At 58.4% G+C, this 48,568-nt stretch carries 38 protein-coding genes and 1 pseudogene; 25 read left to right on the forward strand and 14 right to left on the reverse strand.

Annotated features, from left to right (window positions below):
• Positions 1-62: 62 nt before the first annotated feature.
• Positions 63-602 (reverse strand): DUF4946 domain-containing protein, encoded by a 540-nt coding sequence (locus tag AAEZ03_RS18180; RefSeq protein ID WP_123748669.1) that lies wholly within the window; start codon positions 600-602, stop codon positions 63-65.
• A gap of 227 nt (positions 603-829) precedes the next feature.
• Here AAEZ03_RS18180 and AAEZ03_RS18185 point away from each other — a divergent pair, with 227 nt between their 5' ends.
• From AAEZ03_RS18185 to AAEZ03_RS18220, 8 genes and pseudogenes are all read left to right on the forward strand, one after another.
• The gene (locus AAEZ03_RS18185; protein ID WP_048368971.1) at positions 830-2,110 is read left to right on the forward strand and encodes a serine/threonine transporter; all 1,281 of its coding nucleotides are present in this window, start codon (positions 830-832) and stop codon (positions 2,108-2,110) included.
• Between the two features lie 149 nt (positions 2,111-2,259).
• Positions 2,260-2,784, forward strand: a complete 525-nt coding sequence (locus tag AAEZ03_RS18190; protein ID WP_262126184.1) for a sigma-70 family RNA polymerase sigma factor — start codon at positions 2,260-2,262, stop codon at positions 2,782-2,784.
• Positions 2,785-2,801: 17 nt separating this feature from the next.
• On the forward strand, positions 2,802-3,776 hold the full coding sequence (locus tag AAEZ03_RS18195; RefSeq protein WP_350580455.1) for a FecR domain-containing protein: 975 nt from the start codon (positions 2,802-2,804) through the stop codon (positions 3,774-3,776).
• Positions 3,777-3,905: 129 nt separating this feature from the next.
• Positions 3,906-6,368: a TonB-dependent siderophore receptor gene (locus tag AAEZ03_RS18200; protein WP_350580458.1), complete on the forward strand. Its 2,463-nt coding sequence runs from the start codon at positions 3,906-3,908 to the stop codon at positions 6,366-6,368.
• A gap of 69 nt (positions 6,369-6,437) precedes the next feature.
• Positions 6,438-7,214 carry a class I SAM-dependent methyltransferase gene (locus AAEZ03_RS18205; RefSeq protein WP_350580460.1) on the forward strand — a complete coding sequence of 259 codons (777 nt, stop codon included), beginning with the start codon at positions 6,438-6,440 and terminating at the stop codon, positions 7,212-7,214.
• Between the two features lie 202 nt (positions 7,215-7,416).
• Entirely contained in the window at positions 7,417-9,258 is a 1,842-nt protein-coding gene (locus AAEZ03_RS18210; protein ID WP_350580463.1) for a type VI secretion system family protein, read from the forward strand.
• Positions 9,251-9,907, forward strand: a pseudogene (locus AAEZ03_RS18215) (DUF2931 family protein). The gene AAEZ03_RS18210 and the pseudogene AAEZ03_RS18215 overlap by 8 nt, the downstream one beginning before the upstream one ends.
• A 30-nt stretch (positions 9,908-9,937) precedes the next feature.
• Positions 9,938-10,594: a DUF2931 family protein gene (locus tag AAEZ03_RS18220; protein WP_350580465.1), complete on the forward strand. Its 657-nt coding sequence runs from the start codon at positions 9,938-9,940 to the stop codon at positions 10,592-10,594.
• Positions 10,595-10,668: 74 nt separating this feature from the next.
• On the opposite strand, the gene tal is transcribed toward AAEZ03_RS18220, so the two are convergent.
• A complete protein-coding gene (gene tal, locus AAEZ03_RS18225) occupies positions 10,669-11,592 on the reverse strand; it encodes a transaldolase (protein WP_153334774.1) in 924 nt (307 codons plus the stop codon).
• Positions 11,593-11,803: 211 nt separating this feature from the next.
• Here tal and AAEZ03_RS18230 point away from each other — a divergent pair, with 211 nt between their 5' ends.
• The 6 genes from AAEZ03_RS18230 to AAEZ03_RS18255 all read left to right on the forward strand — a co-directional run bounded on the left by AAEZ03_RS18230 (position 11,804) and on the right by AAEZ03_RS18255 (position 22,466).
• On the forward strand, positions 11,804-12,472 hold the full coding sequence (locus tag AAEZ03_RS18230) for a DUF3313 domain-containing protein (protein ID WP_273221093.1): 669 nt from the start codon (positions 11,804-11,806) through the stop codon (positions 12,470-12,472).
• A 153-nt stretch (positions 12,473-12,625) separates the two neighbouring features.
• Positions 12,626-13,126, forward strand: a complete 501-nt coding sequence (tpx, locus tag AAEZ03_RS18235) for a thiol peroxidase (protein ID WP_153327417.1) — start codon at positions 12,626-12,628, stop codon at positions 13,124-13,126.
• Positions 13,127-13,475: 349 nt separating this feature from the next.
• Positions 13,476-14,777 (forward strand): MdtA/MuxA family multidrug efflux RND transporter periplasmic adaptor subunit, encoded by a 1,302-nt coding sequence (locus tag AAEZ03_RS18240; protein ID WP_278938421.1) that lies wholly within the window; start codon positions 13,476-13,478, stop codon positions 14,775-14,777.
• A complete protein-coding gene (locus AAEZ03_RS18245; protein ID WP_350580470.1) occupies positions 14,774-17,875 on the forward strand; it encodes an MdtB/MuxB family multidrug efflux RND transporter permease subunit in 3,102 nt (1,033 codons plus the stop codon). The genes AAEZ03_RS18240 and AAEZ03_RS18245 overlap by 4 nt, the downstream gene beginning before the upstream one ends.
• Entirely contained in the window at positions 17,872-20,979 is a 3,108-nt protein-coding gene (locus AAEZ03_RS18250) for an efflux RND transporter permease subunit (protein ID WP_350580473.1), read from the forward strand. The genes AAEZ03_RS18245 and AAEZ03_RS18250 overlap by 4 nt, the downstream gene beginning before the upstream one ends.
• Positions 20,976-22,466, forward strand: a complete 1,491-nt coding sequence (locus AAEZ03_RS18255) for an efflux transporter outer membrane subunit (RefSeq protein ID WP_123748681.1) — start codon at positions 20,976-20,978, stop codon at positions 22,464-22,466. Before AAEZ03_RS18250 ends, AAEZ03_RS18255 begins: the two co-directional genes overlap by 4 nt.
• A 92-nt stretch (positions 22,467-22,558) precedes the next feature.
• Here AAEZ03_RS18255 and AAEZ03_RS18260 read toward each other — a convergent pair whose 3' ends face one another.
• From AAEZ03_RS18260 to AAEZ03_RS18270, 3 genes are all read right to left on the reverse strand, one after another.
• On the reverse strand, positions 22,559-23,638 hold the full coding sequence (locus tag AAEZ03_RS18260; protein ID WP_350580476.1) for a GGDEF domain-containing protein: 1,080 nt from the start codon (positions 23,636-23,638) through the stop codon (positions 22,559-22,561).
• A gap of 144 nt (positions 23,639-23,782) precedes the next feature.
• Entirely contained in the window at positions 23,783-24,499 is a 717-nt protein-coding gene (locus AAEZ03_RS18265) for an HPP family protein (RefSeq protein ID WP_350580479.1), read from the reverse strand.
• A 190-nt stretch (positions 24,500-24,689) separates the two neighbouring features.
• Positions 24,690-24,956, reverse strand: a complete 267-nt coding sequence (locus AAEZ03_RS18270; RefSeq protein WP_350580482.1) for a hypothetical protein — start codon at positions 24,954-24,956, stop codon at positions 24,690-24,692.
• A gap of 659 nt (positions 24,957-25,615) precedes the next feature.
• Between AAEZ03_RS18270 and AAEZ03_RS18275 the strand changes: the two genes are divergently transcribed.
• The 3 genes from AAEZ03_RS18275 (at position 25,616) to AAEZ03_RS18285 (ending at position 27,897) form a co-directional block, all read left to right on the forward strand.
• On the forward strand, positions 25,616-26,020 hold the full coding sequence (locus tag AAEZ03_RS18275; protein ID WP_048368987.1) for a TraR/DksA family transcriptional regulator: 405 nt from the start codon (positions 25,616-25,618) through the stop codon (positions 26,018-26,020).
• Between the two features lie 189 nt (positions 26,021-26,209).
• Positions 26,210-27,553 (forward strand): phospholipase effector Tle1 domain-containing protein, encoded by a 1,344-nt coding sequence (locus AAEZ03_RS18280; protein WP_350580485.1) that lies wholly within the window; start codon positions 26,210-26,212, stop codon positions 27,551-27,553.
• Positions 27,554-27,678: 125 nt separating this feature from the next.
• Positions 27,679-27,897 carry a hypothetical protein gene (locus AAEZ03_RS18285; protein ID WP_153327403.1) on the forward strand — a complete coding sequence of 73 codons (219 nt, stop codon included), beginning with the start codon at positions 27,679-27,681 and terminating at the stop codon, positions 27,895-27,897.
• Here the strand turns inward: AAEZ03_RS18285 and AAEZ03_RS18290 are convergent.
• Both AAEZ03_RS18290 and AAEZ03_RS18295 read right to left on the reverse strand, forming a co-directional pair.
• Complete coding sequence (locus tag AAEZ03_RS18290; RefSeq protein WP_153334784.1) at positions 27,885-28,124, reverse strand: DUF2789 family protein; 240 nt, start codon at positions 28,122-28,124, stop codon at positions 27,885-27,887. The genes AAEZ03_RS18285 and AAEZ03_RS18290 overlap by 13 nt on opposite strands.
• A gap of 102 nt (positions 28,125-28,226) precedes the next feature.
• Complete coding sequence (locus AAEZ03_RS18295; RefSeq protein ID WP_048368991.1) at positions 28,227-28,457, reverse strand: hypothetical protein; 231 nt, start codon at positions 28,455-28,457, stop codon at positions 28,227-28,229.
• A 469-nt stretch (positions 28,458-28,926) separates the two neighbouring features.
• Here AAEZ03_RS18295 and AAEZ03_RS18300 point away from each other — a divergent pair, with 469 nt between their 5' ends.
• Together AAEZ03_RS18300 and AAEZ03_RS18305 are read left to right on the forward strand one after the other, a co-directional pair.
• Positions 28,927-29,397, forward strand: a complete 471-nt coding sequence (locus AAEZ03_RS18300) for a hypothetical protein (RefSeq protein WP_350580489.1) — start codon at positions 28,927-28,929, stop codon at positions 29,395-29,397.
• Positions 29,394-29,603, forward strand: a complete 210-nt coding sequence (locus AAEZ03_RS18305; protein ID WP_048388415.1) for a hypothetical protein — start codon at positions 29,394-29,396, stop codon at positions 29,601-29,603. The genes AAEZ03_RS18300 and AAEZ03_RS18305 overlap by 4 nt, the downstream gene beginning before the upstream one ends.
• 16 nt (positions 29,604-29,619) lie before the next feature.
• On the opposite strand, the gene AAEZ03_RS18310 is transcribed toward AAEZ03_RS18305, so the two are convergent.
• Entirely contained in the window at positions 29,620-31,146 is a 1,527-nt protein-coding gene (locus tag AAEZ03_RS18310; RefSeq protein ID WP_350580491.1) for an MFS transporter, read from the reverse strand.
• Positions 31,147-31,308: 162 nt separating this feature from the next.
• Here AAEZ03_RS18310 and AAEZ03_RS18315 point away from each other — a divergent pair, with 162 nt between their 5' ends.
• The 6 genes from AAEZ03_RS18315 (at position 31,309) to AAEZ03_RS18340 (ending at position 39,346) form a co-directional block, all read left to right on the forward strand.
• Positions 31,309-32,181: a LysR family transcriptional regulator gene (locus AAEZ03_RS18315; protein WP_350580494.1), complete on the forward strand. Its 873-nt coding sequence runs from the start codon at positions 31,309-31,311 to the stop codon at positions 32,179-32,181.
• An 89-nt stretch (positions 32,182-32,270) separates the two neighbouring features.
• Positions 32,271-34,367: a putative bifunctional diguanylate cyclase/phosphodiesterase gene (locus AAEZ03_RS18320; RefSeq protein ID WP_123748691.1), complete on the forward strand. Its 2,097-nt coding sequence runs from the start codon at positions 32,271-32,273 to the stop codon at positions 34,365-34,367.
• 65 nt (positions 34,368-34,432) lie between these two features.
• Complete coding sequence (locus AAEZ03_RS18325; RefSeq protein WP_123748692.1) at positions 34,433-35,179, forward strand: SDR family oxidoreductase; 747 nt, start codon at positions 34,433-34,435, stop codon at positions 35,177-35,179.
• Positions 35,180-35,324: 145 nt separating this feature from the next.
• Positions 35,325-35,828: a sigma-70 family RNA polymerase sigma factor gene (locus tag AAEZ03_RS18330; RefSeq protein WP_350580498.1), complete on the forward strand. Its 504-nt coding sequence runs from the start codon at positions 35,325-35,327 to the stop codon at positions 35,826-35,828.
• Positions 35,829-35,833: 5 nt separating this feature from the next.
• Positions 35,834-36,811: a FecR family protein gene (locus tag AAEZ03_RS18335; protein ID WP_123748694.1), complete on the forward strand. Its 978-nt coding sequence runs from the start codon at positions 35,834-35,836 to the stop codon at positions 36,809-36,811.
• A 102-nt stretch (positions 36,812-36,913) separates the two neighbouring features.
• Positions 36,914-39,346 carry a TonB-dependent siderophore receptor gene (locus tag AAEZ03_RS18340; RefSeq protein WP_350580502.1) on the forward strand — a complete coding sequence of 811 codons (2,433 nt, stop codon included), beginning with the start codon at positions 36,914-36,916 and terminating at the stop codon, positions 39,344-39,346.
• Positions 39,347-39,359: 13 nt separating this feature from the next.
• Here AAEZ03_RS18340 and AAEZ03_RS18345 read toward each other — a convergent pair whose 3' ends face one another.
• From AAEZ03_RS18345 to pvdM, 6 genes are all read right to left on the reverse strand, one after another.
• Positions 39,360-40,604 carry a D-mannose isomerase gene (locus AAEZ03_RS18345; protein ID WP_350580505.1) on the reverse strand — a complete coding sequence of 415 codons (1,245 nt, stop codon included), beginning with the start codon at positions 40,602-40,604 and terminating at the stop codon, positions 39,360-39,362.
• A 108-nt stretch (positions 40,605-40,712) separates the two neighbouring features.
• Positions 40,713-41,576 carry a LysR family transcriptional regulator gene (locus tag AAEZ03_RS18350; RefSeq protein ID WP_153334791.1) on the reverse strand — a complete coding sequence of 288 codons (864 nt, stop codon included), beginning with the start codon at positions 41,574-41,576 and terminating at the stop codon, positions 40,713-40,715.
• 142 nt (positions 41,577-41,718) lie between these two features.
• Positions 41,719-44,193, reverse strand: a complete 2,475-nt coding sequence (locus AAEZ03_RS18355) for a TonB-dependent siderophore receptor (RefSeq protein ID WP_350580508.1) — start codon at positions 44,191-44,193, stop codon at positions 41,719-41,721.
• 133 nt (positions 44,194-44,326) lie between these two features.
• Complete coding sequence (locus AAEZ03_RS18360; RefSeq protein ID WP_350580511.1) at positions 44,327-45,991, reverse strand: cyclic peptide export ABC transporter; 1,665 nt, start codon at positions 45,989-45,991, stop codon at positions 44,327-44,329.
• A gap of 195 nt (positions 45,992-46,186) precedes the next feature.
• Entirely contained in the window at positions 46,187-47,047 is an 861-nt protein-coding gene (gene pvdO, locus AAEZ03_RS18365) for a dihydropyoverdine dehydrogenase (RefSeq protein WP_350580514.1), read from the reverse strand.
• 11 nt (positions 47,048-47,058) lie between these two features.
• Positions 47,059-48,405, reverse strand: coding sequence for a pyoverdine-tailoring dipeptidase-like protein PvdM (gene pvdM, locus AAEZ03_RS18370; RefSeq protein WP_123748701.1), 1,347 nt, complete (start codon positions 48,403-48,405; stop codon positions 47,059-47,061).
• Positions 48,406-48,568: the final 163 nt, after the last annotated feature.

Raw genomic sequence — 48,568 nt, forward strand, 5'->3', positions numbered from 1 at the left:
GAGCTTGCCTCGCGATCTTTTAAAGATCAAAAGATCGCGAGGCAAGCTCGCTCCTACAAGGTTTAGGGCTGATTCTGGCCCAATCGCAAGCTGGCGCGGATCCCCTGGACTTCAGGCTCGTTGGCTTTGTATCCGTCAGCCGGGCCCGCGTAGGAGAGGGCGTAAGCGTTTTGCCCCTGAGTCGCTGCGACCAGGGTCTGGGTGATCACGTGGTTGCCGTTTTGGGTGATTTTGCAGGTGGTCTCCAGCGCTTTCAGGCCGCCCAAGGTGCTGGCGTGGATTTTGTTACAGGCACTCTGATAACCCCCTTGCGCGAAGTTCTTCTGCAAGGTCTTGCGCATTTCCAGCAACACCGCGTCCATGTTCACCTGGTGCTCAGGCGCGAGGGTCGACTGGGTCAGTTCCATGACCATCTGCGGGTCACCATTGGCGTCGTTTTTCACCGCTCGCTGGCGTTGAACGGTAGTGTCGGCCTCGGCCGGCACGGCTTGCACGTCCCAGCCCCCCGGCCAGGTGATCATCAAACTGTCGGCGTTGGCCGCAGGCAGCGACAGGGCCAGCAGCAGTCCGGCAAATGCGGTGTAACGGTGACAAACAGTCATGGGCAACAGGCCTTGAGCGCAGGTTTCGAAAGGCTATAGTGTATCAATAGGTGTCAAAGTCTTGCTTTAGTGTGATCAATCATTTTCACCATTCCTCAGCTAAACCTTTGCTTCTTATGTCTAATCCCGGACAATCGCGGCCCTCTTATGGCTGGGGCGTGGTCAGTAAGGTGTGTTTTGTCCGCCCCGGCTGCGTGGTAACGACCGGCTAGCGGAGATTTGACCGGATGAATGACCAGGCTAACAGCGTCGATGAACGCTTTGACGACGCGACACCTGCGACCCTCAGTCGCTGGAACCGCCACGATACTACCTGGATGCTGGGCCTGTTTGGCACGGCCATTGGCGCAGGTACTTTGTTTTTGCCCATCAACGCAGGCATTGGTGGCTTCTGGCCGCTGTTGATCCTGGCGCTGCTGGCATTCCCCATGACGTTTTATGCGCACCGCGGCCTGACCCGTTTTGTACTGTCCGGTCGTGAAGGCTCAGATATCACTGACGTGGTGGAAGAACACTTCGGCCTGACAGCCGGAGCGTTGATCACGCTGCTGTACTTTCTGGCGATTTTCCCGATTCTGCTGATCTACAGCGTGGCGCTGACCAACACGGTCGGCAGCTTCATGCTCAATCAGTTGCACATCACGCCGCCGCCCCGGGTCATTTTGTCGTTAGTGCTGATCCTCGGCCTGCTGACGGTGGTGCGCTGCGGCGAACAAGTGATCGTCAAGGCCATGAGCATGATGGTTTACCCGTTCATTGCCGCGCTGCTGTTTCTGGCAGTGTTTTTGATCCCGCACTGGAACGGCGGCATTCTGGCCACGGCCAGCACCCTGCCGGAGCCATCGGCCTTGCTGCACACCCTGTGGCTGGCGATCCCGGTGATGGTTTTCTCGTTTAACCACTCACCGATCATTTCGGCTTTTGCCGTTGATCAAAAGCGCCGTTACGGCGCCAGCGCGGATGAGCGCAGCTCGCAGATCCTCTCGCGCGCGCACCTGCTGATGGTGGTGATGGTGCTGTTCTTCGTGTTCAGCTGCGTGCTCACGCTGTCCCCTGAACAACTGGCCGAAGCCAAGGCGCAGAACCTGTCGATCCTGTCTTACCTGGCTAACCACTTCAGCAACCCGACCATCGCCTTTGCCGCGCCGCTGATTGCGTTTGTGGCGATTGCCAAGTCCTTCCTGGGGCACTACATCGGTGCTAATGAAGGCCTCAAAGGGTTGATCCTGAAGACCGGCAAGCGTCCGGCCGGTAAAACCCTGGAACGCCTGACGGCGGCCTTCATGCTGTTGGTGTGCTGGGCGGTTGCGACCCTCAACCCCAGCATTTTGCGCATGATTGAAAGCTTCGGCGGCCCGGTAATTGCGGCCATCCTGTTCCTGATGCCGATGTACGCGATTCGTCGTGTGCCGAGCATGCGTCAGCACGCGGGCAAAATCTCCAACGTGTTTGTCACCGTGGTCGGCCTGGTGGCGATTTCGTCGCTGGTCTACTCGCTGATCCCTTGATCCAGGGCCTGTCGCTGCCGTTCTGCGCAGTGACAGGCCACTGATTGATCGTATCTTGTCGTGCAACGCTTGAGTCTGGGCTGCACTCTGAATACTATTGCGACAAATTCCTATTCGCATTTTATTTTCAGTGTGCATCGAGGGCTCTTGTGTCGTCATCACCGTCCAACTCATCGCTGCTGCACACCGACGTTCGCAATCTGTATAGCGATCATCACCACTGGCTGGTGAATTGGCTGCGACGGCGGCTGCGCAATGCCGAGAATGCGGACGATATGGCGCAGGACACTTTCCTTTATGTGCTCGGCAAACCGGAGCAGGTCGCGCAGTTGCGTGAACCGCGCGCCTGGCTGAGCAGCATTGCCAAAGGCTTGATGATTGACCGTTATCGTCGTCAGCAGGTGGAGCAGTCTTATTTGCAGGCGCTTGCACACGTGCCTGAACAGGACATGCCGTCACCCGAAGAACGCTTGATCCTGCTGGAAACCCTGACCCGTATCGATGCCTTGCTCGATGGCCTGAAACCCAACGTACGCACTGCCTTTTTACTGTCGCGGCTCGAAGGCTTGGGCTATCAGGCGATTGCCGAGCGGTTGGAGGTGAGCGTGAGTTCGGTCGAGAAGTACATGGCGACGGCGATTCGTCATTGTTTCCTGGCGCGCGCGGCCTTGTGAGCGGGGGCAACGGCGCCATGTCGGGTTCTGTCGAGTTTTCATCTGAGGTGCTGGATGCGGCTATCAATTGGCTGGTGAAAACCCAGTCCGGGGCTGTTGATCCGCAGATACACGCAGCCTGCCAGCAATGGCGCGCCGCGCATGTCAGCCATGAGGCGGCCTGGCAAGCCCTGCAAGTGACCGAGTCGACTTTTCGCCAGGCGTCAGCCTTGTCGGGGCGGGTAGCGCTGGACACCTTGAGTGGCAGCGGTCGGCTGCGCTCACGGCGTCAGGCGCTCAAGGTCCTTGGGCTAGGTGTGCTGGGCGCCGGGGCGGGAGGGCTTGTGTGGCAACAACAACCGTGGCGCACCTTTGGCGCTGACTATGCCACCGCCGTGGGCGAGCGCCGCGTGTTTAATCTGGCCGATGGCACACGCCTGCAACTCAATACCGACAGCGCTGCGGACGTTGTCTTCAACGAGCAACAGCGCTTGATTGTGTTGCGTGACGGCGAGGTTTTTATCCGTACCGGCAATGACCCTGACGCCTCGGCCGGGCGCCGACCGTTTTGGGTGCACACCCGTGAGGCGCGGTTACAGGCCATTGGCACCGCCTTTGACGTGCGCCAGGAGTCTGGCCGTACCCGGCTGATGGTTGAAGAGGGCATGGTGGCTATCCATTTGCCAGCGGCGCAGCCGGTGTTGGTGCCGGCGGGCAAGGAATATGTGATCGATGGGCAATCGGCCCGTTTGCAAACCTCCTCGGCCTTGCACGTCAGCAGTTGGACGAGCGGGGCGCTGGTGGCGAAAAACATGCGCCTGGAAGACTTGGCGGCCGAACTGTCGCGTTATCGCCAGGGCTGGTTGTTGTGTGATTCTGCGGTCAGTGATTTGCGCGTGTCCGGGGTATTTCAACTCGAGCATATCGACCAGGCATTGCAGGGCTTGAGCCAGACGCTGGCGGTGCGCATCGAGCGCAGAACGCGGTTCTGGACGCGGATTGTGGCGGTTTAGCCAAGATCAAAAGATCGCGAGGCAAGCTCGCGTCCAGGTCAATACGAATAATTATCAAATTTCTTTGCGGGTTTTTTCGCGTCCTTCGACAACTAGGCATAAGACCTTTTAATTGCAGGAGCAAAACCCATGTCCGCTGCCGTTCAACCTCTTTTCTTGCCCGCGCGTAGCCGCTTGGCCATTGCCCTGCAGGCGGTCTTGCTGGGCGGTGCTGTGCTGGCAGCCGTGCAACCGTTTTCGATGACGGTGGCCGCATCGGTCAGTGCGCAACGCAGTTTCGATGTGCCGGCCAGTACGCTGGAAGACGCGCTTAACCGCTTTGCCCAGCAGGCCAATATTTCGCTGCCTTACGACCCGGCACTGGTACAGAACAAACAGGCGCCAGCGCTCAAGGGCCGTTTTGAGGTGCCGCAAGCGTTGCAGCAATTGCTCAAAGGCAGCGGTCTGACCGCCACCGAAGGGGCCAACGGGGTGTGGACGCTGTACCCGCTGACCTCTGGCAGCGCAGACGGCAAGTTACAACTACAGGCCACCAGTGTGACCGGCGTGGCATTGGGCGGGACAACCGAAGGCAGCAATTCCTACACCACGGGCGAAACCAGTACGGCAACCAAATTGCCGCTTTCGCTGCGTGAAACACCGCAGTCAGTCACGGTCATTACCCGTCAGCAAATGACCGATCAAGGGCTGGGCAGCATTGCCCAAGTGATGGAGCAAACGCCGGGCATTACCGTGATGCACGATGACAGCGAACGTTACAACTTCTACTCCCGCGGCTTTACCCTGGATAACTTCCAGTACGACGGCGTACCGACCTCGGACTTCACTACCAATACCAACGGTCTGGGCATGCGCGACATGGCCATTTACGACCGGGTAGAGGTGGTGCGCGGTTCCACCGGTTTGATGAGCGGCGTGGGCAGCCCGTCGGGGGCGGTGAATCTGGTGCGCAAACGCCCGACCAAAGACTTCCAGGGCTATGTGTCGGGCAGCGGTGGCTCATGGGACCGCTATCGCAGTGAACTGGACCTGTCGGGCCCCTTGACTGAAAACGGCGCGGTGCGCGGGCGCGTGGTGGCCGCTCATGAAGACGGACGCTCCTTTATCGACCGGTATTCGTCCATCAAAGATGTGTTCTATGGCATCGCTGAGGCTGATCTGACCGACGATACGACGCTGTATGCCGGTATCGACTATCAAAAAATCGACTCCAATGGCTCAAGTTTTGGCCAGTTGCCGCTGTATTACAGCGATGGCAGCCGAACCCACTTTAAGCGCTCCATGAACCCGGCCGCCAAGTGGGCGTATGCCGACAGTAAAAGCACCAAGTACTTCGCCGGGGTAGAGCAGCGTTTCGATAACGATTGGCTGTTGAAAGTCGAAGCCAGCCACTGGAAGGGCAACACCGACCAGTTGCAGGGCAATATCGTGGGCTGGGGACCGTTCCCGGACAAAACCACGGGTGAAGCGCAGTTCATGAGCGGCACCAAAACCTTCGAGATCAACACCGATACGCTGGACGCCTATGCCACCGGACCCTTTGAGTTCTTGGGGCGCAGCCATGAATTGGTGCTGGGTGCCAATGTCAGTAATCGTCGCAACGACTACCTGGCCGAGAATGCTGACGACCTGACCATCAATTACCAAAATTGGAACAACGATGCGCCGCGTCCGGGCCCTGCTCAATTGAGTCAAGGCTTGAAACAGCGCTATAAGACGAAGGAATCGGCGCTCTATGGCGCCTTGCGCCTTAAGCCGACGGATGATTTGTCGGTCATCCTCGGTGCTCGCGTGGTCGACTACGACCGCAAAGGGACGATGACCTACAACGCTGCGCAAACGATCCCTACGCTCGATGATTCGAAAAAGACCGGCAAGCCGATCCCCTACGCGGGGATCGTCTACGATCTGAGCGCCAATCACTCGGTTTATGCCAGCTACACCGAGATTTTTACCCCGCAAAGCTATTTCGATCGCAACGATAAAGTGCTCGCACCGATGACCGGCAAAAGCTACGAGGCGGGCTTGAAGTCGGAGTATTTCGACGGTGCACTGAACACCAGTTTTGCCGTGTTCCTGATCAAGCAAGACAACTATGCCGAATACGATGGTGTGCGCGATAACGGCGAAGATGCCTACAAGGCCATCGACGGCACTAAAACCAAGGGCTTTGAGGCCGAGATTTCCGGTGAAGTGGCGCGCGGCTGGCAATTGCTGGCGGGTTACACCTACGCCCAACCACGGGACAAGGACGGCAAACGCATCAACAGCAACCACCCCGAGCAGTTGTTCAAACTGGCCACCAGTTACCAACTGGACGGTGACCTCAAGGACCTGACCGTGGGCGGTAATCTGTCCTGGCAAGGTTCGACTTACAGTGAGCTGGACTCATCGATCAAAGCCGACGCCAAAGAAGGCAGTTTCGCGGTGGTGGGGTTGATGGCGCGTTATGACATCAGCCAAAACCTCAGCGCCACGGTCAACCTCAACAACGTCTTTGACCGCGAATACCTCAGCGGTTATGGCCTGTATTCGACCTACTACTATGGTGATCCGCGCAACCTGATGCTGGGGATGAAGTACAGCTTCTGAGAAGGGGTTCATGTCGCCGCGGGGACGATTGGGCTATGGTTGGGCAACCATTCCAAGCGGAGCCAGACGATGAGCGACTCAACCCTTCATCATGCTGCGGCTGAGGGCTATGCCCAGGGCGCTGACACTTATGTTCGCGGGCGCCCAGATTACCCGCCCCAGGTCAGCGCCTGGCTGACTGACACCCTGGGCCTGCGGCCTGGCCAGACGGTACTCGAAGTGGGTGCCGGAACTGGCAAATTCACCCCGCGCCTGTTGCAGACCGGCGCACGGGTGATCGTGCTTGAGCCGGTCCAGGCCATGCTCGCCAAACTGTCAAAGGCCCATCCTGAGGTCGAAGCGCATCAAGGCACCGTACAAGCCATTCCACTGGCTGATGCCAGTGTCGACGTGGTGGTGTGCGCACAAGCCTTTCACTGGTTTGCCAACCATGAAGCCCTGGCCGAGATTCATCGCGTGCTTAAACCGGGCGGGCGCCTGGGGCTGATCTGGAATCTGCGTGATGCCAGCGTACCGTGGGTGGCGAAACTCGATGCGCTGGTCAATCAATGGGAAGGCGATGCGCCACGCTTCTACACCGGCGTCTGGCGTCAGGCATTTCCGTTTGACGGCCTTGGGCCGCTGCAAGAGCAACGGTTCATTCAGCCTCATAACGGGCCGGTCGAAGACGTGATTTTCAATCGCGTGCGTTCCACCAGCTTTATCTCGGCACTGGCGCCTGATGAGCGGGAAAAGGTGGAGCAGCAACTGCGTGATTTTGTCGCGTCATACGAAGAGTTGAAACCTGGCAGGGAAGTCAGTGTGCCGTACATCACTTATGCGTTTGTGACGCAGAAACTGGCGTGATCCCCTCTCAATTTTCGGAAAGCTACGCGTACTACAAACCAAACGGATCCTTCTGACAGGGTAGTTCCGCACCCCCTCGGCATACTGGCTGAGCGCCGCTAACTGGCAATTTGACAGTTAGCGGGCACTTAACCTTCCTCCACCAGGATGCTGACATGACCCTATTACACAACAACGCTCACGCCTTGCCCGGTGCCTGCGTATGAAGCGCATGAACATCACCGTCGGGTCCAGGACCACGGTGGGCGGCGTGGTGGTGACGGGCTGGGAGCTGATGACAATCAACGATCAGATTCTGGCTCGCGAAGGTGACAGTATCGAGTGCCCGGTGTGTGGCAGCACAGGCGTTATCGTGCTGTGCGGTCCGCGCCATGATGAATCACTGGGAGGGCGGCAAGCCGCGCTGGAAGGCGACTTGTGCCAGTGCCTGTGCCGCCCTGCGCCGCGACTGATCCCTGATCAATACATCAGAGGCCAAGTGCTGGGAGATGCCAGAGGGCCTCAGCAGAGTTACATGGAGTATTTGGCTCAGTGGCCCGAATCGCCGGCACCTAAAAAAACAGCCCCCGCCAGTGCTGAACCCGAGCTGGAAGAAGAGGACGAAGAAGAGGAACTGGAGTCCGGCATCACCTTGCATGTGGGCTTGTTCTTCGATGGCACGGGGAATAACCAGGGCAACAGCGAAGCGGCGAAAGGTTGCCTGGCCATTAGCTTGGGTATAGGTGAACAGGAAGGCGCGGATATACGTCAGCATTGCGCGAGCTTTGGCTTTGACGGTAAAGGAAACTCGCCGGATAACAGCTATAGCAACGATGTCACCAATGTGGCGCGGCTTTATGGGCTATATCCGGATCAGGCATATACGCAGTTGCCGCAGGAAGCGGAAGAGGCTTTTTTAAAGGTCTACCTCGAGGGGATCGGTACAGTCACCGGTCAGGCTGACTCGCGCTATAGCCAGGCCAGCGGTCGAGGCAACTCAGGGGTTGTGGCGCGAGTTGAGCAAGCACCTGCCTTGATTTTGGAGCAGATTCGAACACTGCAAGACAATAATCCCGGCCTGACCATTTGGCGAATAGTCATTGATTTGTTTGGATTTAGCCGTGGTGCTGCTGCCGCACGGCATTGCGCCAATGACCTGCTAAAGGGGCCGAAAAGCCTTATCGCCCAATCGATCCCTCCGGGAACGAAGGGCTTGTCTGATGGCTTTAGATGGCGCCACCGAACAGATTTCAACCTCAACTTTATCGGCCTGTTTGATACGGTGCCTGGGGTGGTTGCACCTTTAAGCGGCGACTTTAGCCCGCACAACGCCAGTAACCCGGGCCTTGACCTGTACCTTGCGCCCGGCATTGCACGCCATGTGGTGCAATTTGTGGCGCGCCACGAATATCGTCATAACTTCTCACTGGTTCGTACCGACAATGACGTCGAGCTGCCCGGTGTCCACTCCGATATTGGTGGCGGTTATTTGCCTTTGGCCACTGAAAAAGTGCTGCTGAGTAAACCCCAGAGCAGTCAGGTGCCTGTCGACATGCCAGAAACCTCCACGGTCGCTTATGACCGAGCCCGGCAGTTGATGGGGGTAATGCTGCCGGACCTGGAGCCCTATCTGCAGCGCTGGAGTATCGACACATGGGCGGTGGTTCTGCCTTATAACAAACGCCGTGACATGTTTGCCGAGAAACGCGTGTATGCCGCCCTACGCAGTGAGCGGCAGGTGCATGGTCAGTTGTCACTGATTTACTTGCGGGCCATGCGCGAGCTGGGCATACGAAACGGGATTCCTTTCAAGGACGTTCCCGAGACCCCTGCATTTGCCTTACCGGCAGACCTGTATTCCATTGCCATCAAACTGCAAGCGTATGCCGTCGGCGACAGCTTTCCCGGACTGACCCTTGAAGAGGTGGCCTTACTACAGCGCAAATACGTCCACTTATCGGGCAATTGGAATGCCGTCTGGGGCAAACACAACAGCGACATTGAGGTGCTCTTCATCAATAGGCCGGCTGCGGGCGGTAAACGGGCGGTGCATCCCAATGAATAAATTCAAGCTGCTAGTGATGTGCGGTGTATTTGGGTTGATGGTGGGCTGTGCCAAGGGTAGCAATGGGTTGCCCTATGATGCATGGCGCTTAGGGCTGGGAGCCCCTGATTATATGGAAGTGTGGATCGAAACCGCAGATGCGGTGGATGTGCGAGACCGTGTCTTCAAGCGAGCTATGAGCGGAGTAGCCGCTATCAATACACCTAAAAGCCTCAAGGGCAACACGCGCGGCTGGCCCAGCTATCCCGGTTGGGGCGCAGGCAAGTATGTTTATGGCGCTGCGGTACCACGCTTGATCTATGTGCGCTGGCAATCATTGGTGGAGCCACAAACCTACGAGGTTTATATCGTGATCCCTGAGGCCATTCAGCAGGCCATGATCAGGCCTGAAAAGGCTTTTTGCGCGTTCGATGCCAAATGGATCACCGGTTACCGTAAAGGCGTGACCGTAGGGCTGGCCCCCGGCGGTATTGCCAAAGTGTGGATTTCAGGCCCTTGCGTCAGCCCAATCGAAGTGGCCAGGGTCTAGGGAGAAGTCGTTAAAGAAGGGCCTTCTGGCGGCCAGACTAATGGCAAATATGCCTTGCCGTTAGAGCCAGAAACAAAAGCCTACATCGAAAAATACGGGGTGCCTTATGGCTCTTGGTAAAGGGCCGCCGCACACGTGCGGAGCATCCCAATGACTACATTCAAGCTGCTATGGGTGTGCGGTGTACTTGGGTTGATGGTGGGCTGTGCCAAGGGCAACAACGGGTTGCCCTATGAGGGGTGGCGTCTTGGGCTGTTTGCTCCCAACTACATGCAAGTATGGATCGAAACCGCAGACGCTGTAGATGTGCGAGACCGTGTATTCAAGCGAGCCATGAGCGGAGGTGCCTCTATCCAGACCCCTAAAAACCTCAAGGGCAACCCACGCGGGTGGCCCAGCTACCCCGGTTGGGGCGCCGGCAAGTATGTTTACGGGGCTGCGGTACCGCGTTTGATCTATGTGCGCTGGCAATCACTGGTGGAGCCGCAAACCTACGAGGCTTATATCGTGATCCCTGAGGCCATTCAGCAGGCCATGGTCAAACCGGAGAAAGCCTTTTGTGAGTTCGATACCAAATGGATCACCGGTTACCGTAAAGGCGTGACCGTAGGGTTGGCCCCCGGCGGTATTGCCAAAGTGTGGATTACTGGCCCTTGCGTCAGCCCAATCGAAGTGGCCAGGGTTCAGGGCGAAGTCGTTAAAGAAGGACCTGATGGCGGTCGATCTGGTGGCAATTATGCCTTGCCCTTAAAACCAGAAACAAAAGCCTACATCGAAAAATACGGGGTGCCTTATGGCTCTTGGTAAAGGCCAGCGCGCCTCGCGATCTGTGTTATGGCCAATAGATCGCGAGACGCGCCAACAGAAGGGGGGGGCAGCTGTTATTTACCTGACAGCAGGGCTTCAAGTTTTTCCTGGTCGCGGGCGAATTGACGGATGCCTTCGGCCAGTTTTTCAGTGGCCATGGCGTCTTCGTTCGAGGCCCAGCGAAATTGCGCTTCGTTGAGGGTCAAACGCGGCTCGCCGGTCGCGCCGGGGCTGAGTTTGCGCGCCAGTGCGCCGTCGTCCTGCGCCAGTTTTTCCAGCAGGTCCGGGCTGATGGTCAGGCGGTCGCAGCCTGCCAGTTGCTCGATCTGGTTGGTGTTGCGAAAGCTCGCGCCCATGACCACGGTCTTGTAATCATTGGCCTTGTAGTAGTTGTAGATGCGGGTTACCGACTGCACGCCCGGATCATCTGAGCCGGTGTAATCAATACCGGTGGATTTCTTGTACCAGTCGTAGATGCGGCCCACGAACGGCGAAATCAAAAACACCCCGGCATCGGCACAGGCGGCGGCCTGGGCAAACGAGAACAGCAGGGTCAGGTTGGTCTGGATACCGGCTTTTTCCAGCTTCTCGGCAGCACGGATGCCTTCCCAGGTCGACGCCAGCTTGATCAGCACGCGGTCGCGGCTTACGCCGGCCTTGTCATACAGCTCGATTAATTGATTGGCTTTTTGCAGCAGGGCTGGCTCGTCAAACGACAGGCGCGCATCGACTTCAGTGGAGATACGGCCCGGAATGACCTTCAAGATACCGCTACCCACCGACACCGCGAAAAGATCGCAGGCCAGGCCAACATCACCTTTGGCGTGGGTAATAGCGTTTTTCAGCAGGTCGGCATAACCCGGCAGGGCTGCGGCCTTGAGCAGCAGGGAAGGGTTGGTGGTGGCATCAACGGGTTTGAGGCGGGTAATCGCGTCGAGGTCGCCGGTGTCTGCGACCACGGTGGTGAACTGCTTGAGTTGTTCCAGCTTGGAAGTCATGAGCGTCTCTGTCTCAAAGGTATTAATGGCTGTACAGATGGAGTACGTCGTCGAGCAAAAGTTCTTTAAACGGTAAGTGGCAGAATGCCGCCGAACAAGGTCGTTGTGCAACCGATCAGGAGATTTAATCGCGAGAAAAGCAATCTGTGGAGGATTGGCTATACCTACAACTCCATGTTCAAACGGTTGCGTCTCATACAGGAGTTTCACCATGAAACCTGGGTTGATGATCGGTACGTTATGCTTGGCTACGCTGGTACTGGCCGGATGCGCCAGCAAGGTTCAGCAACCGGATGAATACTCCGGCTTTTTAAAAGATTACAGCCGACTTAAAGAAGCCCGGTCGCCTTCGGGGGCTGAGGTCATGCGCTGGGTTGATCCCACGATCAAGGTCGACCAATACACCAGCGTGTATATAGAACCGAGCCAACTCTATCCGGCGCCAAAACCTACCGAGAAAATTCCGCAGAGCACGTTGAACGCGATTACGGCCTACTACGATCAGGCGCTCAAACGTGAGATCAGTAAAGTGCTGCCGCTGGCCAGCGCGCCAGGGCCAGGGGTGATTGTGGTGCGCCCGGCGATTACTGCCGTCAGCAGCCAAACTGAAAGCCTGGCACCTTATGAGTACATCCCTGTCGCTCTGGTGGCGGCAGCGGTGACGACGGCCTCGGGGATCCGTGATCAGGAAACCCGGTTGTCTACCGAGGCCGTTTTTATCGACGGGAACGATCAGCATGTTGTTGCTCAAGTGGTGCGCAAAGGCACGGGCAAACCGCTGAGCAACGCCAGCCAGGTGATGAAGGCAGATGACGTGAAAGCAGTGATCGATGGCTGGGCGTCGGACATGCGCCAGTCATTTCAGAAGGTCAAGGATTAGAAGAGCCCCGGCACGCGGCGTGATCCCTTTGGCAATGTCGGGATCCTCTTTTTGTCACACCCGGCATGACAATTTGTGTTCCGGGCATAGGTCGTGTGCGCGTTTCGTGTTTAACTTCCGGCTCTTCAAAAACAGTTAAAAAGGACATCGTTCATGGCTCAAGTGACGCTTAAAGGCAACCCTGTTCAAGTCGACGGCGTGCTGCCTGCAGTAGGTTCCAAAGCGCCAGCGTTTTCGCTGGTTGCCGGTAATTTGTCCGATGTAACGCTGGCCGATTTTGCCGGTAAGCGTAAAGTGCTGAACATCTTCCCAAGCGTTGACACCCCGACCTGCGCAACGTCGGTACGTACGTTCAACAAACAAGCCAACGACGTTGCCAACACCGTGGTGCTGTGCATTTCGGCTGACCTGCCATTCGCCCAAGCGCGTTTCTGCGGTGCCGAAGGTCTGGAAAACGTACAAAACCTCTCGACTCTGCGCGGTGCCGAGTTCATCAAGAACTACGGTGTGGCAATCGCTGATGGCCCGCTCAAAGGCCTGACTGCTCGCGCAGTGGTTGTACTGGACGAAAACGACACCGTGCTGCACAGCGAACTGGTTAAAGAAATCGCTGAAGAGCCTAACTACGAAGCAGCTCTGGCTGTTTTGAAGTAAGTCGTACAGCACCACCGAAAACGGCCTGGCATTGAATGCCAGGCCGTTTTTTATTGCCCGTAAATATCAAATAATCAAACCGGCCTACGTAATGTCACACAGGTTCTAGACACTCTGTGCGGCACAATTGAGGCAAGGGCTGCCCTAAGTCTGGATTATTTGAGGTTGAGTGTTGGTGTTGGAAACTAAACAGATCAAAGTCCGGGCAAGCCCTTGTCGTGAATGTAAAGCAGGTCTTTGACGCGCTATAACGTAAATAGCCGGTAAAGAGCCTTTTCATAACTGTCTGCACTGCTTATCTTTCAGGCTCCTGAAATTAAGCGCTCGCGCCCAACTGGTTGATCACTCAATGCAATCCTCTGTTTCTCGCACTTCTCGTCGCTGGCTGATTGGCCTGCTGGTTTTGTTGATCGTTGTTGGCGTGAGCTGGTGGCTATGGCCGTCTGCTGCAAAAAAAGGCCAGAACGCGCAACCCGCCGGGCATACCAGCCGCACGGGGGCGATGCGTCCGGGCTTTGGTGGTTCAACGTTACCGGTGCCTGTTCTGGTCGCAGAAGTGACACGGGGGGATTTCCCGATCTACTACAAAGCGTTGGGCACGGTCACTGCACTGAACACGATCAATGTGCGCAGCCGCGTGGCAGGCGAACTGGTCAAGGTCTACTTCAAAGAAGGGCAGATGGTTAAGGCTGGTGAATTGCTGGCAGAAATCGACCCGCGCAGCTATCAGAACGCGCTGCTGCAAGCCGAGGGCACGTTGTTGCAGAACCAGGCTCAGCTTAAAAATGCCCAGGTAGATGTGCAGCGTTATCGCGGTCTCTACGCCGAGGACAGCATCGCCAAGCAAACGCTGGACACGGCCGAAGCTTTGGTTAGCCAATATCAGGGCACGGTCAAGACCAATCAGGCGGCCGTCAATGATGCCAAGCTCAACCTCGAGTTCACCAAGATTCGTGCACCGATCAGCGGCCGCGTGGGCTTGCGCCAGCTGGACGTCGGCAACCTGGTTGCAGCCAACGACACCACTGCGTTGGTGGTGATTACCCAGACCGAGCCGATTGTGGTCAGCTTCACCTTGCCGGAAAACAACCTGGCACTGGTGCTGGAGCGCTATCGCAGCGGTGCAAAGCTGCCGGTACAAGCCTGGGATCGCGGTGATCAGAAAGAGTTGGCCAGCGGCGTGTTGAGCAGTATCGATAACCAGATTGATGTCACCACCGGCACCTTGAAGTTCAAGGCGCTGTTCGAGAACCGCGATCAGGCGCTGTTCCCCAACCAGTTCGTCAACGTGCGCCTGCTGGCTGACACCCTTAAAGGTGTGATTCTGGCCCCGACAGCAGCGCTTCAATACGGCACCAATGGCTCTTTTGTCTATGCAATGGACGGCGATAAAAAGGTCAAGATCCGCACCCTCAAACTGGGTGCGACCGATGGCGACCTGACCGTTGTCAAAGAGGGCCTGGAGCCGGGTGATCGTGTCGTGCTCGAAGGCACCGATCGCTTGCGCGAAGGTAGCCTGGTCGAAGTGGTCAGCAACAGCAGCGAAGTACCGACATCGGCTGCAGGGCAACTGCAAGGTGGGCCGGATGCGGACGCCGACCCAAGTGCTGCCAAAGCCCAGAGTGTGGGCAAGGGCAAGGCTGGCGAATGAATCTGTCGCGGCTGTTTATCCTGCGCCCGGTTGCAACCACGCTGTGCATGATTGCCATCGTCTTGTCCGGGATCATCGCGTATCGCCTGCTGCCGGTGTCGGCCTTGCCTCAGGTCGATTACCCGACCATCCGCGTGATGACGCTTTACCCGGGCGCCAGCCCGGATGTCATGACCAGTGCGGTGACGGCGCCCCTTGAGCGCCAGTTCGGGCAAATGCCCGGCCTCACGCAGATGGCCTCGACCAGTTCCGGTGGCGCCTCGGTATTGACCCTGCGCTTTAACCTGGACATGAACATGGATGTCGCCGAGCAGCAGGTGCAGGCTGCGATCAATGCCGCGACCAACCTGCTGCCCAAGGACTTGCCGGCACCGCCGGTGTACAACAAGGTCAACCCGGCCGACACCCCGGTGCTTACTTTGGCGATTACCTCTAAAACCATGCTGTTGCCCAAGCTCAACAACTTGGTCGATACCCGCATGGCGCAAAAAATTGCCCAGATCAATGGTGTGGGCATGGTCAGCATTGCCGGCGGTCAGCGCCAGGCCGTGCGGATCAAGGTCAACCCCGAAGCGCTTGCCGCCAATGGTTTGAACCTGGCTGATGTGCGCACCCTGATCGGCGCCTCCAACGTCAACCAGCCCAAGGGTAACTTTGACGGCCCGACGCGGGTGTCGATGCTGGACGCCAACGACCAGTTGAAAACCCCGCAGGAATACGCCGAACTGATTTTGGCCTACAACAATGGCGCGCCGCTGCGACTCAAAGACGTGGCAGAAATCGTCGACGGGGCCGAGAACGAACGCCTGGCCGCCTGGGCCAATGAAAATCAGGCGGTATTGCTCAATATCCAGCGTCAACCCGGTGCCAACGTGATTGAAGTGGTGGACCGGATCAAGGCGCTGTTGCCAAGCATCACCAACAACCTGCCAGCCGGTATCGATGTCACCGTGCTGACCGATCGCACGCAAACCATCCGCGCCTCGGTACGCGATGTGCAGCATGAATTGCTGATTGCTATTGCGCTGGTGGTGATGGTGACCTTCCTGTTTCTGCGTCGCGCCAGCGCCACGATCATTCCGTCGATTGCGGTGCCGTTGTCGCTGATCGGGACCTTTGGCGTGATGTACCTGGCCGGGTTTTCGGTCAACAACCTGACACTGATGGCCCTGACCATTGCCACCGGCTTTGTGGTCGATGACGCCATCGTCATGCTGGAAAATATTTCACGCTACATCGAGGAAGGCGAAACCCCGATGCAGGCGGCTCTCAAGGGCGCCAAGCAAATTGGCTTTACCCTGATCTCGCTGACCCTGTCGCTGATTGCCGTGCTGATCCCGCTGTTGTTCATGGCGGATGTGGTCGGGCGGTTGTTCCGTGAATTTGCCATCACCCTGGCGGTGGCGATTCTGATCTCGCTGGTGGTGTCGCTCACCCTGACCCCGATGATGTGCGCACGCTTGCTCAAGGCTGAGCCCAAGCCAGAAGAGCAGGGCCGTTTCTACCGGGCCAGCGGTGCCTTTATTGACTGGATGATCGCCGAGTACGGGCGCATGTTGCAGTGGGTGCTCAAGCATCAGCCACTGACATTGCTGGTGGCCATCGGCACCCTCGCGCTCACGGTGTTTCTGTACATGGTGGTGCCCAAGGGGTTCTTCCCGGTGCAAGACACGGGCGTGATTCAAGGGATTTCCGAGGCGCCGCAGTCAATTTCGTTCAGCGCCATGAGCCAGCGTCAGCAAGAGCTGGGCAAGATCATCCTGCAAGACCCGGATGTTGAAAGCCTGTCGTCTTACATCGGTGTGGACGGCGATAACGCCACCCTCAACAGCGGGCGCATGCTGATCAATCTCAAGTCCCACAGTGAGCGCAGCGACAGTGCTTCAGCAGTGATTGCGCGTCTGCAACCGCAGGTGGACAAGCTGATCGGGATTCGCCTGTATATGCAGCCGGTGCAGGACTTGACCATCGAAGACCGCGTCAGCCGCACTCAGTACCAATTCAGCTTGTCATCGCCGGATGCGGAGTTGCTCAGTACCTGGAGCCAAAAACTGGTGTCGGCCTTGAGCAACCAGCCAGAACTGACCGATGTCGCCAGCGATTTGCAAGACAAAGGCTTGCAGGTGTTTCTGGTCATCGACCGCGATGCCGCGTCGCGCCTCGGGGTGTCGGTTGCGAATATTACGGACGCACTGTACGACGCCTTCGGCCAGCGGCAGATTTCGACCATTTACACCCAGGCCAGCCAGTACCGCGTGGTATTGCAGGCCAAAGATGGCGAGAAAATCGGCCCGCAGTCGCTGGAGCAGATCCACGTCAAAACCACGGATGGCGGTCAGGTTCGGCTGTCCAGCCTGGCCAGGGTTGAAGAGCGTCAGTCGCAACTGTCCATTTCCCACATCGGGCAGTTCCCGTCGGTGATGGTCTCGTTCAACCTGGCGCCCGGCGTAGCGCTGGGGCAGGCGGTCGAACTGATTGATCAGGTGCAAAAAGATATCGGCATGCCGGTCGGCGTGCAAACCGAGTTCCAGGGCGCTGCACAAGCGTTCCAGGCGTCGTTGTCGAGCACCTTGCTGCTGATCCTGGCGGCGGTGGTGACCATGTACATCGTGCTGGGTGTGCTCTATGAGAGCTACATCCACCCGATCACCATCCTCTCGACCTTGCCTTCGGCGGCCGTCGGCGCCTTGTTGGCGCTGATTCTCAGCGGCAATGACCTGGGCATGATCGCGATCATCGGCATCATCTTGCTGATCGGCATCGTGAAGAAGAACGCGATCATGATGATCGACTTCGCCCTTGATGCTGAGCGCAACCAGGGCATGGCCCCCCATGACGCGATTTACCAGGCGGCGTTGCTGCGCTTCAGGCCGATCTTGATGACCACTCTGGCCGCCTTGTTTGGTGCCGTGCCGCTGATGCTGGCGACCGGTTCCGGCGCGGAGTTGCGTCAACCGCTGGGTCTGGTGATGGTCGGCGGTCTGCTGGTGAGCCAGGTGTTGACCTTGTTTACCACCCCGGTGATCTATCTGTACTTTGATCGACTGGGCCGCCGCTGGCGCGGTAACACGGTAATCGCTGAGCAGGCGTCGTTATGAACCTGTCCGGCCCGTTCATCAAGCGCCCGGTAGCGACCATGCTGTTGAGTCTGGCAATCATGTTGCTGGGCGGTGTGAGCTTTGGTTTGCTGCCGGTGTCGCCGCTGCCGCAAATGGATTTTCCGGTGATTGTGGTGTCTGCCAGTTTGCCGGGCGCCAGCCCCGAGGTGATGGCATCTACCGTGGCCACGCCGCTGGAGCGATCCTTTGGCGCGATTGCCGGGGTCAACACCATGAGCAGCCGCTCGAGCCAAGGCTCGACGCGGGTTATTTTGCAGTTCGATCAGGACCGCGACATCAATGGCGCGGCCCGTGAGGTGCAGGCGGCGATCAACGCCTCGCGTAACCTGTTGCCCAGCGGTATGCGCAGCATGCCGACCTACAAAAAAGTTAACCCGTCGCAAGCACCGATCATGGTGCTGTCGCTAACGTCCGATGTGTTGGCCAAGGGCGAACTTTACGATCTGGCCTCGACCATTCTGTCGCAAAGCCTGTCGCAAGTGCCGGGGGTGGGCGAGGTGCAAATCGGCGGCAGTTCCTTGCCTGCCGTGCGTATCGAGCTGGAGCCGCAACTGCTGAACCAGTACGGCGTGGCGCTGGATGACGTGCGCAATACCATTGCCAACGCCAACGTTCGCCGGCCCAAAGGCGCCGTGTCGAATGATGAGCATAACTGGCAAATACAGGCCAATGACCAACTGGAAAAAGCCAAGGATTACGAGCCGCTGATCATCCGTTACCAGGACGGTGCGGCTTTGCGTCTGAGCCATGTGGCCAAGGTCCAGGACGGCGTTGAAGACCGCTACAACAGTGGTTTTTTCAACAATGATGCTGCGGTGTTGCTGGTGATCAACCGTCAGGCCGGGGCCAACATCATTGAAACCGTCAACGCGATCAAAGCCCAGCTCCCTGCCTTGCAGGCGGTCCTGCCGGCCAGCGTCAAACTGAACCTGGCCATGGACCGCTCCCCGGTCATCAAGGCCACGCTGCATGAAGCCGAGATGACCTTGCTGATTGCTGTGGCGCTGGTGATTCTGGTGGTGTTCCTGTTTCTCGGTAATTTCCGTGCTTCGCTGATCCCGACCCTGGCGGTGCCGGTGTCGCTGGTGGGCACCTTCGCCATCATGTACCTGTTCGGCTTTTCGCTGAACAACCTGTCGCTGATGGCCCTGATTCTGGCCACCGGGCTGGTGGTGGACGACGCCATCGTCGTGCTTGAGAACATCTCACGGCATATTGATGCCGGGATCTCGCCCATGAAGGCTGCATATCTGGGGGCCAAGGAAGTCGGCTTTACCTTGCTCTCAATGAACGTTTCGCTGGTGGCGGTGTTTTTGTCGATCCTGTTTATGGGCGGGATCATTGAAAGCTTGTTCAGGGAGTTTTCGATCACCCTGGCGGCGGCGATTGTGGTGTCGCTGGTGGTATCGCTGACCTTGACCCCGATGCTCTGCGCGCGCTGGCTCAAACCCCATGTGCCGGGCACTGAAAACGCCATGCAGCGCTGGAGCATCCGGCTTAACGATCGCATGGTGCTGGGCTATGCCCGCAGCCTGGATTGGGTCTTGCGGCACAAGCGCCTGACCCTGCTCAGCCTGTTGCTGACCATCGGCGTAAACGTTGCGCTGTACGTGGTGGTGCCCAAAACCTTTATGCCGCAGCAAGACACCGGGCAACTGATTGGCTTTGTGCGCGGCGATGATGGCCTGTCGTTCAGCGTGATGCAGCCCAAGATGGATATCTTCCGCCAGGCAGTGTTGGCAGATCCGGCAGTAGACAGCGTGGCGGGCTTTATTGGCGGCAACAGCGGCACCAATAACGCGGTGATGATCGTGCGTCTCAAGCCGATCACTGAGCGCAAAATTTCGGCGCAAAAAGTTATCGAGCGTTTACGCGACAACATGCCCAAAGTGCCGGGCGGACGCCTGATGCTGATGGCCGACCAGGACCTGCAATTTGGCGGTGGCCGCGAGCAAACCAGTTCCCAGTATTCCTACATCCTGCAAAGCGGCGACTTGGGTGAGTTACGCACCTGGTACCCCAAAGTGGTGGCTGCACTCAAGTCCCTGCCCGAACTCACTGCCATTGATGCCCGTGAAGGGCGGGGTGCGCAGCAAGTCACCTTGGTGGTAGATCGCGATCAGGCCAAACGCCTCGGGGTCAATATGGACATGGTCACTGCGGTGCTGAACAACGCTTACAGCCAGCGGCAGATTTCGACCATCTACGACAGCCTGAACCAGTATCAAGTGGTGATGGAGGTCAACCCCAAATACGCCCAGGATCCGCAAACCCTGGACCAGGTGCAGGTCATTACGGCCGATGGTGCACGGATTCCGTTGTCGGCCATTGCTCACTACGAGAACAGTTTGCAAGACGACCGGGTTGAACATGAAGGCCAGTTTGCCTCTGAAACCATCTCCTTTGACATGGCCCCCGGCGTTTCACTGGAGCAGGGCACCGCAGCAATTGAACGCGAGATCGCCAAATTGGGCTTGCCCGAAGAGGTGATCGTGAAAATGGCCGGTACAGGCGATGCCTTTGCCGCCACGCAAAAGAGCCAGCCGTTCATGATTTTGGGCGCGCTGGTGGCGGTGTACCTGGTGCTGGGCATTCTTTACGAGAGCTACATTCACCCGCTGACCATCCTCTCGACCTTGCCGTCGGCGGGGGTCGGGGCGCTGTTGAGTATTTACCTCACCGGCGGTGAATTCAGCCTGATTTCGTTGCTCGGGATCTTCCTGCTGATCGGCGTGGTGAAGAAAAACGCCATCTTGATGATCGACCTGGCCCTGCAACTGGAACGGCATTCGGGGATGGGCCCGCAAGAGTCCATCCGCAGCGCCTGCCTGCAACGTTTGCGGCCGATCCTGATGACCACCTTGGCGGCCATCCTTGGCGCCTTGCCGTTGATGCTCAGCCATGCCGAAGGCGCCGAGATGCGCCAGCCCTTGGGCCTGACCATCATCGGCGGGCTGGTCTTCAGCCAGATCCTGACCCTTTACACCACCCCGGTGGTTTACCTCTATCTCGACCGTGCGCGCCATCGTTTCAACCAATGGCGTGGTGTGCGTACTGATGCTGCTCTGGAAACTCCGCTATGACCTCTCGTTTGCTTAACCTTGCTCCGGCTTTGTCGCCACAACGTTGGGCGCTCGCCCGTGGCTCGCGTCTGTTGGGCCTGGTGCTGACCGGCGTGCTGCTCAGCGCCTGTGCGGTGGGGCCGGATTACCAGCGCCCTGAACTGGCCGTGCCGCAGCAGTTCAACGCGGTTGATGGCTGGACCCAGGCCAACCCGAGCGATGCCCTGGAGCGGGGCGCCTGGTGGGAGTTGTACGCTGACCCGCAGCTCAACGCGCTGGTGGCCAAGCTCAACAGCAACAACCAGAGTGTTGCCCAGGCCGAGGCGCAATTTCGCCAAGCCCAGGCGCTGGTGCGCAATGCCCGTGGAGCCTTCTTGCCGAGTGCTGATTTAAGTGTGGGTAAAACCCGCTCCAGCCAGGGTACCGGCAGTTCCAACTCCAGCCTGACCAGTTCCAGCAGCGGTATTCGCGACACCTTGAACGCACAGGTCGGCGTCAGTTGGGAGGCTGATGTCTGGGGCAAATTGCGGCGCGGCCTTGAGGCCAATGAAGCCAGCGCCGAAGCCAGCTATGCCGACCTGGCAGCCATGCGCTTGAGCCAACAGTCGGAGCTGGTGCAGAACTACCTGCAACTGCGGGTGATTGATCAGCAGAAGCGTTTGTTGGAAGCGACCGTCGAGGCGTATGAGCGGTCGCTGAAAATGAGCGAAAACCAGTACCGCGCCGGGATCTCCGGCAAAGATGCGGTGGCGCAAGCGCAGACCCAATTGCGCAATACCCAGGCCAGCCTGATCGACCTGATCTGGCAACGTGCCCAGTTTGAAAACGCCATTGCGGTGCTCACCGGTCAACCGCCGACGGGCTTCAAGCTGGCAGAAATCAACGACATCCCAAAGCTGCCAGCGATCCCGGTCAGCGTGCCTTCGCAACTGCTGGAGCGGCGCCCGGACATTGCCTCGGCAGAGCGCTCGATCATTGCCGCCAACGCCAACATAGGCGTGGCCAAAGCGGCGTATTACCCGGACTTCAGCCTGAGCCTGTCAGGCGGCTACAGCAGCAGCCAGTATCAGGACTGGATCAGCGTGCCAAACCGGTTCTGGTCGGTGGGGCCAAAAATTTCATTGCCATTGTTTGATGGTGGCCAGCGTTCGGCCGAAGTGGACCGTAATGAAGCCGTGTATGACCAGACCGTGGCCAAATACCGCCAGACCGTGCTCGATGGTTTCCGTGAAGTGGAAAACTACAGGATCCAGTTGAAAGTGCTGGGTGACGAAACCGTGGTGCAAGAGCAGGCGCTGGAATCGGCCCGCGAATCACTGCGCCTGACCACCAACCAGTACAAAGCGGGTTTGATTGCGTATCTGGATGTCGTCAACGTTCAAACCACAGCCTTGAGCACCGAGCGCAGCGTCTTGAACCTGCTGCAAAGCCGCTTGATCGCCAGCGTGCAATTGATCGCCGCACTGGGCGGTGGCTGGGACGGGAAAATGGAAGTGAGCGAGCGCTAAGGCCTGCTCAGGCTACGTCCGGCGTAGTCGCTGACGAGGCACGAAGGCTGCGAAAAATTAAAGGATCGCGAGATTTAGTGCGTTCTGTAGCCTCAATCAGCATGAAACGTAAACCGGTCCTTGCCACTATTTTTGGACGCGTACAGCGCTTTGTCCGCTTTAGCCAGGGCCTGGTTGAGGGTGTCGTGGTCGTCAACCCGGGTCAGGCCGATGCTGATGGTCACCGGGTATTGATGCGGGTCTTCGCGCACCTGACGGCACAATGCATCCATCAGCACTTCAACGTCATCCCGACGCACACCTGAAACGTACACGGCAAACTCTTCCCCGCCCAGGCGCGCATATTCATAGCCCTGCACCACGGCTTTGATATTCGCCGCCGTGCGTTTGAGCACTTCGTCGCCAATATCATGGCCGTACAGGTCGTTCACTTTCTTGAAGTTGTCGATGTCGATCATCGCAAGGTAGTGATCGTGCTCACGGGGCCGGATGCCCAATTCGCTGCCAGCCCGCGCCATAAAGGATCGGCGGTTGGGGATCTCGGTCAGGGTGTCAATGTAGGCCTGCTCAATCAGCAGTTTGGACAGGGTGTAGTTGAGCAGTTTCACACGGCGTAATTTGAAAAAACTGTACGTCGTCAGGCAGGCCAGGAAAGAGTAATAGCAGAGGAGCATGCTGCCCCGCAGGTCCATGATCGATATTTCAGTCAGCACAAATGGGTTAAGTACTACGACGGTTATGGCCAGGGTGCTGATGAATGCCCAGCGGCTCAAGGGCAGGATCGAGGCGCAATACAGCATGCTTGAGGTCGCCAGTGTCAGCCACACGGCTTGTTCGGTCACTGGCAGCCCCTCAACCAGCAAGCGTATGCCGATGCTGATCACCAGCACAAAGACCACGTTCAGCAGGTTGAATTGTTGAGCCGTGCGCAGAAAGCCGATAAGAAGAGTGAGGCCCACCATGCTGGCGATGAACAGCATGGACAGCCCGGTAAACCCCTGACCGCCCTTGGTGCTGACAATCAGGTCAAACATCAGCCAGATAATCGTGCTGGCGATATAGGTCAGGCTGCAAAACGTGCGCAGCTTCTCAAAGTCATGCTGGGCAAACTCAGCTTGCAAGGCGGGTGGGGCGGCTTGCCTGGAGACTTCGTTCTCGATGGTTCTGAGCATTGCGAGCCTTGATCACGTGGAGTGTGGGATCCGAGTGATCAACTGTGTGTGAATACAGCCCGCCCGGACGACGCTTCAGTAACCCTAGCAGGAGTCTGCAGGTTTTCGAAAGGCGCCGTATCAGGCAAAAGGCTCGCTTATGCGCTAGGCACTTTCGGCAAACACCTCGCGCACACTGCGTCGGCGCGCATTGTGTTCGCTGGCGCGGACCAGGGCTTCGAGGTCTTCGGGTGTTACGTCGATAAAGGCGTCCATTTGCTCCATGGCTTTTTGCAGGTCTTCAGCCGTAATGCCGGCTTCTCCGGGGATGTGCGGAGCCACAATAGCCGGTGCCGGCTCAGCATTTTTTTTCGGGTAACGCACGCGTGTGAGGTTGTTATAGACCAATGCGGCCAACAGCATGCACACAGCACTAAGCATGACAGGTGCCAGCATCCCCCAGCCCAGGCGGGCGCTGTCCGGGTCTGCGAGGACGACCAGCAAGGCCAGCGCCCCTGCCGGTGGGTGCAGGCAGCGCAGCAGGCACATGATGAGCATCGCCAGGCCTACGGCCAGGCAGGCGCTGTCCAGGTTGCGGCCGAAAAAATGCACCATGCCCAATGACACTACCGTTGCACACAGGTAGCCGCCGACAATCGACCAGGGTTGAGCCAGCGCCCCGGATGACACGGCAAACAGCAAAATGGCCGAGGCTCCTAAAGGGCCAATCAGGTGCATGGCCACGGGCAGGCCAAAGAACAGGCTACAAATCCATACGCTCAGCAGTGTGCCCAGTGAGACGCCTATCGCTGCGCGGCTCCACTCGGTGGGACGGGTATTCGTGGCCGCAGGTAACAGGCGGCTGATCCAGCTGTTTTGCATGGTGGGGGAATCCGGAATCTGGTAACGAAGGGATAAAAAAAGGGCCGTGCGGGTTTCCCGGCAAGCCCTTGAAAGTGTTCCTTTATTGGGGGAGGAACGTGGGCAGTGTGCTTGCACCCTTTGCAATCCGCAAATTCATAATAATGATGATTAACTGCATTTTTATTGAGTTTAGACGCGGCAGTGCAGGCTACGGCAGTGTCGGTGCGCTGGCGGGTGTATCGGTGGATGATTTGCCCAGCACGCGGTCATGCACGTCATTGCTCAGCAACTGCCTCTCAATCAGGCCACGCAATCCGCAACTGTTGGCCAGCGGCACTTTTAGCAGCAGCAGTGCATCGCGCAGTGTGTTCAAACGCTCAAGTTGGGGCAGGCTCACCGCGTGCTCTGGCAGTGGGGTAATTGGCGCACATGGCGCCCGTGCGGGTTGATCGTCGGCAAACAAGGAATAACTCATCACGTCGTACCCCTGAACAAAGGCTATTTATTATCTGGCAGTCGGTTCGGTTAAAGCGTTATGCGCTGGCGATACAAGCAGTGACATATCGATCATTTACTTGGCGTGGGATATGGGATTTGGTCGAGTGATTGTAAAGCGCGATTCCCGCGCAGTATTGTCAGGCAGTGCGTAACTACCAATAAGATTTACGGAGAAGTTTGTGGGATTTTTCAACCCAAGAAGCGGGAGACGTAGCGCGTTAAAGTCGCACGTAGAGATGGCTGCAAACGTTCGCGTGTTGAGCCTGAGTCTTACTGATTTTTACTCTGATGTAACAATCCGAAGTATTTTCGGCTGAGGGTAAAAGGTCAGGGCTCGGCTACCTGAGCGAGGCCTTTTTTCAAAGGGTGATGATTTTCAGCAGCACGATTGAATTTCTTGCTATAAACGCACTCCATTAGCCCCTCTGAACGGTTTTTTCGTCTCTTTCCACGTTTAGCTGGACAAATAGCTGTCATTTCAGTTGCTGACTCGATAAGTCGGCCTTAGACTGCCGCCCCTCGTAAATTGAGTGCCGGGTGGCGCTTGAGATAGATGGCACCTAACGGGTTTGGATAAAGAACGATCCGATCGCTCCCCATTTCGCCTTAATGCACGTATTTTTTATAGAGAAATCAATGACAAAGGAACAGTTGCTGGCCATGCCGGCGGATGACTACATGAATGCCGAGCAGCACTCTTTTTTCACTGAGTTGTTGCAAGGCATGAAGGTTGAAACCCACGAACGCATTGAGCAAAACCGCATTGCGATCGAGAGCCTGGACACCCCGGCCGATCCTGCGGATGCCGCCTCGGTTGAAGAAGAACGTACGTGGCTGGTGAACGCAATCGATCGTGACCAGCGCATGCTGCCTCAGCTGGAACAAGCGCTGGAGCGCATCAAAGAAGACAGCTTCGGCTGGTGCGACGACAGCGGCGAGGCCATTGGCCTGAAGCGTCTGCTGATCAGCCCGACCACCAAGTACTGCATCGAAGCTCAAGAGCGTCACGAGCAAATCGACAAGCACCAGCGTCAAGCCTGAGTGCCTGACCTTGCCGGGGCCGCACGGCCCCGGTAGCTTTTGGGTTCTGCGAGCATTCGCTTTGCTGCCCGTCCCGCCTTGTAAAACCTTGTACAACAATCTCCGCGCGTTGAGTGGGTCCCTCCGGTGAAGCACCTTATAGTTGCGCGGCATTTTTACGCGTGGCCGATTTGATCGAGGGTGAAACTCATGGGTGATTCAAGCAACACAAAACGCGTGTTGCGGGTGGGTGTGTTCTTTGATGGCACCGCCAATAACCAGTACAACAGTGCTATAGGTGAGGCGCGACGGGCGCAAGGGCTGAGGGGCGAGAGCGACAGCAGCTACGCCAACGCAACGACCAATATTGCCGCGCTGTACCAGCATTACCCGGCGCAACAAACCTTCGATGCCGACGGCCACGCGGTGACGTCTCTCTATATAAGCGGTATAGGGACTACCACAGGCTCGGCGGATACGCGTTTTCCGGCCCAGACCTATGGCCGTGGCAGCAGCGGCGTAGTGGGCAAGGCAGAACAGGCTTACGCGCAACTGCAAGAGTGCCTGACGCATTTCATCCAGACCGCGCCAGCGGCTTCTTTGAGCCGGTTACAGCTGGATATTTTTGGATTCAGTCGTGGCGCGGCCGCCGCCCGGCACTTTGCCAACCTCGTCATCAGCGGATCCTTCAAGTCGCAGTTCAGCCTGGCCGCAGATTTTGAGTGCGAGATCGCCTTTATCGGCTTGTTCGATACTGTCGCCGCCATGGGTGGGCTGGCAGACGGCGGCGATATCAGTGACGACATCAACCCCGGCCTTAACCTGTACTTGAGCCCAGACTGCGCGAAGTATGTTGTGCAGTTGGCTGCGCGTGATGAGCAGCGGCGCAATTTTGCGCTGAACAGCATCGCTGGGCAGTGGCCCATGGAAATCGCCGTCCCCGGCGCGCATGCCGATGTCGGGGGCGGGTATCCGGCGTTGATGTCCGAGCAGGTATTCCTGACGCGCTGGCAAACCAATCTGGTGAGCCCGTCCACACCGATCAACCTGACCCACGCTTGGCAGCGCGCGAGTGCAGAACTGACGCAGTGGCAGGCCCGGGACGTGTTGGACCCTGCTGACCCGGACGGCTTGTTGCAAGTGCGCAGTGATTCACGCCGCCAAGGCAGCCGCGAAGACCCCATACAACAAGTACTGGCCGCAGTGTTTATGCAACGCCGAGTATTCGGTGATTTGGCGCGGGTGTACCTGCGCATCATGCACAGCCTGGCGTGCGAGAAGGGCGTGCCGCTTAAGCTATTGACTGAGGCTGCTTGCGCACTACCTGACGAACTGCTGCCCATTGAAGCAAGCCTTCAGGCGCAAGTGCGTCTCGGCGCTATCGATCTGAGCGATGAGCAGGAGCGGGTTTTACGTCAGCGCTACGTCCACCAGTCGGCCAATTGGAATGCCTCGGTGGGTTCGGGTGAAGGGATTATCGATCAGGCTTTTTTCAATCGACCGCAGGAAGGCGGGCGCTTGATTTATGAGCAAAAGGCCCCTGTATTCGGGTAAGCGTACAGCGGGATTGTTACAGGTCATGCAATGCTTCTATTCGGTACATAGCTTTTTCCGCTGTCACGGAAGCACTAACATAGCCGGCATCGTTAGGAGACTAACTAATTAGCGGAGTGACCCTTATGACCAACCAGGTCGATGTAGCCGTGATGATTGGTAGCGGTGTTCCCAAAAGCTTGCGCGCTTTGGGCCAGAAGGCTTGCTGGGTAGTGCTGGTGAATGGTGAACAGCGGGGGACGGCCTTCTCAAGCCGGGTCGAAGCAGAAGAATGTCGTACGGCGTGGTTGGCGCAACTGGGCGCCAACCTTGGCACACGGCTAGAGCACGCTCAGCGTGCTTGATGCAGGCGCTCGTTCAGTTCGTCGATAACAATGGCCCAGTGATCGTCAGCGGCGATTTTTTCTTTTAGGAACTGCGCTTGAGCCGCGGTCCAGAAAGGCGCATCGGCCAGCTTGACGTCTTCAGCCAGTGTCGGGGTTTTGAGGAAAAACGTGTCGATCGACGCTTGATCAGCGTCCAGACCCAGTTGTTCAAACAATGCTTGCAGGGTGACAGGGGTATCGTCCATGTTCATTTCCTTGAGTGGGTGCTCTGCTTTGAGGCCTGCGAGAGCAAAGAGTTCGAGGCCAAGCCTAGAATAGAAACATGAAACGTGTTGTTTAAAGTGCGTTTAAGCGTTGAGGGCGCCTGCGTCGACGGCTTCTTTTAATTGCCGCGCCGATTCCATGCCGGCTATTTTTGCCAGCTCGGCGGTCTTGAACCAACGGTCCTTTTCAACCTGGTAGTAACTGACTTTGGTCAACGGTGGTTTTGGGCGCATCACGATCACTGCCTGAAACTCTCCGTCGACATCTTTGACGTCACCACGGATGAAATACTCGCCAATATCAAATTCCGTCACGTGTCATGATTCCTTGCAAGTAATGGAGTGCAGACAACCTGGCGGCATGGGCCAGGCCAATTTTTCGCGCCAGTATGGCAGCAGTTGGCGGGTTGTGGCGCAGTTAACGCATCGGTGCGACGAAAGCCCTGTTGAATATGGGGCCAATCAGGCAGAAAATAAGCCGTTGGCAAAATCGGGAACAGGATGTGTATACCCATTCCTGTGCCTGAGTCGGTAGAATAGCCGCCCAACTGAGTACAAACCGATGTGCGCGAGCACATGCCCTGGTTAATTTCCTTCAAGTTCTGGCGCCTTTTTGTCAGGGCAACCCAGGCGGGAATCCATTACTTTTACATCACAGGCCATCCCTGACCCCAGCGGTCAATTGAATTTCCCGTACTCGGTTTTTAAGTGGGTGGGTGAGGTCTTTTTTGCTGCCTGCCTTTTAGCAGGCAGATTAATTTTTTTTGTTATTGAGGGCTTTTCGTTGGCAGTCAGCAATTTGGAGATGCACGCTTTATTTGTGTTGGGTGACTTGCGGGCCCGGTTGGTCAAGTTGTTCCAGTCGCGCTTTGTATACGTCACCGAACAAACAGCAGAAGGTATTTACATCGCTGAAATCGATACCGAAACAGCGTTGGTGGTAGACGACAAACCCGGCCTGAAACTCAAGGTTGGCGATCATTTCAGTGCCGCCGTCATGCCGAGCCGTGAAGGCGGCAAGCTGGACATCAAGTTTCGTGAAATCAAAATGACGGTGTATGGCATTGGTGACTATGCCTACGTCAGCTCGCCGTTGGGCGAAGGCATTGTTTTCAAAGAAGGCCAAAACGTGATGCTGGTGTTTGCGGCCACCGAGCAACTCGAAGCTGGCCTGAGCAAAACCTTGAAGGCGGTCACCACCAAGGCGGCCAAATGGCGCAAGGGTGAGCTGACCTTCAAGGCCAGCAAAGAGTGACGCTTACGCGCAGCGAGTTTCATCAGCAGCACCTTGAGCAGGCCCAGTCCAAGGCTGCCGAGCTATTTGCCCGGCGCACGGACCTCAAAGGAGCCTGGCTGGGCTGGGTGGCGGGGCAACTATACAGTTTGAGCCCCGCCGAATACGCCAGCATGGTTCGCCGCGAACTGCAGCGCTTGCAGGAAGGTACGCCAGCATCACCGTGAGCGGGGCGAAGCCTTTTCAGGTGGCAACGACAAACCGTGGTATCGGTTTACGCATCAGTGTACCCACCAGCAGTGCGCCCAACAGCGCAAGCAACCCGGCCACCCACAGCAGGGTACTAAAGCCCGCTACAAACGCCTGGGTCGCCAGTGGTTGAATCTGCGCTTGTGCCGCCAGCGGCAACTGGCTGAGCGCCCCTGACATGTCGCCGGCGACCACCCGTGAAGCTATAAAGTGGCTTTGCTCCAGCCAGGGTCCCGCCACCTGTGCAAGACTGGCTTGCAGGTTTTGCTCGGTGTGCCCGCCCAGCAAGGCGCCGTACACGCCGATTGCCAACACGATGGCGCTAAAGCGCATGGTGGTGCTCATGCCGGACGCCATGCCCACCCGGTCTCGCGGGACGCAGGCCATGATGTTTTTTTGCGTGTCGCCGTTCAGCAGCCCGGCACCCGCGCCAGTCACGGCGGTGGCCAGGGCGAAACTCAGGTAGCCGCCATAACCCACGGCCCAGGCGCTGAGCAAGTTGCCACAGCCCACCAGGGTCAGCCCCAGGGCCATCATGCTCGCCGGAGTGAAGCGTGACGCCATGCGCGCGCCAATTCGTGGGCAGATCAACATGGTCAGGGCAAACGGCAGCATGCCCAACCCCGAGAGAATGGCCGTGAGGCCCAGACCGTTTTGCAGGTAAAACGGCAGCAAGGTCATCATCACCTGAGCACACCCGGCATAGGCAAACATGCCCAGCAATGCGCCGATAAACCGCGGATGACGAAACAGTTGCAGGTCGATCATCGGCCGTTGTTGCACCGACTCGATCCACACAAACAGCGCCAGCAGCAAGGCGCCGCCGCACAGGCGGGCATAGGTCAGCGGGTTATCCCAGCCAATCCGGTTGGCTTCGATCAGGCCCCAGATCAGGCACAGCAAGCTGGCGCTGAAGGCCAGGCTGCCCCAAGGGTCGAGGCGTGCGGACTGCGGGTCACGTGATTCACTGATAGCGTGGCGCACCAGCGCCATCAGCAGCAGGCCGACCGGCAGGTTGAGGTAGAAAATCCAGCGCCAGCCCAGGTACTCGGTGATCAGCCCGCCCAAGGTTGGCGCTGCGGTCATGGCCACCCCCATGCACGCGCCCCAAAACGCCCAGGCCTTGGCCCGTTCAACTTCATCATGGAAGGCATGCCCGATGGAGGCCAGCGCCGAGGTCAGCAGCAGCGCCGCACCAACGCCTTTGACAGCCCGGGCGATTTCCAGCAGCAGGCTATTGGGCGCTGCCCCGCAAGCCAGTGACGCGAGGATGAAAATACACAGGCCCCAGATCAGGGTAGTTTTGCGGCCAATGCGGTCGGCAATGCTCCCGGCCGGCAGCAGCAAGGCGGCAAACGCCAGCATATACGCGCTGACCACCCATTCGATGTCGACAAAGTTGGCGCCCAGATCACGGGCGATGGTGGGCAGGGTGACCGCGACGATATTGGTGTCGAGCACGATCAATGAACACACCCCGCTGGCAGTCAGCAGGGTCAGGCGTGGGCTCACTGTTTTCATGGGCGTTGCCCTGTGCCAACCAAGAGCGTTACTTTGTGAGTAATCAAGTTGACGGACATGTGCGAGTCTCTTTCGTATGGCGGTGTCAACAGGGTATCGCTGCACCGGCTCGGTTGTGTTAGCTGGCTGCCCGGACTTCATTACCTTTGAGCTAATGCTGCTATGGAAATACGCCACTTTCGCTACTTTATGGCCGTTGCACAGCACTGCAATTTCACCCGCGCTGCCGAAGTGCTGGGCATTGCACCGCCGACCCTGAGCCGACAAATCCAGGACCTTGAAAACGCCTTGGGGGTGCGCCTGTTTGTGCGCGAGCAGCGTCAGGTCAGCTTGACCGAGGCGGGACAGGCGTTGCTGCCCGAAGCCGACGCCACCGTACGCCAGTTCGAACTGGCGCAGCGCCATGCGCAACGTGCCGGGCGCGGCGAAACCGGGCATATCGAATTGGGTTATGTGGCTTCTGCGGTGTATTCCGGCGTGTTGCAGCGCCAGGTGCAGGCTTACGCCCGTGAGTCTGCTGAAGTCAGCTTGAGCGTGCGCGAAGCGCCGATGGCCAGTTTGCCGACGATGGTGGCCGAGGGGCGTTTTGACTTGGGCTATGTGCGCTCACCGATGGCGCTGCCCCCTGAGCTGGAAGCCATTCGTCTGAACAGCGAAGGGTTTGTCTTGGCGATAGCCGCCGACGCGTGGCTCACTCGCCTCAAGCACATCAGCGCCGAGCATTTGCAGCACGAGACCTTCATCTTGCCCGAGCAAATCAGCGGCACATTGCACGTGGCGGCCCAAGGTGGCTATGCCCCTAAACTGGGTGCGCAGCCCGGCGGGCTGGTGGCTGTCATCGCCCTGGTGTCCTTGAACCGGGGCGTGGCGGTGGTGCCGGCCTCGGTGGTGGGGCATATCAGCTTGCCGAATGTGCTGTACCGGACTATTGAAGGGTGCGACGCGACCTCCTGGTTGTCGTTGATCTATCGCCGATTTGAAAAGTCCGCGGCAGTCGTGCGCTATATCGACAAGGTCATGCGTGAAGCGGGTTAGCATTTGCGTGCGTTCGTTTCAAGAAACAGTACAATCGCGCATTTTTCACTGGGCATGGATGCTGGTCCGGATCGTTCAAGAGAAAGCTCATGGTTGCTGCAACGTACTCTCCCGCCCTGGTGTTTATTTCCTTATGCGTGGCCATTCTGGCCTCGTATACCGCACTTGACCTGACAGGGCGAATCGCTACCGCGCGTGGGCGAACGGCCTATTTGTGGATGGGGGGCGGGGCGCTGGCCATGGGTTTCGGGGTTTGGTCGATGCACTTCATCGGCATGCTCGCCCTGGAATTGCCGCTGGAGCTGGGTTACGACCTTGGCCTCACCCTGTGGTCTTTGCTGGTGGCGATTTTGTCTTGCGGGTTTGCCTTGTGGCTGGTCAGCCAGCCCAGCCTGCCAGCACTGCAATTACTGTTGGGCGCCTTGATTATGGGTGCCGGGATCAGCGCCATGCACTACAGCGGCATGGCGGCCTTGAAGATGCAGCCGGGCATTGACTACGACCCGACGCTGTTTGGCCTGTCGCTGGTGATTGCGGTCGGCGCCTCGGCGGCTGCGCTGTCCATCGCGTTTCGCCTGCGCAAGCAAACCCCTTATGTGCGTTTGATTCGCGGCGGTGCGTCGGTGGTCATGGGCCTGGCGATTGTCGGCATGCACTACACCGGCATGGCGGCGGCGAATTTCCCGGTGGGCAGTTTTTGCGGCGCGCTGGTTGATGGTCTGAGCGGCAAAGGTCTGGACAACCTGGTGCTGGTATCCAGCCTCGCGGTGCTGGTAATAGCGCTGCTGACCTCGATCTTCGATGCCCGCCTGGACGCGCGCACGGCGGCGCTGGCGGACTCACTGACCCTGGCCAACGAAGAACTCACCCAACTGGCCCTGCATGACACCCTGACCGGCCTGCCGAACCGCATCCTGCTGGCTGACCGGATCAGCCAGGCCATGGCCAAGGTCGCGGAGCAGGGCGGCTGCTTCTCACTGATGTTTATCGACCTGGACGGCTTCAAGCCGGTCAACGATGCTTTTGGCCATCACGTGGGCGACCGCTTGCTACGTGAAGTGGCCTTGCGCTTGCGCGAGCAGTTGCGCAGCCAGGACACCCTGGCGCGCATTGGCGGCGATGAATTTGTGTTGCTGGTGCGTTTGACCGGGCCCGACGACGCACCGCAAGTGGCCACTCGCCAAGTCAGCCTGTTGGCCAAGAGCTTTCGGGTGGATGAGCATGACTTGCAGATCTCAGCGAGCATCGGTATTGCGCTGTACCCCGGCAATGGCCAGAGCGCCGAAGAACTGCTGATGAACGCTGACGCCGCGATGTACCACGCCAAAGGTGGCGGTAAAAACGGCTACAGCTTCTTTGACGTGTCGATGAACACCAACGCGCGCAAACAACTGCAACTGTTGCAGGACCTGCGCCAGGCGCTGGAACATAACCAGTTCCGTCTGCACTACCAGCCCAAGTTTGATGCCAGCAACGGCAAGCCGGTCGGGGCTGAAGCTTTGCTGCGCTGGGAGCATCCGCAACAGGGTTTGCTGCAACCGGACGACTTTATCGAGCTGGCCGAAAAAACCGGCTTGATCATCCCGATTGGCGAGTGGGTGCTCAACGAGGCATGCCGGCAAATGCGCATCTGGTTTGACCAGGGCTACAGCCACTGGCGCATCGCGGTCAATTTGTCGGCCTTGCAGTTTTGCTACTCCGGGCTGGTCGACAGCGTGGTCTCGGCGCTGGAACGCAACCAATTGCCAGCCAACAGCCTGACCCTGGAGATCACCGAAACCACCGCCATGAGTGACGCTGATGCGAGCATGACGGTGCTGCAAAAGCTTTCGCACATGGGCGTTGACCTGTCCATTGATGATTTTGGTACGGGCTATTCCAGCTTGATGTACCTCAAGCGCCTGCCTGCCAACGAGCTGAAAATCGACCGTGGTTTCGTGCGCGACCTGGAACATGACAGCGATGATGCGGCGATTGTCTCGGCCATTGTGGCGTTGGGTCAGGCGCTGGGCTTGCGGATCGTTGCTGAAGGTGTTGAGACCGACACCCAGCAAAGCTTCCTGACCACCTTGGGCTGTGATTCCCTGCAAGGTTTTTTGCTGGGTCAGCCCCTGCCAGCCGAGCAATTTATGGTGGATATTCACCGCGCTGAACAGCCCGTCGCTGGCAACCCGGCTTCGGCCTGACAAAACCGGTGCATCGCGGTTACTCTTGTGCTCATGTCCACTGGTTGAATGGGGAGCGCGTATTTATGGATAGAGTCATCGTGATCACCGGTGGTAGTCGCGGCATTGGCGCAGCCACTGCCGTGCTGGCGGCACAACAGGGTTACCGGATTTGTATCAACTACCAGTCTGACGACACCGCGGCGCATCAAGTGCTGGACGAGGTGCGTGCGCTGGGGGCACAAGCCATTGCCGTTCGGGCAGACGTCAGCGACGAAGATGAAGTCATCAGCCTGTTCTCGCGGGTTGACCTGGAACTGGGCCCGGTCACGGCGCTGGTCAACAATGCCGGCACCGTGGGGCAAAAGTCCCGGGTCGACGAAATGTCGCAAGTGCGCATCATGCATACCCTTAAAACCAACGTATTGGGCCCGATTTTGTGCGCCAAGCACGCGGTGCTGCGCATGTCACCGCGCTACGGCGGCCAGGGCGGCAACATTGTCAATGTGTCATCGGTGGCCGCGCGACTGGGCTCGCCCAGCGAGTACGTCGACTACGCCGCCTCCAAGGGTGCGCTCGACACCTTCACCCTGGGCCTGTCCAAAGAACTGGCCGGCGAGGGGATCCGGGTCAACGCCGTGCGGCCGGGTTACATCTTCACCGACTTCCACGCGCTCAGTGGCGACCCGGGGCGGGTGAGCAAACTCGAACCCCTCATCCCGATGGGCCGAGGCGGGCGCCCGGAAGAAGTCGCTGAAGCCATCATCTGGCTGCTCTCGGACAAAGCCTCCTACACCACCGGCACCTTCTTGGACCTGGGCGGCGGGCGTTAAACGACTGTAGCAGCGAGCCTGCCCCGCGATCTTTTAAACGATCAAAAGATTGCGGGGCGCACGATTTGTTCTAAACAAGCGGATTGCAATTGCGTTCAATCTGCCGATAATGCGACTTATTGCTATTTAAGTCTGGTTATCTATCGTGTCTGCACCTCTAGATCCTAAAGCCCTGCTGGCGAGCCTCTATCATGACAACCATGCCTGGCTGCGCGGCTGGCTGTCGCGTCAGGTGCGTTGCCCGCAAGATGCCGCGGATCTGACCCAAGACACTTTTTTGCGCGCCTTCGACGCGCAGCAACTGGACCGTATCAAAGAACCCCGCGCCTACCTCAGCACCGTGGCCCGGCGCCTGCTGTGCACGCTCTGGCGGCGACGCAAGCTGGAGCAGTCGTACCTTGAGCAACTGGCTGAACTGCCAGAAGGCTACGCCCCTTCAGCCGAAGACATTGTCCTGGTGCGCGAAGCCATTGAGGCCATTGATCGGGTCCTCGAAGGCCTGCCGCGTCGAGTTAAACGGGCCTTTTTGCTGAACCGCCTGGAGGGCATGCCGCAGCAGGCCATCGCGGATCAATTGGGCGTCTCGCTGGCGACGGTAGAACGTGATCTACGCCGTGCCTTTGTTCATTGCTTGTCACACACGGCGTAATGCTCATGAGCAAAACCAAACTCGACCCCATCACCCGTGATGCCATTGACTGGGTTCTGCGCCTTGAGTCAGGCCACGCCTGTTCATCCGAGCGCCAGGTGTTCAAAGCCTGGCTGGCCGAAAACCCGGAGCACAAGGCCGCCTGGCAACGGGTCGCCGGGCTGCTGAAAAATCCATTGGCCGACTTGCAATCGGTTGATCGGCGAAGCCCCGGTCAGTTGCAGGCGGCACGCAAGGCCTTGCTTGATACGCCTTCGCCGGTGCGCAAAAAAGCCCTGCAAGGCGGTGTGCTGCTGTTGTTACTCGGGCTGGGCGCCGCCGGGGTGGTAGATCGCGTGGTGCCATTGGCAGGCTTGATGGCCGATCAACACACTGGCACCGGCGAACGCAAAACCATCGAGCTGGCCGATGGCAGCCGCCTCACGTTGAATGCCCGCAGTGCGGTCGATATCGAGTTCAGTGCCGGCCAGCGCCGTGTGCGGCTGCGAGAAGGCGAATTGCAGGTAGATGTTGCCGCCGATGCCAAACGCCCGTTTGTGGTGGCGACCGACCAAGGCCAGGTCAGAGCCCTGGGTACGCGCTTTATGGTTCGCCAAGGCATCGACGAAAGCCTGGCCAGCGTGCAGCAGCACAGCGTGCAACTCGACACCTTGGGTGGGCTGCAACGGAAAATCGAAACCGGCGAGGCGGTGTCGTTCACTGCCAACCAGATCGACCCGCAAACCCCGACCTCACGCAGTCAGGCCGATTGGCTGGAAGGCCGGGTCGAGCTGCACGATGAGCCGCTGTCAGCCTTGGTCGATGCCATGCGCCCTTACCAGACCGGCTTGTTGCGCATCAGCCCGGACGCCGCGCGGTTGCGGGTTTTTGGGGTATTCCCGCTGGACAATACCGCGCATACCTTGAGTGCACTGGCGCAAACCCTGCCGCTCAAAGTCACGCGCTATGGGCCGTGGTTGACGGTGATTGACGTGCGTCGCTAAAAAAACCAATAAATACGAATTATTTTCAAATGGCGTGAGGGGAACGTTCTGCTCGTTAGTCAAGGTTACAACTGCCTTCACTACAACGAGAAAGGACCCCACATGTCGTACGCCCCTCTAAGACCGTGCCTGCTGGCATTGACCATCACCCTGAGCATTGCCGGGCACCCGCTGAGTGCGGTGGCGCAGTCGCTGGCCAATGAGCAAAATGCCTTCCAGGCTTATGATCTCCCAGCGGCGCCCTTAGGCGTGACCTTGAGCCGGATTGCCCGCGACAACAACCTGACCCTGTCTATCCCGGCAAACTTGCTGCAAGGCAAGACTTCGGCACCGGTGCATGGCAGGTATACCCCGCAACAGGCAGCAGAGCGAGCTCTGGCGGGCACGGGGCTGGGGTTGAATGTCACCGAAAATGGCGCGCTGAGTGTTTATCCGTTGGTGGAGACGGGCGCCTTGAACCTTGGCGCGACTACGGTTTCGGCGCATCAGGCCGAAGATGGTCGTGGTCCGGTGGACGGTTTTGTCGCGACCCGATCAATCACCGCAACCAAAACCGACACGCCGATTCTGGAGATCCCACAAACCATCAACGTGGTCACCGCTGACCAAGTGGCGATCCAGGGTGCTCGCGACCTGACCCAGGCACTGCGGTACACGCCGGGCCTGAGCACCAATGGCTTCACCGACCGCAACACCATCGCGGACGAAATCACCAGCCGTGGCTTTGCGCCGACCCTGCTTTACCTAGACGGTGCCTACTTGCCGTCAGCCGGCAGCCTGGGCGGCGCGCCGCAAATCGACCCGTACACTCTGGAACGCATCGAAGTGCTCAAGGGGCCTTCATCGGTGCTGTACGGGCAAAACCAGCCAGGCGGCTTGATCAACCTGGTGTCCAAGCGCCCGAGTACCGAGGCCAAACAGCAGATTAAAGTCGGTACCGGCAGTTTTGACCGGTACAACTTGGCGTTCGATGCCACAGGTCCGCTGGACGATGCGAAAACCCTCAGCTATCGCCTGATCGGTGTTGGCAATACCGGCGGCGAGCAAGTGGATCACACCAAGGATTCGCGCAAGCTGCTGGCTCCCAGTGTGCGCTGGACGCCCAATGACAGCACTGACCTGACGGTCTACGCGCAACTGCAGCGTGATGACGGCCTGGCCGATTATCAGGCCCTGCCAGCCGTGGGCAGCCTGTATCGCAACTCGCAGGGCAATAAAATTCATCGCGATGCGTTCCTCGGCGATTCGAAGTGGAACGATTACAAGCGCGATCAGTACGTGGTCGGGTATCAGTTTTCCCACGCCTTCAACGAGGCTATGACCTATCGCCAGAGCCTCAGCTATATCGACGTCAATGATCGCTACAAGGGCTTTTACCTGAACCGTTTTGTCACCGTGGACGGAGTGTCTGATACCCACGCCAGCCGCACCAAGCTCGATTGGCGTCAGCAGAACAACTCGTACACCTTTGACAACCACCTGCAAAGCGACTTCGCCACCGGCCCGTTGCAGCACACCTTGCTGGTGGGCCTCGATTACCGCCACTTCACCCGTAAATACCAGGGCTACAACCTGTACGGCAGCGAAGTTATTGACCTGTACAACCCGAGTAATTACCGCACCACGAGCGTGCCAACCCTGACCACCAAGTGGGACAACGTGGTCAAGCAAACGGGGTTGTATGTTCAGGATCAGATCAAGGTCGACAACTTCATCCTGACCCTGGGTGGCCGCCAGGACTGGGCCAAAGTTGAAAACAACGATCTGCTGGCCCATACCCGGGAGCCGCAAAGCGACAACAAATTCACCGGTCGCGTGGGGCTGACCTACCTGACCTCGTTCGGCCTGGCGCCGTATATCAGCTACACCGAATCGTTCCTGCCGTCGGTGGGCACTACCGCGCCGCAGCGTGGCGGCAAGTCGTTTGTACCGATCACCGGCAAGCAATACGAAGTGGGGGTCAAATACCAGCCCAACGACGCCACGTTGCTCACGGCGTCGGTGTTCGACATAAAGCAGCAAAACGTACTGACCGGCGACCTGGAATACCAGGAGTATCAGGTTCAGAACGGTGAAATAAGCTCGCGCGGCATCGAGCTGGAAGCCAAGAGCAGCGTCAACGCTGTCGATCTGGTTGCCTCGCTGTCGTACATCGATGCGTTTTACAGCAAATCCAACTACAGTGACAAAGGCCACCGCAGCGAAGCCCAGGCGCCCTGGGCGGCCAGCGTGTGGGCTGACTATCACTTCACGGCAAACCTGTTGCGGGGCGTGACGTTGGGCGGCGGTGCGCGCTACAGCGGCTCAGGTTATGGCGACTCGGCCAACAGCTTCAAAACCCCGTCATTTGTGGTGGTCGACGCCACCCTGAGCTATGACCTGGCGGCGCTGGACCCAAGCTTCAGAGGCGTCAGCACCAGCCTCAACGTGCAAAACCTGTTTGACCGCGAGTACGTGTCGTCGTGTAACTACAGCTTTGGCTGCTACTACGGCCAACAGCGTACGGCAGCCCTGGAAGTCAAATACGATTGGTGATGCACGCCCGTCCTCAACGACGTAGCTTGAGGGCGCTGGCCAAGCTGATCGCCAGTGGCAAGCGCGGCAACAACGTGGCCTGGTAAGCGTGGTACAAATCACCCTTGCCGGGCCAGATAGTGGCCGATGGCAGGTTGTCCGGGCCCAGTTCGTGGTGCCAACTGCCGTTCTTACGGTCGATCAGGTGCAGGTCGATGTAGTCCCAGAAACGCTGATACCACACGTCATATTCAGGCTCGCCGGTGCGTTGGATCAGGGCCGTGGCCGCTGCGGCGGCTTCGGCGAGGGTCCAGTGCAGGCGCTCACGCACCTGCGGTTGATGGTTCCAGTCCAGCGTGTAAACAATCCCCGGTTCACCGTCCACCTGCCAGCCATAGCGGCAAGCGCTGGCGAACAGATGGCGGGCATCGTCCAGCAACCATTCAGGGTTTTCCAGGCCACGCTGCTTGCGTGCGGCTTCAAGGTGCAGCAACAGGCGCGCCCATTCAAACGCATGGCCCGGTGTCTTGCCAAAAGGGCGGAAAGGGTCAGCCGGGTTATCGATGTTGTAGTCGGGCAGCGCTTGCCATTGTGCGTCGAAATGCTCAATGGGCAAGTAGCCGGACTGCGCGGCGTGTTGATGAATCACCCGATCAGCGATGCTCAAGGCGCGGTCGAGCCAGAGGTCTTCGTCGAGCACATCGGCCAGTGCCAGAAAGGTTTCGGTGCCATGCATGTTGCTGTTGGCCCCACGGTACGGCTCGCAGTCACTCCAGTCTTCTGCAAAGCTTTCCTGCAAGGCGCCTTGCTCTTCGCACCAGAAATGACGCTCCAGTACACCCACGGCTTCTGCGAGCAATTCAGCAGCGCCCAGACGTCCGGCGACCACCGCAGAGCTGGCGGCCAGGGCGACAAACGCATGCAGGTAGGCGTACTTGCGGCGGTTGCCATCCTCGCCGTTGGGGGTCGCAAACCAGCCGCCGTGATTGGCATCTTGCAGCGCGCCGGCCAGGGCCGAGAGGCCATGATCAATCAACGGCCCGCAGCCCGGCAGGCCCTGAATATGCGCCAGGGAAAAGCTGTGAACCATTCGTGCGGTGGTTACGGTATCCACCTGCGCATCGTCCGGGCGCTGACCGAAGCGGTCGAGGCTGGCAAACCCCAGCGGCACGCGCGCTGCCTTGGCGAAATCCACCAGCGCTTGCCCCTGGTCGTGCAGCCACTGTTGATGGGAGGCAGAAGTCAGCCAGCTTTCGTTGGTACGCGTGAGATTGGTCATGTGCCACCTGTGGGGTTCTTGTTATTCAGCGCTCGCAGATTAAGAGATTGGCTCAAAAGCTGAAAGCTTTCATCTTCACAAGACGCCCGGTTGTCGCACCGCCGAGGGTTAAATCTCCGGGCCCCAGCGCTGCGACCAGTCGCCGTCCTCCTTGACCAGTTCGCGCAGCAGTTCGATGGCATGTTGCAACGCCGGGCTATCGCGTTCGCGTGAGTACACCAGATAGGTCGGGTAGCTGAATTCAGGGGCTTTGGGCACGCGCTCCAGGGCGCCGCTGTCCAGGTAACTTTTGACCACCCGGGTGCGAAAGTAGCCGCTGCCGCCGTTTTCCAGAATGAAATGCAAGGCCACCGGCCCCAGATTAAAACTGATCGGCGCCCGGGCTTTGTCAGGCAGAGCGGCGTCATGCTGACGGCGGAAGTCTTCACCCCAGTCCACGTATACATAAGGCTCGGGCAGGGCAGGGCGGCGAATCTGAATCAGCTTCTCTTCAAGCAACTGCTCAACCTGCATCCCCGGCCAATACTCAGGCTGATACACCAGCGCGGCATCCAGCAGGCCCATTTCGATCTGGCGCAACAGAAACTCACCGTCGCGAATCTGAATCCGCAAGGCGTGCTGGGTGAGGTGTTCTCGCAAGGTTTTCGCCCAGCTCAGAATCAGCGGGTTACACAGGCTGACTTCGCCGCCGATGTGCAGCATTTTGTGCAAGCCTTCGGGGCGCGGTACATCACGGCGGGCGGCCTCCCAGGTTTGCATCAGTTGATTGGCATAAACCACAAAGGCTTCGCCGTCCGGGGTCAGCTTGGCACCGGCGCGGTTACGCACAAACAATCCGGCGCCGAGCAGACTTTCGAGCTTTTGCACGCGGGCGGTTACGGCGGTCTGGGTGATGTGCAGTTTTTCGGCGGCTGCCGCGAGGCTGCCGCAGCGGACGATTTCGAGGAAGGTACGGGCCAGGTCGAGGTCCATGATCGTGCCTGTGAGCAAGGGGTGCTCAGTGTAAGGGCAATGTGCGAAAAACACATGGGCACTGTAGGAGCGAGCTTGCCTCGCGATCTTTTAAACCATCAAAAGATCGCGAGCAAGCTCGCTCCTAAGTATTTTTGCGGGGTTAGAAGGTGTATTTGGTGGTCAGCGACAGGCTGCGTGGCTCGCCGTAGTAAACGGTGCTGAAGTTACCCAGGCCCGACAGGTACTTTTTGTCGAATACGTTGTTGGCGTTGAGGTTGAACGACAGGTGCTCGTTGTAGTCGTAGCGGGTCATCAGGTTAACCAGCGCGTAGCTGTTCTGCTCGATGATGTCGTAGTCGCCTTTCGGGTCGTTCCAGATCCGGCCGTAGAACGGGCTCTGCCAGTTCACGCCACCGCCCACGGTGACTTTGTTCAACGCGCCTGGCAGGCGATAGGTGGTGAACACCCGTGCCACGTTTTCAGGCTTGGTGGTTTCCAGCGGGTAGCCATACAGGCGCTTGCCGTCATCGGTTTTGGTCTGGGCGTAGGTGTAGCCCGCCATGATGTTCCAGTCCGGCATCAACTCACCGGCCAGTTCAAACTCGATGCCTTTGGTTTTTGCTCCGTCAACCGACTCGTAGTAGTCGCGACCGGTATCCGCGTCTGTGCCGGCGTAAATCGGCAGTTTTTTCTGCTCGGTGCGGAACACCGCCACGGTCGCGTTCAGGCGGCCATCAAAGTACTCACCCTTCAAACCGATTTCGTAGCTGTTGCCTTCGGTGGGCGGCAGGGTGGTGTTGGACTGACTGTGCTCGGTCACCGGCTTGTAGATTGAGGTGTAGCTGGCATAGGTTGAGTAGGTGTCGTTCAGGTCATACACCACACCTGCATAAGGCGTGACTTTACCGTGCTGCTTGGAGGTGGTTTTGTTGTCGCTGAATGCAGACGACTGCACGTAATACTTGTAGGTGTCGTTGTATTGGAAGTCGCTCAGGCGGCTACCCAAAATGACCGACAAATCGTCCGCCGGCTTGAAGCGGGCAGCGATATAGGCACTGTTCTGATTGGTGTTTTTCTCGTACTTGCCGTTTTTTGGGAAGTCCGGTTTCGGGTAATGGCCCTTCCAGTCAAAGATACTGCCCGGTACCTCACCGAACGCGCTGCCATCAAAGGTCGCGCCGGTTTGGCGTGACGATTGTGATGTGGCGCCGACAACCAGTTCATGTTCGCGGCCGAACAGGGTGAAAGGGCCTGTCGCATTGATATCGGCAGTGGTTTGTACGCGATGGCCTTCCCACTTGCCCCAGTAAAAGAACATGCCCTCACCAGTCACCGGGTCCGGGGTGCCGCCACTGGCCGAGCCCAGTTGGGTGTCGTGGTCGTTGGTTTGCTGGTTCAGCGTGCCTTTGACTTTCCAGTCGTTGGCAAAGGTGTGTTCAAGGGAGGCGAAGGTGGTTTGCGCGACGACATCACGACGGCTCCAGTCCGTGGCCGGGTTGAACGAGCGGCTGAAGTCGGTCTTGCTGTAGTCCGAGAAGTAGTACGGGTTACCGGTCCAGGACGACCCGCGCGGCTTGATTTTTTGATAGTCCATGCCGAAGGTGAACAGCGTGTCGGGGGTCAGATCGGCTTCGATGATGCCGTAGAACACGTCATTCTTTTTGGAGTAATGGTCGCGGTAAGAGTCCGCGTCCTGGTACACCGCCACCACGCGGCCGCGCACGCTGCCGTCTTCATTCAACGGGCCGGAAATATCGCCTTCGGTGCGGTAGTCATCCCATGAGCCGACGCTGCCGCTGACCGATGCCTTGAATTCGCGGGTCGGTTTTTTACGGATCAGGTTGACTGTGGCCGAAGGTTCGCCCGAGCCGGACAACAGCCCCGTCGCCCCTTTGGTGATATCGACGCGATCGTACAAGGCCATGTCGACCTTGGTCGCGCCCTCATCGAACACACCGTCGTAAAGGCTGTTGACGCCGTCGTACTGGAAGTTGGTGATGGCGTAGCCACGTGCCGAGTATTCCATGCGGTCACTGTCGTAAGCCTGGGTCGAAATACCCGGTGCATTGCGCAGCACATCACCGATGCTTTGCGCGGCCTGGTCGTTCATCAACTGGCGAGTGATCACGGTCACGGTTTGCGGGGTTTCACGGATCGACAACGGCAACTTGGTCGAACTTGCCGTAGCGCCCGTGGTGTAAGAGCCGGAGTCTTCAGTGATCAGCGTGTTGCCCAGGCCCTTGCCGGTAATGGTCGTGGCGCCTAACTCCAGGCCTTTGCCCTGGTGGGTGTTGATAATCACTGTATTGCCATTGAGCTGATAGGAAATCCCGCTGCCTTGCAGCAGGGTTTCCAGTGCCTGGATAGGCTCAAGCGAACCCGACACAGAATGCGATTTGATCCCTTGCACTTGATCCGGGCTGTACAGCACTTGCAGATTGGCCTGCTTGCCGAACTCGTTCAGTGCGCTAGCCAGCGATTGTGCCGGAATGTTCACCGCGACCGGGGCGGCCTGCACCAGTGAAGAGCCTAGTAAAACCGATGCCACAAAGGCGCTGGACAACAGGGTGCGGCGCACAGTCTGACGCTGGGTAGCGATCGCGAGAGGTGTCCGGCTCAAGGTTGGTCGTTGCATGTCGTGCCTAGGCTCCGTAGAAAAATTCTTTCTTGTTAATGGGAATAGTTATTAGACGCAGCACGATTGAAAAACCGGATAAAAGTTCCTGAAAATAAATAAGTCGATCCCCCAAAACGGTCCGAACGGGGACTTACACCACGTCCAGCGCCGTGCTGACCTTGCCGCTGTCCATGCGCACCAATTGATCGGCAACGTCGAAATAACGGTCGTCGTGGGAGATCACGATGATGGTTTTGCCCAGGCGCTTAAGGTCCGGTAGCAGTTCGGTGTAGAAAATCCGCCTGAAGGTCGGGTCCTGGTCGGCCGCCCATTCGTCAAACACCAGCACCGGGCGCTCTTCCAGCCAGGCGTTGACCAGGGCCAGGCGCTTGCGTTGCCCGGTCGAGAGGTCGGTGGTGCTGAACCGGCCGTCGGTGATGCTGACCTTGTGCGCAATTTCCAGGCGTTTGAGGTACTGCTCGGCGTCCTGGGGGATGTGCATGTCGCCTTGCACCACGTCATCGAACAGGTAGTAGTCGGCAAAAATAGTGGTGAACAACTGCCGATAGTCATCGCGGGTTTCAGCTGACACGGGCTGGCCATTTAGGCGGATCTCACCCTGTTGCGGTGCATACAGGCCCAGCAGCAACTTGATCAGGGTGGTTTTGCCGCAGCCGTTTTCGCCGACGATAAATACAATGTCGCCTTGCTTGATCGTCAGGTTCACCGGGCCGAGGCGGAACGGGGCGCTGCCGTCCACGGGCGGGAAGCTGTAGCTCACGTCCAGCAGTTGCAGGCTGTTGAGGGTCTTGTCAGGGGCGTCCTGTGCGTTGAGCAGCAGGTGCGGCTCGGGCGAGTTGAACTGTTCGGACAAGTCGGCAATGCGCCGGAAGGCGATTTGCGCACGACTGATGATCGGCAGGGTGCTGATCAAATGTTCCAGCGGGCCTTTCATGTACAGCAACACCAGGACAAAACCGCTGATGACCTCTGGGTTGCCGCTGGGCCAAAACGACTGCATGGCCAGCGCCAGGCCGATAACTACGAAAAACAGCATCGAACCGAGGCTTTTGGCGATGACGAAGGTGTTGATCGAGCGCACCTGAATGTCACAGATTTTTTGCGCCGTGCGCTGAATGCCGGAGACAAACATTCGTTGCCGACGGGGGCGGTGGATACGCAGTTCCTTGGCGCCTTCGGCAATCGCGTTGTAATGCTTTTGCAACTCGTCTTCGGCTTCACGGGCTTCGGCAAACCCGTTGAGGCCGTAGCCGCGGGCGATGTACTGGATCACCGTGCCGATGGCGATTGCTACGAGCATCATCACAAACATCGGCCACGACAGCATGGCCAGATAACCCATGCAGCCCAAGGTTACGGTCAGCGAAATCGCCAGTGGGGCGAAGGCAAAGGCGAAGTCGCTGATGGTGTCGACGTCATGGGTCAGTACCGGAATCAGCCGGTGGCTGCGGTAACGTTCAATGTGCGAGATGGGTGCCGAAAGCACCTTTTCGCCGAGTTCTCGGCGCAGGGTGGCGATGATGTGCTGGCCGACATAATTGCTGCCGATGTCTGAACAAATACTGCTGATCAGCGCCAGCACGCAGAGCCCGGCAAACAGCGCGACCACCTGTTGGGTAAGCCCGCTGTCGGCGTGCAGGGCACTGTTGATGGTCGCCAGCAGCACCGTCACGCTTAACCCGCCGATCATGCCCAACACGATCGACAGGCTGACGATCAAACGAAAAGGCTTGAGCAGAATAAACAGTTCTCGAAGAACCCCGGGTGATGTCCGGGGCGTGGCAGGCTGGCTCATAAACAAGAGTTCCTTGGCTCAAGGGAAGGGCAGTCTCTTGTGAACGAGTGATTGGGGTGGGGATTTAGCCGCTGTAACAGGTTGAGAATGAACCTGTGGGAGCGGGCTTGCTCGCGATAGCATCACCGGGGACGACAGACAAACTGAGCCGCCCGTATCGCGAGCAAGCCCGCTCCTACAATACGGTTATGGGCTTTAAAGATCGCGTTCAACCCTGAAGCCGATCCAGTCGCCACGGGTTTGCGGGTAGATGTCGTTACGATTGCCCGAGCGTGAGAACACCGGGGCTTCGCCCCAGTCATTGCCGCGGATCTGCATCAGTTCACCTGCGCACTCAGTCACCCAGGCGCTGCCATCGGTGGGTGCGCCTACGTAGTCGTTGTGTTTGCAGTCTGCGAGCCATTCGTACACGTTGCCGTGCATGTCGTACACACCAAAGGCGTTGGCCGGGTAGCTGCCGACCGGCGAACTGTAGCTGTAGCCATCCGCCGGGCCGTAGGTATTGGCGTGCTTGGCGATGCTGTAGGGCTTGCCTTCATCCATCGGGAACGGGAAAGGCCCGGTCGATCCGGCCCTGGCGGCGTATTCGCGGGTGGCCTCGCTGACCATGCGGTATGGCTTGCCAGTCTTTTTCGCCAGCCAGCTGACGTAATGCTTCACGTCTTCAAAGTCCATGCACACCGCAGGCTGACGTGGCCCTTGCGGGTAGCTGGGTTTGCTTGCCGTGCATTTGCGCCCGGGGCGGTCGTCGCCGTCGGCAATCTTGACCCCGGTTTCCTTGATGTACGCATCAAATTCGCCTGCCGTGACTTGAAAGCGACTGATCGCCACCGGCTTGCTGAAGGTCACGGTGTGCATCGGGCCTTCATCGGGCTCGCGGCCGACTTCATCGTCGGGGGTGCCCATGACGAAACTGCCCGCCGGCAGCACCACCATTTGCGGGCAGTTTTTGCAGTCTTGAAAGACCGTGCCCGGTTCGGCAGCCGGAGCGGCGTGGGCCTGGGCGGGCAGGGCACTGGCGAACAACAGGCAATACAGCGGTTTTAGCGTGGGCATGGTTAAACACTTCACTGGGAGATAGGGTTGGCGGCTTTTTGCACGGTGTCCCAGACCCGCAGAAAATTACCGCCCCAAAGCTTGGCGATGTCGGCTTCTGAATAGCCGCGCTGGAGCAGCTCGGCGGTGACGTTGCGGGTCTCGCTGACGTCTTTCCAGCCTTCCAGGCCGCCGCCATCGTTGAAGTCAGAGCTGATACCGACATGGTCGATGCCGATTTTTTTCACCGCGTAGTCAATGGCATCGCCGTAGTCTTTCAAGGTGGCTTTGGGCTCATGTTCGACGATGTCGTACAGCCCGCTGGCGTATTGGCCGAAACGTTGTTCTGGCCACACGGTAATGATCGCGTCACCGGGCATCAGGGCCATTTCGAGGTTGTGCAAGGGCGGCAAATCAAACTGGCTGCGCAGGGTATTGAGCTTGTCCTGGCTGGCCTGGCTCAGCGGGCGCAAGTAAGTGCCGAAACCGACAATTTGCACCACGCCGCCGGTGTCTTTGATCCGTTGCATGTCCTTGTCGCTGAGGTTGCGCGGGATGTCGACCAGCGCCCTTGGTGCAGAGTGCGACGCCACCAGCGGGGTGCGGCTGAGCTGGCTGACTTGCTCCAGCGCTTTGCTCGACATTTGCGAAACGTCGATGATCACGCCCAGATCGTTCAAGCGCTTGACGGCCTGCTTGCCGGTGTCTGACAGACCGTTGAGGGCGTCGGGGGTGTCATTGAAAAAAGGCAGCGGGCGTGAAGAGTCGGCCCAGTCGTTGTTGCCGACATAGCTGAAGCCGAACATGCGCATGCCGCGCGCGGCCCATTTGTCCAACTGATTCAGGTCATTACCCAATGGGTAGGCGTTGAGCATGCTGATAAAAATCGCAAATTTGCCTTCGCCGTGCAGTCGCCGAAAATCATCCGGGGTGTAGGCAATGGCCACTTGCTCGGGAAAGTCGCGCACCATGGCGCTGATGATGGTGTAGCGCACCTCTTGATCATTACGCGCGGCGTCGACAAAGCCTGCGGTTGGACGGTGCGGGGCGTTCGGGCCGTTCCAGATTTCTGGCCAGCCGAAGATCGTTAGCGCGGCGCCCGACAACCGGCCTTTGGCCGCCTTGACCAGGTCGAACTGGCCGGGGCCGTCTTTGTCGGCTTCATTGCCTGCGCTGCCGAACTCCAGCGGCACGGTGATATGGCTGTCGAATGACAGCAGGCGGTTTTGCAGTTCATCGGCCTGTTTGACGATGCTCAGCGGGTAGCCGGCATTGCCTTTGTAAAACGTGTCCCAGACCAAAAAACCGCCGCCGATGGCCACGGCCAGCGCCAGAGGAATACCGATAAACAGGGCTTTTTTGCTGCGTGATTTAGTCATCGCCATCTCAGTAGAAATCCGCCGCTATACGGCCTTTGCTATCAGGAGGGGACGAGGGGCGAGATTGATAATTTAAGAGTGCTTTGTGAACTGCCCCCCAAAAGTTGGACAGATTAACTAGCGCCCTGCGCAGCCTGAGTCCTGTATCCCACAGGGCTTAGGC

The sequence above is a fragment of the Pseudomonas sp. HY2-MNA-CIBAN-0224 genome (assembly GCF_040310285.1).
GTDB lineage: Bacteria > Pseudomonadota > Gammaproteobacteria > Pseudomonadales > Pseudomonadaceae > Aquipseudomonas > Aquipseudomonas helleri.

Bases quoted from the DNA above. Each gene is read 5' to 3' on its own strand.
- AAEZ03_RS18335 (WP_123748694.1), top strand. From the start codon at position 35,834: ATGAGCAAAACCAAACTCGACCCCATCACCCGTGATGCCATTGACTGG.
- AAEZ03_RS18355 (WP_350580508.1), bottom strand. From the start codon at position 44,193: ATGCAACGACCAACCTTGAGCCGGACACCTCTCGCGATCGCTACCCAG.
- AAEZ03_RS18220 (WP_350580465.1), top strand. From the start codon at position 9,938: ATGACTACATTCAAGCTGCTATGGGTGTGCGGTGTACTTGGGTTGATG.
- AAEZ03_RS18185 (WP_048368971.1), top strand. From the start codon at position 830: ATGAATGACCAGGCTAACAGCGTCGATGAACGCTTTGACGACGCGACA.
- AAEZ03_RS18260 (WP_350580476.1), bottom strand. From the start codon at position 23,638: ATGCTCAGAACCATCGAGAACGAAGTCTCCAGGCAAGCCGCCCCACCC.
- AAEZ03_RS18250 (WP_350580473.1), top strand. From the start codon at position 17,872: ATGAACCTGTCCGGCCCGTTCATCAAGCGCCCGGTAGCGACCATGCTG.
- AAEZ03_RS18180 (WP_123748669.1), bottom strand. From the start codon at position 602: ATGACTGTTTGTCACCGTTACACCGCATTTGCCGGACTGCTGCTGGCC.
- pvdM (WP_123748701.1), bottom strand. From the start codon at position 48,405: ATGACTAAATCACGCAGCAAAAAAGCCCTGTTTATCGGTATTCCTCTG.
- AAEZ03_RS18245 (WP_350580470.1), top strand. From the start codon at position 14,774: ATGAATCTGTCGCGGCTGTTTATCCTGCGCCCGGTTGCAACCACGCTG.
- AAEZ03_RS18345 (WP_350580505.1), bottom strand. From the start codon at position 40,604: ATGACCAATCTCACGCGTACCAACGAAAGCTGGCTGACTTCTGCCTCC.
- AAEZ03_RS18255 (WP_123748681.1), top strand. From the start codon at position 20,976: ATGACCTCTCGTTTGCTTAACCTTGCTCCGGCTTTGTCGCCACAACGT.
- AAEZ03_RS18210 (WP_350580463.1), top strand. From the start codon at position 7,417: ATGAAGCGCATGAACATCACCGTCGGGTCCAGGACCACGGTGGGCGGC.
- AAEZ03_RS18230 (WP_273221093.1), top strand. From the start codon at position 11,804: ATGAAACCTGGGTTGATGATCGGTACGTTATGCTTGGCTACGCTGGTA.
- AAEZ03_RS18290 (WP_153334784.1), bottom strand. From the start codon at position 28,124: ATGGACGATACCCCTGTCACCCTGCAAGCATTGTTTGAACAACTGGGT.
- AAEZ03_RS18275 (WP_048368987.1), top strand. From the start codon at position 25,616: ATGACAAAGGAACAGTTGCTGGCCATGCCGGCGGATGACTACATGAAT.
- AAEZ03_RS18340 (WP_350580502.1), top strand. From the start codon at position 36,914: ATGTCGTACGCCCCTCTAAGACCGTGCCTGCTGGCATTGACCATCACC.
- AAEZ03_RS18320 (WP_123748691.1), top strand. From the start codon at position 32,271: ATGGTTGCTGCAACGTACTCTCCCGCCCTGGTGTTTATTTCCTTATGC.
- pvdO (WP_350580514.1), bottom strand. From the start codon at position 47,047: ATGCCCACGCTAAAACCGCTGTATTGCCTGTTGTTCGCCAGTGCCCTG.
- AAEZ03_RS18285 (WP_153327403.1), top strand. From the start codon at position 27,679: ATGACCAACCAGGTCGATGTAGCCGTGATGATTGGTAGCGGTGTTCCC.
- tal (WP_153334774.1), bottom strand. From the start codon at position 11,592: ATGACTTCCAAGCTGGAACAACTCAAGCAGTTCACCACCGTGGTCGCA.
- AAEZ03_RS18195 (WP_350580455.1), top strand. From the start codon at position 2,802: ATGTCGGGTTCTGTCGAGTTTTCATCTGAGGTGCTGGATGCGGCTATC.
- tpx (WP_153327417.1), top strand. From the start codon at position 12,626: ATGGCTCAAGTGACGCTTAAAGGCAACCCTGTTCAAGTCGACGGCGTG.
- AAEZ03_RS18270 (WP_350580482.1), bottom strand. From the start codon at position 24,956: ATGAGTTATTCCTTGTTTGCCGACGATCAACCCGCACGGGCGCCATGT.
- AAEZ03_RS18240 (WP_278938421.1), top strand. From the start codon at position 13,476: ATGCAATCCTCTGTTTCTCGCACTTCTCGTCGCTGGCTGATTGGCCTG.
- AAEZ03_RS18280 (WP_350580485.1), top strand. From the start codon at position 26,210: ATGGGTGATTCAAGCAACACAAAACGCGTGTTGCGGGTGGGTGTGTTC.
- AAEZ03_RS18315 (WP_350580494.1), top strand. From the start codon at position 31,309: ATGGAAATACGCCACTTTCGCTACTTTATGGCCGTTGCACAGCACTGC.
- AAEZ03_RS18205 (WP_350580460.1), top strand. From the start codon at position 6,438: ATGAGCGACTCAACCCTTCATCATGCTGCGGCTGAGGGCTATGCCCAG.
- AAEZ03_RS18325 (WP_123748692.1), top strand. From the start codon at position 34,433: ATGGATAGAGTCATCGTGATCACCGGTGGTAGTCGCGGCATTGGCGCA.
- AAEZ03_RS18265 (WP_350580479.1), bottom strand. From the start codon at position 24,499: ATGCAAAACAGCTGGATCAGCCGCCTGTTACCTGCGGCCACGAATACC.
- AAEZ03_RS18200 (WP_350580458.1), top strand. From the start codon at position 3,906: ATGTCCGCTGCCGTTCAACCTCTTTTCTTGCCCGCGCGTAGCCGCTTG.
- AAEZ03_RS18350 (WP_153334791.1), bottom strand. From the start codon at position 41,576: ATGGACCTCGACCTGGCCCGTACCTTCCTCGAAATCGTCCGCTGCGGC.
- AAEZ03_RS18310 (WP_350580491.1), bottom strand. From the start codon at position 31,146: ATGAAAACAGTGAGCCCACGCCTGACCCTGCTGACTGCCAGCGGGGTG.
- AAEZ03_RS18360 (WP_350580511.1), bottom strand. From the start codon at position 45,991: ATGAGCCAGCCTGCCACGCCCCGGACATCACCCGGGGTTCTTCGAGAA.